Here is a 57,671-nt window from a genome sequence, read left to right as displayed (position 1 = left end):
TGCGACCTCGGCCTCGGCGACGCCCTCCTGCAGGCGTTCGGCCTCGTCGCGCGCGTCGGCCACCATCCCCGACGACACGGTGGTCGCCACACCCGGCGTGTCGGCCTGCTGCGCCAGCAGGGTCAGCTTCTGGTTGGCCAGGCTGGCGAGGCTGCGGAGACGCTCCTGGACGGACTCGAGCCCGAAGGCGACTCGGCGGGCGTCATCAACGGCGTCGCCGACCATGGCCTGCTCGAGCCGCTGCTCCCGGATCTTGTTCTGGTCGAGCTTCTCTTGCAGCACGATGCGCTCGCTCTTGCGCTCGTTCTCGCTGGCGGCCTGCGCCGTGAGAACCGTGCGGAGCCCGACGACCTCATCGGCCAGCAAGCGCGCCCGGGCATCGCGGACGATGCTGGCGATGCCCTGCGCCTCCCGCGCGATCTCGGCTTGACGCCCCAGCGGCTTCAGCTGGCGGCGGATCTCGCCAGCGAGGTCGGACAGCCTGGTGAGGTTCGTCTGCATCGCGTCGAGCTTGCGCAGGGTCTTCTCTTTGCGGCGGCGGTGCTTCAAGATGCCGGCCGCCTCTTCGATGAAGCCGCGGCGTTCCTCCGGCGTGGCGCGCAGAACGGCGTCGAGCTGACCCTGCCCGACGATCACGTGCATCTCGCGGCCAAGCCCCGAGTCGCTCAGCAGCTCCTGGACGTCGAGGAGGCGGCAGTTGTCGCCGTTGATCGCGTACTCGCTGCCACCGTTGCGAAAGAGCGTGCGGCTGATCGTCACCTCGGTGTAGTCGATCGGCAGTGCGCCGTCGGAGTTGTCGATCGTGAGCACGACCTGTGCACGACCCAGGGGGCCACGAGTCGACGTGCCGGCGAAGATGACGTCTTCCATCTTGGCGCCGCGGAGCGTTTTGACGCCCTGCTCCCCCATCACCCAGGCGAGCGCGTCGACGACGTTGCTCTTGCCGGAGCCGTTCGGGCCGACGACGCAGGTGACGCCGGGCTCGAAGGCGAAGGTCGTGGTCTGGGCGAACGACTTGAAGCCCTTGAGCGTGAGGCTCTTGAGGTACACGCCGCCGCCCTTCGGGTCGTTCGCTGGGGCGCGGCCCTGCGCCGCGCGATGCCCCTAGGTTAGCGGCGTGTCGCGGCCTGGCCCGGCGGCTCGCCCCTGCTGCTTCGGAGTTGGCCGATCACGCTTCTCTCGACCCGCTCAGTCGGCTTGCACCCGCACAGGCGGCGTACGCAGCACGCCTAGCCGGAGTGTCCAGGCCGTCCAGGCGGGTCTGCGCCAGCTAAGCGGGTCTGCGCCGGCTAAGCGGGTCTGCGCGGCGCATGTCGATCCGCGCGAGGAACACCGGCGGCGAGCAGACGCCTCGCGAGCTCGTCGGGGTCTCGGGCCACCGCGTAGTCCCAGCGCACCACGACATCGATGTCGGGATGAGCCTCGAGGCGAGCATGCCGACGTTTCTCATCGCGGATCACCTCCGCCGCCGTCCGTCCGAGCATGAATCGCGGGTCTATGTACTTCCACTGTCCGTCGAATTCTCCGATTCGGCGAGCCTGCTCCCAGGAGAAATCGGCGTCGCAGATTTTGCCGCGCGCATCGAAATAGGGCTTCTGCAAGACCGGCGTCGCGATTCCTCGGGTAGCCATGCCCACTCGGCTGAAGCTCTCACCGGGCCATTGCGCCGCCGCCGTCGCGAACTCCAGAGCTGCAAGAGCGCTTCGAGATCTCCTCGCATTGGGCCGCCGCGACAGATGGGTCGCGACCTGATCCTTCGTGAACAACTCCAGTCGCAGCCCTTGATCGAACACCACGACGGCTTCGTCAAAGGGCGAGGTAAGAGCGATGTCGGCTGCGGTGCGGGACGCCGTCGTGATCCACGACCCCTCCCACGCGATCACATCGCCGTGAGTCACGGTGCCAGGCCGACGATGCAAGCTCGATCGTGTCGTACTCGACTGCCTCCGCGGATCGGTGATCTGAACGGCGCGCGGCCACGTGTCCGGAATGGGTAGGCCCCAGATCGCCGCGGCAGACCAATGTGAAATCGCGATGGGGCCCGTCAGCCTTGAGGCAACCGCATGCACTCGCGTGATGTATCGATCTCGTGCCGAAAGCGTGACCCATGTGGACGTGCGGATATACGAACCAGGAACGACCCGCGTCATGAGCCCACGCTCGGACGCCCGACGAAGGTCGCGCGATCCGATGTCAGCGGCCTCGAGGTCGGCGGCGCGGACGACGAGTGGAAGAGGACGTGTCATCGTACTAGCGTTGCGGACTCGGTCGATGGCGCGACTGGACTCGTGCGCGGTGGGGACAAAGCACAACCTGTGGAGACGCGGTACGTCCTGGCCTGGTCCGGGCTGAGCCGCAACGACAGATCCGCTACACCGGCACAGACCCTCACAGCCGGCCTAAACAGCACGCCTAGCCAGGGGGCCTAGGCCGATCGGGCGGGTTTAGGCCGATCGTGCGGGTGTGAACGCCGCGGAGGAAGGCCGCGAGGCGGCGGGACGGCAGGGCTCAGCGCAACCGCTGACACCGCGGGCAGAAGTGGCTCCCGCGGTTCATGAACGACACCCGCTTGATCGGGGTTCCGCACCGCGGGCACGGCTTGCCCTGCTGCCCGTAGGCGTTGAGGCTGTGGGCGAAGTAGCCGGACTGCCCGTTCACGTTGACGTATTGCGCGTCGAAGCTGGTGCCGCCCTCGGCCAGGGCCTTGTAGAGCACGGCACGTATCTCGACGAGGAGCAGCTTCACCCGACTCCGGGTGAGCGACGAGCACGGCTGATCGAAGTGGATCTTCGCCGCCCACAGCGATTCGTCGGCGTAGATGTTGCCGATGCCCGACACGAGCCCCTGGTCGAGCAGGGCACGCTTCACGCCGGAGCCGCGCGACGCCATCCGCGTGAAGAAGGCGTGCTCATCGAACGCCGGGTCGAGCGGATCGCGGGCGATGTGCGCCACCTGGTGCGGTATCGATGAAAGCCAGGGCGCAGGATCCTGGGGCTCGTCGCCCTGCTCGGCGTCGTGGCCCAGCAGCCGCGAACCCGAATACCCCGCCGGCTCGCCGTCAGGAGTGGGCTCGAGGGTGTCGAGGGCCATCGAGCCGAAGATCCGCTGGTCGACGAAGGCCAGGCGGATGTCGCCGTGCGTGGGATGGGCGAGGTCGAGGCGGATGCGAAGGAGGCGGTCGTCGTCGGCGTGGCGTTCGCGCAGGAGCACCTGGCCGCTCATGCCGAGATGAGCGACGAGCGCGTGCGACGTGTCGCCATCGGCCGCTGCAAACGGGAACCAGAGGAACTTGCCCCGACGGACCGCGGAGAGAATCGTCGCCTCGCCCAGGCGGTCGACGAAGTCGTCGACGGGGCCGTCGTGACGACGGAGGCTGCGCGGCTCGAGCACCTCGACACGCTCGATCACGGCGCCGGTGACGGCGGGGTGGAGACCGGCGCGAACGACCTCGACCTCGGGGAGCTCGGGCACCTAGATCTGGTCGGGCGCGGACGGGGGCGTGCTGAGGGTCGTCCACGCTTCGAGGGCCGCAGCCATCTCGGCCATCTTCTTGCTGCTGCCGACGCCGGAGGCGATCTCGTCGGTGCCGAGGCGGACGACGGCGTGAAAGCGCTTGTCGTGATCGGGACCCGAATCGGTGATCACGTAGTTGGGATTGCTCCGCCCCTGCGCCGAAGCCAGCTCTTGCAGGCTCGTCTTCGGGTCCATCGCGGCACCGAAGCGCTCGGGGTCGGCCAGGAGGGGCGCGATGAGTCGCATCACCAGACCGGTCGCGGCGACCGGACCGGCATCGAGATAGGTCGCGCCGATGATCGCCTCGACGGTGTCGGCGAGGATCGACTGCTTGGCCCGCCCGCCGGTCAGCTCTTCGCCGCGCCCGAGTCGGAGGTACTGCCCGAGACCGATGTGCTTGGCGACCTCCGCCAGCGCGACGGTCGAGACGAGGCTGGCACGCCGCTTAGCGAGGTCGCCCTCGTCGAGATCGGGGTTCTCGCGGAACAGCATGACCGTCACGGCCTGGCCGAGAATCGAATCGCCGAGGAACTCGAGGCGCTCGTTGTTGCCGATGCCGCCGTTCTCGTACGCGAACGAGCGGTGGGTCAATGCGAGCTCGAGCAGGTCGGGGGTAATCGCGACGTCGAGGAGCTTAACGAGATCAGCCCGGTCAGAAACGGGTTCTGACACGGGCTGGCTCATGTAGTGATCTTACTGCGAAAGCAGCGAGATTCAGATATCGGCGACCTTGCGGCCCTTGTACTCCATGTACAGAGCGGTGCCGGCGGAGTCTTCGACGACCTTGGCGCGGTGCGGAAGGCTGTAGACGGTCTTGCCGCCTTCGATGGTCTTGACGAGAGTGGCGGGCGTGGCCTTCCACTGCGAACGGCGTGCGTGCGTGTTAGCGCGCGACTGCTTCCTCTTGGGAACGGCCATGACTGTCTCTTCTCTATTTCGTAAGGATTGGGAGCCGGAGGAAATCTACGGCCGTGTCTGCCAGGTGGCAGACGTCAATCGGTTGGCTTGGAGTCGGTGGAGCGTGAAGGTGCCTCGTTTTGCGAGTCTGCCGGCCTCGTCGTATCACCGACGAGCTCGGACAGAGCCGACCAGCGGGGGTCGATCACTTCACGGGGCTGGTAGTCGTCCAGATCTTCGATGCGCTCGCCCGTTTCGGGGTCGAGACCAGGGCAGTCTGGCCGGCAAACCGGTTGGAAGGGCAGTGATAAAACCACTGCATCTCTGACCACGGGTTCAAGATCCACGTGATCGTCTTGAACCGTGTAGTCAAAAGCTTCGTCGTCAGAGTACGCGAAAAGCTCGGCGAAATCGACTTCGACACTCTCGGAGATGGGTTTCAGGCAGCGGCTGCATTCGCCGACGGCCTCACCGGAGACGTGCGCCGACACCAGGATACCCTCGTGCAGACCCTCGACACGGGCATTGACCGTGAGCTGTGCGCCCTCGGGAATTGCGATGACACCCTCACCGAGCTTCGACGGGACAACGACATCGAGTTCGTTCTCGCGCATCTCGCCTGGGCGGCGCATCAGGTCGTACACGGAGACGCTGTACGGAGTCGGGGTGAAATGAGGCACGAGAGACGAGTCTACGCGCCTTCCGCCGTGCGCGGGTGAGCCTGCACGAAGAGACTCCTGGGAACGACCGAAGCACGGGCCCTCTCGAAGCCCGACGATCCCGAGCGCAGCGCGGACAGGATCTCGCGCGCCGACCTCGATGCCTCTTCGCCGGCCGGAACTCCGCCGAAGCGCTCTCGCGAGAGGGCCGCGGTCAGCGTGTCGAGCGCGGCCGCGGCGGAGCTCTGGGCGCCCACACTCGCGAGCAGAACTGTCGCGGTCTGCTGCGGTGTCGCCGCCTGGTCGACGCTGATGCCCAGGTCTCGGGCCGTGTCAATCACCTCGCGCCAGGCCGAAAGAGCCGCGTCGGGCGGACCCTGACCGAGTCGGCGTCGTCGGCGGCCCATCCGCAGCCACCAGGGCAGCGCCAGGACGACGACGAGGGCAGCCACTCCCCCGACGGCAAGCGGCGTTCCACCGATGCCGCCGGCACCGCTGCTCGCGGATGCTCCCGCGGTCGACGAAGGATCCGACGCGGTCGACGTCGGTGTCGCGGCCGACGGGGCCGAGGCGGTCGGCGTCGCGGATGCCGACGGGCTCGCCGGATCGGTGGCCCCGGCGCTGGGTGTCGCCTCGGCGCCTGTCTCTTGCAGATAGCTCGACGTCGTTCCCATGCCGACCGTGGGCTCGAACGGCACCCAGCCGAGGCCCTGGAAGTACAGCTCGGGCCAGGTGTGGAGGTCGTTGCTCGACACCGTCCACTCCTCCCCCGAGCCGACCCTCGTGCCGGGCAGGAACCCCACGGCGATGCGCGAGGGGATGTCGAGAGTGCGAGCCATGACGGCCATCGCCGAGGCGAAGTGGACGCAGTAGCCGCTCTTGCGCTGGAGGAACGTCTCGACCATGTCGAGACCGCTTCCGTCGTATCCCTCGCGGACGGGCGTGTCTTCGGAGTAGCTGAACTCGCCGTTGCGGAAGTAGTTCTGGAGCGCGACGGCGGTGTCGAACGGATTGGCCGAGTCGGCCGTCACTCTCGATGCCAGCCGTGTGATGGAGGCGGGAACGCCATCGACGTCGAGATAGGCGGAGAGGTCGTCGGAGGGCTGTGCAAGCGCACTGACGATCTGCTCACGAGTGGGATCGACCGGACGCGAGGTGACCCGGTAATCGAGCCCCTGGGATCCTTCGCTGGTGCTTCGTACCGTGACGCCGGAGTCGTCGACGTACTTCCAGGCGTCGCTGATGCCGGTGATCTTCGTCGCCGGCACAGGCAGGGGCAGGTAGGGGCTTCGGAGGAGATTCACCGAAACGTCAGTCGTGACGGTGTCTCGGCGCGTCGAGGTGGAGATGCCGGGGGCGGCGGGCAGATCGTCGACCGAGTTGCGGCGGTCGAGCTGGGTGGAGGCCGGACTCCAGCGGGTGCCCGAGAAGTCGACGAGATCAACGAGCTTCAAGTAGTCGCCCTCAGGAGCCGAGCTGCGATAGCTGAGGACCGTGATCGGATCGCCGCGACGCAGGTCGTCACCGAGGTTGATGACCGGGTTGACCCCGGTCGAGATGCCGGTGCCCGACCCGACGCCGGTGATCGGTGCGATGAGCGATGTCGGCAGCAGGCTCGTCACCACGCCCGCCACGACGACGGCGGCGAGCCCCGAGACGACGCCCGCGCGGGACGGTCGACGGCCGCTCGACACGATGAGCAGCGCCAGGTAGCCGACGACGGTGGCCACCACCCACGCCCAGCTCGGCGCTACATCGGGAATGAGCGAGGGAACCACGATGACCACGGCGAAGAGCACGCCGGTGAGCGCCGGCATCTTGCACACCCGTGCGACGACGTCGAGCACCACCGCGGCAGCCGCCACGGCGACGACCACGACGCCGAGCATCGCGTCGCTGACAGCGATGGGCGCCTGATCGGAGACGATCGAGTCTTGCGCCTGAGCGGCGAGGACGCGGACGCGCTCGAGAGTCTCGGCCGTCGGGATGACACCGAGGATCGCCGTTCCGCCCGAGACGACCAGCGTCGTGGCGAGGCCCCCGACGACGAGGCCGGCGAGCGACGCGACCGCAGACGGCCAGTGAGCTGCACGGGCCGCGGCCGACGCCGCGAGAACCGCGGCCGACACCAGCGCGGGAACGAACCACCACACGGCGCCCTGGAAGAGCGGGTGGAGACTGGCGAGCGCGAAGACGAGCGTCAGCCAGAGGACGGCCGAGAGGAGCCAGCGGGCGTGACCCGGCGCGAAACGGTCGGTGGAGTCGACTTTCGACGTGCCGCTGGTCGGAGCCTCTCGACTCTGAAGCGGCGATCGCAGATCAACCACGGAGCACCCCCGGCGTCTGGAGAATGGGTTCGCGGTCGGCATTGGACGCGGTCTCGATCACGCGCCAGCCACTCTCGGCCAGGGCCTTCGCGACATCTCGTGGCGAATCGCGCTCTCGGTCGTCGGGGGTCAGCAGGTCGGCATCGAGGTGCACCACGATTGCCACCCCCGCGACACCCGGCCCCCGTGCGTGACCCAGTCGGTCGAGCTCGGCGGCGGTGAGGCTCGAGACGACGGCCACGACGGGCTCGCGCGGAGCCGCCTCGGGGCTCGGTTCGTCGATCTCGTCGTCCAACACCACGTCGGAGAGGAGTTCGAGGAACATCGGCGTGGTCGACGGGTCGTGCAGGGCGATAGTCGCGCCGTCGAGCGACACCACGCGCGTCTGAGATCCGGCGAGACCGAATTCGACGGCGATCGAGGCCGTCAGCGAAACCGCCCACTCGAAGCCGTCGCTGACCGGAACGCCCGAGCCGAGCGCGGGATGCCAGTCGCGCCAGTGCAACCGACCGACCGGAAGGATCACGCGGACGCTCGGGAGTCCGTGCTGCTCCTCCTGCCGCACCATGAGCTCACCCTGCCGCGCAGTCGCGCGCCAGTGCACACGCCGCATCGGATCGCCGCGCCGGTACTCCCGGGTGATCGGGTCGTCCTGGCCCCCGGCGAGACTGTGGTCGCGACGCTGTCGAGCACCCTCGCCGAGCGAACGGGATTCGCGCCCGCCGCCCACACCCACGACCTCCGGAAACACCAGCAACTCGTCTCGCCCCGGCACGGCGAGACGGCGCCGAGCCAGGCCGAACGTCTCGATGACGTCGACCAGCGTCGGACCGACGCGGTGCCTCCCGCGGGGCAGATCGACGTGCTCGAAGACCACGCGGGCAAGACCGCCCGGCTCGATGACCATGGCGACGGCTTCGAAGGGCGCCATGATGCGCCAGGGCACGGTTTCTCGCACGCGGACCGCTACGGATCCTGAAGCCGAAGGCGCCGTGAGCGTGATCGTCTCGACGACCGACCAGCCCGCGACAGCACGATCGGGGGTGAAGTGCCGGGTGACCACCACGCGTGGCGCCGACACGGCGACCGACACGACGGACGCGACGACGAGGGCAAGGAGCACGACGCCCGCGAAGACCAGCGGCATGGCGGCCAGCACGTAGCCGACGACGGCCACGACGAGACCCGCGACGATCGCGAGCGTGCCGCGACGGGTCGGGAGGGGCCAGGATCCCGCAACCGCGACCAGGCGCGCGGGGACGGTCGGGCGGCGCACGGTCAGGAGGCGGGTTCGTCGAGGGGCACGGGCGTCGCCCGCACGATCGACTCGACGATGTCGTAAGCCGCCGAGACGGCGCCCGCACCCGACCGACCGGCCAGGATCAGACGATGCCCGAGCACGGGACCGCTGAGCGCGTCGACGTCGTCGGGGATCACGAAACCGCGCCCGTTCAGGGCCGCCCACGACTTGGCCGCTCGCATGAGCTGCAGGGTGGCGCGGGGGCTGGCGCCGAGACGCAGGTCGGGGTGGACACGGGTCGCCTGCACGATGTCGACGGCGTAGCGCTCCACGACGCGGGCGACGTACACCGCTCGGACGGCAGCGATCATGCGGCGGAGCTGCTCGAGCGACACCAGGGGCGTCAGGGCGTCGAGCGGGCTGCCGGTCTCGCGCTGGCGGAGCATCCGCAGCTCGCTCTCGGCGTCCGGGTAACCGAGCGAGATCCGTGCCATGAACCGGTCGCGCTGCGCTTCGGGCAGCGAGTAGGTGCCTTCCATCTCGACCGGGTTCTGCGTCGCGACGACGAGGAACGGGGTCGGCAGCGGGTGCGAGATGCCGTCGACCGTCACCTGGCGCTCTTCGAGGCTTTCGAGCAGGGCCGACTGGGTCTTCGGCGAAGCACGGTTGATCTCGTCGCCGATCACGATGTTCGCGAACACCGGGCCCGGCTTGAACTCGAAGTCGTTCGATTGGCGGTCGAAGATCGAGACGCCGGTGATGTCGCTCGGAAGCAGATCGGGGGTGAACTGGATTCGGCTCACCGACGCGTCGACGGCTTTCGCCAACGCCCTCGCCAACTGCGTCTTGCCGACACCCGGCACGTCTTCGATGAGCAGGTGCCCTTCGGCGAGCAAGACCGTGAGCGCCGTCGAGATCGCTCCCGCCTTGCCGTCGATCACCGTGCCGATCGCGTCCAGGATCGTGCGGGCGTGGTGCTGGACCTCGCCGAGCTCCATCAGAGTCGAGTCGGCGGCGGTCGTCTGGGTCGTGGTCGTCATCGTGCTCCAGTATTCGCAGCCGAGTCGCTTCTCGACTGGAGGTAGGCGGTCACGTCGGCGGGAACGTAGGGCGAGACGTCGCCCCCGAGCCCAGCGACCTGGCGAACGAGCGAGCTCGAAACGAGCGCGTGCGCCGGATCGGGCAACATGAACACGGTCTCGACGCCCGCCAGGCTGCGGTTCATGATCGCCATGGGGGTCTCGTAGGCCACGTCAACCTGCGACCGGATGCCCTTGACGAGCACCTTCGCGCCGACACGGGTGCAGTAGTCGACGAGGAGGCCCTCGCTCCAGCTCATGACGACGACGTTCTCGAGTGGCGAAGGCAGATCGACACCCGCCTCGGCAACGGCGTCCGCAATGAAGTCGACCCGCTGCTCGACGGGGATGAACGCGGTCTTCTCCGGGTTGTGCACGACCAGGACGTGCACCTCGTCGAAGAGGCCGGCGGCGCGGACGATGACGTCGAGGTGCCCGAGGGTGACCGGGTCGAACGACCCGGGGACGACGGCGATCGTGCTCATTCGCTCACCCTAGCCAAATTGGCCGGGAGCGCGCCGCGCGAGGCATCAGTTCTTCGACAGCGCGGTGCGCGAGGCATCAGTTCTTCGACATCGCGGTGCGGGAGGCATCGTCGAGTCGGCGAGCGAGAGCGGCGGCAAGCGCCGGGTGGTCTGCGAGCGAAGGATCCGACTCGATCACCTCGGCGGCATGCTCGCGCGCGAGAGTGATCACGTCGCCGTCATGGGCTACGCGCAGAAGGCGCAGCGACGAGCGCCCGCCCGACTGCACGCTGCCGAGCACATCGCCCTCGCGGCGCAGGTCGAGGTCGATCTGCGCCAGTTCGAAGCCGTCGGCGGTGGACGCGACCGCCTCGACCCGCTGGCGGGCGAGGGAGCCCTCTTCGGAGTGGGTCACGAGCAGGCAGAGGCCGGCGTACCCGCCTCGCCCCACTCGGCCGCGCAGCTGGTGGAGCTGCGAGACGCCGAAGCGCTCGGCGTCGAGCACGACCATCGTGGAGGCGTTGGGCACATCGACGCCGACCTCGATCACGGTGGTCGCGACCAGCACGTCGATCTCGCCCCGGGCGAAGCGCTGCATCGTCTCGTCTTTCTCGGCCGACGACATCCGCCCGTGCAACGGCTCGATGCGACGCCCCTGGAGGGCGGGCGCGACCCGGAGCGCGGCGAGGACCTCTTCGACGCTGGCGATCGGCGGGCGCGGGGCCGTGGGCGGGGCGGCGGTGTCGTCGACACCGGCGTGCTCTCCCGGTCGGCCACCGTCGAGGCCATCGGGGTCGGTCGGCGACTCGTCGGCGGGGTCTCCTGCCTCGGGGGTCGCGCGATCGATGGCCGGGCACACCACGAAGACCTGACGACCCCGGGCGATCTCTTCGGCGCTCCGCTCCCAGACCCGCGAGATCCAGCCTGGACGATCGACGAGCGGCACCACGAACGTGTCAATCGGCTGTCGGCCTTTCGGCAACTCGGCGATGGTCGAGACGTCGAGGTCGCCGAACACCGTCATGGCGACGGTGCGCGGTATCGGCGTTGCGGTGAGGACCAGCACGTGCGGCGACTGCCTCGACGTGCCGGCCGCGCCTTTCTGGCGCAGCGCCTCGCGCTGCTCGACGCCGAAACGGTGCTGCTCGTCGACCACGACCAACCCGAGATCGTAGAACTCGACGCCGTCGCTGATGAGCGCGTGCGTGCCCACCACGATGTGCGCCTGGCCGCTCACGATGGCGAGCATCGCCTTGCGGCGCTGGGCCACCGGCATCTGCCCGGTGAGCAGAACGGGCCGAAGACGGGCAGCGAGATCGGGGCCGAGCGTCTGGACGATCGAGCGGAGGTGCTGGGAGGCGAGCACCTCGGTCGGAGCGAGCAACGCCGACTGACCGCCGCTCTCGGCGACCGCCAGCATCGCTCGCAGAGCCACCAGGGTCTTGCCCGAGCCGACCTCGCCCTGCACGAGGCGGTTCATCGGCACGTCGGCCTCGAGGTCGCGCGCGATCTCGGAACCGACCAGCGACTGGTCTCCGGTAAGGTCGAAGGGCAGCGCCCGGTCGAAGACATCGAGGAGCCCCCCAGCCTTGGGCGTGCGCGACGTCGCGGGCGACTGCCGCACTTCGGCACGCTGCTGGAGGAGGGCGCTCTGCAGCACGAACGCCTCGTCGAACTTCAGCGTCTCGCGGGCGGCCTTCCAATCGCGGTCGCGCTCCGGCCGATGCACCTTTTCGTATGCCTCGCGGAGGGGCATGAGCTGCAGCTCGCCCCGGACGCCCTCGGGGACCGAGTCGGGCAGCGGAGGCAGCGTGTCGAGTGCGACCTCCACCGACTTGGCGACCTGCCACGAGGCGACCGAGGCGCTGGCCGGATAGATCGGAATGGGCTGCTTCGCCCACCGCTGCGCCTCGGCGTCGCCGGCCTCGGCCGCCCGGTCGTCGCCCGATTCGAAGAGCTCGTAGTCGGGGTGCGCGAGCTGCCGGTTGCCCCGGTAGTCGCCGACCTTGCCGGCGAAGATGCCGCGGACGCCCGTGACGAGGTCTTTGGCCCGCCACGCCTGGTTGAAGAAGGTGAGGGTGAGGATGCCCTGCCCGTCGCTGATCCGCACCTCGAGAATCGAGCCGCGCCGCGCGCGCATCGTACGCTCTCGTACGTCGAGCACCTCGGCGACGATGGTGACGCTCTCGCCGATGGCGAGTTCGCTGAGCGCGGTCAGCTCACCGCGCCGCGCGTAGCGGCGGGGGTAGTGGGCGAGCAGATCGCCGACGGTCTCGTGGCCGAACGCCCGCTTGAGCGCCCCCGCCGTGCGACCCCCGAGTGCGTTCGTCAGCGTCTCGTCGAGCGGCGACGGGTCGGGGCGCCGGGCGGCGCCCGTCGCAGTGCTGGGTTTCGTGCCGCGGGCAGACGGCGCGCCGACGGATGCCGGAGCATCGGCGCTCGAAGCCGAGGACGAGGTGACGGGGGTGACCACACGCCAACGGTACCCGGCACGACCGACAGGGGCAGTCGGATCCTCGTGTCGTCTGCTGACAGGATGGACGCGTGACTCGTATCATCGCCGGATTCGCCGGCTCCACGACCCTCGGCGTGCCGAAAACGGGCACCCGGCCGACCAGCGACCGGGTGCGCGAGGCCCTCTTCTCGGCGCTCGAGGCGCGCGACGAGGTGAACGGCCTTCGGGTCGCCGACCTCTACGCGGGCACCGGCGCGCTCGGGCTCGAGGCGGCCTCGCGCGGAGCGTCGCACGTCACCCTGGTCGAGAAGGGGCAGCAGGCCGCTCGGGTCTGCCGCGCGAACGCGGCGCTTGTCGTCGCGCGGGCTCCTCGGGGCTCTGTACCGACGGTCGCCGTGTCGGCTCAGGCCGTGCGCTCGTACCTGCACCACGCGCCGGCTCGCTCGCTCGACCTGGTGCTCATCGACCCGCCGTACGAGCTGAGCGACGACGACCTGCGCCTCGACCTCGAAGCACTCGTTCCGGCCCTCGACGAAGACGCCCTCGTGGTGGTCGAGAGGCGCGCCCGCAGCGGTGAACCCGGCTGGCCCGATGGTCTCGCCCTCGAGTCGTCGAAATCGTACGGCGACACCGTGCTCTGGTCGGCTCGCCTGCAGTAGCCGGCGCTGCAGAACCAGGCGTCGCCGCTAGCCAGCGGCGCCGGACCACCGGAGGTACGGGTCCCAGCCGGTGGCATCGGCGAGCCCCTCGCCGTCGAGAGTCACGCGGGGTCCACCCACCGCGGGCAGTACCCGTCCGATTGCACGGAACCCGCCGGGCAGCACCGCTCCCCGGGGGAACGTCGCCAGCAGGGAGTGATCCTCACCGCCCCGGAGCGCCTCGAGAGGGTCGCCCCCGAGCGCTTCCGCCGCCAGATCGAGCACGACACCGGAAGCCCGAGCGATCCGCCCCGCGTCGAGCGCCAGGCCATCCGAGAGGTCGAGCATGCTCGTCGCGCCCCCGAGCGCAGCCAGCACTCCGTCGGCCACGGGCGGGGTCGGCGCGAGATGCCACAGGACGTCCGGGTCGTGGCGAAGTTCAAGGCCCCGACGAACCGAAGGATCCCCGACCTCGTCGATCCCCTCGGCGAACAGGCGGTCGAGCCCCCGCCCGGATCGCCCGAGCACACCCGACACCGCAACGACGTCTCCGGGCTGCGCTCCGCTCCGACGCACCGGCTCGCGGCCCTCCAGATCACCGAACGCCGTCACCGCGATCGTCATCGTGCTCGAGACGGACATGTCGCCGCCCACGACGCCGCAGCCGGGCGCCATCGCGGCCAACCCGTCGCGCAGGCCGTCGGCGAACTCGACCAGGAAGTCGACCGGGGTCTCCCCCGGCACGGCCAACGCGACGACGAGGGCCGTCGCCCGGGCGCCCATCGCCGCCACGTCGGTGAGGTTCGAGGCGGCGGCCTTCCAGCCGAGGTCGTGCGGCGTCGACCAGGCCAGACGGAAGTCGGGCCCGTGCACCATCAGGTCGGTCGTGACGACGAAGCGGGAGTCGGGCGCGGAGACCACCGCGGCGTCGTCTCCCGGGCCGAGAAGGGTCGCGTCACCCGCCGGGAGATGCGGCAGAAAACGACGCAGCGCTTCGGTCTCGCCTACGGAGCGGACTGTCTCGGATCCTGAAGCGCTCATGGACTCACGGTAACGTGAGGCGCCATGTCACTCCTGTCGCGCGGCCGTCTCGCCGCCCTCGCCGTCGCCGCGGTCAGCCTGCCACTGCTGGCCGGCTGCACCACGGTGCCCCTGAGCCCCGCTCCCTCCGCGAACACGGTCAGCTGCGCCGACGTGACGGTCCGGCTCCCGACGACGCTCGAGGGGCAGTCCCTTCGCGACACCAATGCCCAGGCGACGGGCGCGTGGGGGTCGCCCGCCGGCGTACTGCTGACCTGCGGTGTCTCGACCCCCGCGGTGTCCGACCTGACGTGTTACCCGATCGACGGGGTTGATTGGCTCGTCGATCGCAAGGGCAAGGGCGGCACCATCGCCGTCTACACGACCTACGGCCGCGAGCCCGGCGTGCAGGTGGTCGTCGACACGACCCTCGTGCCATCGAACACGAACGTCCTGTTCGACCTGTCGACCGCAGTCGGCACGCTGCCGCAAACGCGCAAGTGCCAGTCGGCGTCGGACGTGCCTGCGCCGTAGCCTGCCTGCCTGCCGTTTGGTAAAGGCACCACCTTTCGGCGACGACACCGCCTGTAGCTGGTGCCGACTCCGAAAAGCGGTGTCGTGAGGCCTAGCGCTCGGTCTCGAGCCCGAGCGCGATGAGCTCGTCGAGCAGCGCCGTGTAGCTGAGCCCCGACGCCAACCAGCACGCCGGGAACATCGAAATCGGCGTGAAGCCGGGCATCGTGTTCAGCTCGTTGACCACGAAACCGGTCTCGGTGAGGAAGACGTCGACCCGGGCGAGCCCCGCTCCCCCGATGGCGTCGAAGGCCGCGGCCGCGAGCGTCTGGAACTTGGCGAGCTCGGCGTCGGTAATGACGGCCGGGCAGACGAGATCGGCGCCGGGCGCTCCGAGGTATTTCGCGTCGAAGTCGTAGAAGCTGTCGCCCGCGAGAACGATCTCGCCCGCGACCGAGGTGCGCGGTGCCGCACCGTCACGACCGCCGAGCACGGCGATCTCGAGCTCGCGACCCACCACGGCCGCCTCGATCAGCACCTTGTTGTCTTCGGCAAGGGCGATCTGCATCGCCGTGTCGAGATCGGCGAGAGACGACGCCTTCGAGACGCCGACGCTCGACCCCGCCCGCGCGGGCTTCACGAACACGGGCCAGCCGAGCTCTTCGACGTGCTCCTCGACCACCGCGCGGTGATCGGCCCATTCTCGAGCGCGAACCGTGACCCAGGGGGCGACGTCGATGCCCGCCTGCTGCAGCACCGTCTTGGAGAAGTGCTTGTCCATGCCGACGGCGGAACCCAGGATCCCGGCCCCCACGTACGGCAGACCGACCAGCTCGAGCATGCCCTGCACCGATCCGTCTTCGCCGAAGGGTCCGTGCAGAATCGGGAAGACGACGTCGATGTCGCCGAGCGACTCCACCCGGCCGTCGTCGTGGACGACGGTGAGCTCGCGGGTCGCGGCGGAGTCGGGCCAACGCACGCGCGTGCCGTTCTCGTCGACCGACGGCAGACGCTCGGCGTCGAGGGTGAACTGCGCCGCGTCGTCCGGCTGGAGCGTGTAGGCACCGTCGCGAGTGATGCCGACCGGGATCACCTCGTATTTCTCGCGATCGAGCGCCGCGAGCACGCCGCCCGCTGTGGCGCAGCTGATCGAGTGCTCACTCGAACGGCCACCGAAAAGCAGGACGACGCGCAGCCGCGGCGAGGTTGCCGCCGGAGTGGAGGAGAGCGAGGATGCGATGGTCACGGGCGCCTTTCGACGGGGGTGCGGGGCCTCGAAGCCTGCCCAGGCGGAGAGTCGGGGCCGAGCGGCCCCGAGCTTCACTCGCCCTGGGGCTCGTCGGTCTCGGTGAGATGCGGCGCGATGTTGCGCGGATCCAGAGTACCTGCGAGCACCTCGCTGACCTGCTGCACGATGGGCATGTCGACGCCGCGCGAGCGGGCGAGGTCGAGGATGGGGGCGACCGACGCGAGACCCTCGGCCGTCTGGTTCATCTGCCGCACCACGTCGTCGAACCGATAGCCCTGGCCGAGCAGACGACCGGCCGTGTTGTTGCGCGACAGCGGCGACTGGCAGGTCGCGATGAGGTCGCCGAGCCCCGCCAGGCCCGCCAGTGTCTCGGGCTTCGCCCCGAACGAGACGGCGAAGCTCGTCATCTCGGCCAGACCACGCGTGATGATCGACGCCTTGGTGTTCTCGCCGTAGCCGACGCCGTCGACGATGCCGATGGCAACCGCGATGAGGTTCTTGAGAACGCCGCCGAACTCGGTTCCGATGACGTCGGTGTTGACGAACGAGCGGAAGTAGGGATTGGTCGCCGTCGCGGCCACGAGGGTCGCGGTCTCGAGGCTCTCGGACGACACGACGGCAGCCGTCGGCTGACGCTTGGCGATCTCGAGAGCAAGGTTGGGCCCGGATGCGACCGCGACGAGCGACGGATCGATACCGAGGGCCTCGATGATGACCTCGCTCATACGGAGCCCGGTGCCCTTCTCCACGCCTTTCATCAGGCTGACGACGGGCACCCCCTCGGGAATGAGGTCGCGGATCTCGGCGAGGTTCTGCCGCAACGTCTGGCTCGGCACCGAGACATAGATCTGCTCGGCCCGATCGAGCACGCTGGGGATCTTCGGCGACGCGGTGAGGGTGATGGGCAGGTTGATGCCGGGTAGGTAGTCGCTGTTGCGGTGCGTCTCGGTGATCTCGCGGGCGAGCTCGGGGCGTCGGGCCCAGAGCTGCACCTCGGCGCCTCCCTCGGCGAGCACCTTCGCGAACGTGGTGCCCCAGCTGCCGGCACCGAGCACGGCGACGCGACGCTCGAGCGAGGCCGCCTGGACGATCGAGATCGCCTCAGTCGTCACCGATCCCCGGTTGAGACGGTCGAGCCCGGCCTGCGGACCCGATGAATCCCTAGCTGTCGCGTTCAAAACGTCCGATCTCACTCTGGTTGTGGTGCGCGGGGTCGTAGCGGACGGACGGCGGCGTTCCGCCCCGGATCTCTGCCAGCAGCGACTCGATTCGTCGCATCACGAGCTCGGTCGCCTCGGCGACCTCGTGGCCGTCGACGTGCCTGCCACGGTAGGCCGAGAGATCGACCGGGTCGCCGAAAGCGAAGACGAGGCGTTTACGCGGGAAGACGCTGAAGCGGTTCGTGCTCGCCGGAAGGATCTCCTGGATCCCCCAGGATGCCGCCGGGATCAGGGGCACGCCGGCCTCGAGGGCCAAGCGCACCGCCCCGGCCTTACCCCGCATCGGCCAGAGGTCGGGTTCGCGAGTCAAGGATCCCTCGGGGTAGACGATCACGCCGGCTCCGGTGGCGAGAGTGGCCACGCCCGCTGCCACCGGGTCGGCGCCGCGGTGATGGCCCGATCGGACAACGGGAATCTGCGCGGTGTGCTTGAGGATCCAGCCGAGCACGGGTGCCTTGAAGAGCGATGCCTTGGCGAGGAACCGCGGGATGCGGCCGAGCCGCCACAGCACGAACGCGTTGGCCAGCGGATCGAAGTTGCTGTAGTGGTTCGGGGCGAGCACGAATGCCCCGGTCTCGGGCAACTTCTCGGCGCCGCGCACCTCGTAGCTCGACAGTGCGAGCAACGGCAGGTACGCGACGCGACCGGCGACCGCGAAGACCGCGTTGGGTTCGCGGCGCCGTTTTCGGCGGCGCGCCGACGAGGGCGGGAGCGGGGCGTCGGGATCGACGAGACCTTCTCCGGAGAGCGTGTCCACCATGCGGCGCGACGCCTAGCTATCCTGCGAAATCGAAATCGGCACCGAGCTTGCGCAGCTTCGCCACGAAGTGCTCGTATCCGCGCGCGATGATGCCGACGTTGGTGATCTTCGACTCACCCTCCGCCGTCAGAGCGGCGATGAGGTGACTGAAGCCGCCACGCAGGTCGGGCACGCGGATGTCGGCGCCATGAAGAGGGGTCGGACCGGTGATCACTGCCGCCTGCTCAAAGTCGCGGCGTGCGACACGGCGCTCCACGTCTTTCAGGCCGTCTTTGTGCACGACGATCTTCGCGCCCATGTCGTTGAGCGCCTCGGTGAACTGGAAGCGGTTCTCGTAGACGGTCTCGTGCACGATCGAGACGCCGTGCGCCTGAGTCAGCGCCACGACGAGCGGCTGCTGCCAGTCGGTCATGAAGCCGGGGTGCACGTCGGTCTCGATGACGACGGGCTTGAGCTCTCCGCCCGGGTGGTAGAAGCGGATTCCGTCTTCGTGCACGTCGAACTCGCCGCCGACCTTGCGGAAGACGTTGAGGAACGTCATGAGGTCTTGCTGCTTGGCACCCTCGACGAAGATGTCGCCCTTGGTCGCCAGCGCGGCAGCGGCCCAGGAGGCGGCCTCGTTGCGGTCGTTGATGGCCCGGTGCGTGTAGCCGCGGAGCGACTTGACGCCCTCGATGAAGATCACCCGGTTCGGCTCGACGTTGACGATCGCGCCCATCTTCTGGAGGATCGCGATGAGGTCCATGATCTCGGGCTCGATCGCGGCGTTGCGCAACTCGGTGACGCCCTCGGCGAGAACCGCGGTGAGCAGCACCTGCTCGGTGGCCCCGACGCTCGGGTAGGGCAGCTCGATGTCGGCGCCCTTGAGGCCGTTGGGTGCCGTGAGGTGGATGCCGTTGTACGACTTGTCGACGACGGCACCGAAGGCCCGGAGGGCGTCCATGTGGAAGTCGATCGGTCGGTCGCCGATGCGGCAGCCGCCGAGGTCGGGGATGAAGGCCTCGCCCAGGCGGTGCAGGAGCGGGCCGCAGAACAGGATCGGGATTCGGCTCGAGCCTGCATGGGCGTCGATCTCGGCGAAGTGCGCGGTCTCGACGTTCGAGGGGTCGAGGATCATCTCGCCTCGAGCGGGGTCGGTGATGCGAACGCCGTGGATCGACAGGAGGCCGCGGACGACGTTGACGTCGCTGATGTCGGGCACATCGCGGAGGATGCTCGGGGTGTCGCCGAGCAGCGAGGCCACCATGGCCTTCGTCGCGAGGTTCTTGGCCCCGCGCACCTCGATGCGTCCGATCAGCGGCTTGCCGCCGCGGATGACGATCTCGTCGGACTTCAAACCCACTCGGGCTCCTGCTGCTGCTGCATCCTGCACAAGGGAGTTCACTACTTCACCGGCAATGTCTTGGGCCGCCAGGTTGCGCGGCGTGATTCGAATTCTGTGATGGCCGCCTCGTCGCGAAGCGTCAGGGCGATGTCGTCGAGCCCTTCGAGGAGTCGCCACTTAGTGTAAGCATCGACTTCGAAGGAAACCGTGAGGCCGGGGCCCGTGGCGGTTCGCACGACGACCGTCTGCTCGGGCAGGTCGACCGTGATCTCGGGTGCCGACCCGGTGGCAGCAACCGACTCGTCGATGAGCGCCCAGATCTTCTCGATGTCGGGCTCGGCGACGACAGCGGCGAGAAGCCCCTGCTTGCCCGAGTTGCCGCGGAAGATATCACCGAAGCGAGGGCTCAGAACGACCTCGAAGCCGAAGTCGCGGAGCGCCCAGACGGCGTGCTCACGGCTCGAGCCGGTGCCGAAGTCGGGGCCGGCCACAAGCACCTTCGCACCCTGGAACTCGGGCTTGTTGAGCACGAATTCGGGGTCTTGCCGCCACCCGTGGAAGAGGGCGTCCTCGAACCCGGTCTTCGTGACCCGCTTGAGGAACACGGCCGGGATGATCTGGTCGGTGTCGACGTTGGAACGCTTGAGAGGCGCGGGCCGGCCCGACACGATGGTGGTCTTGTGCATCAGTTGGCTCCTTGCAGCTCGCCGGCGGCGGAACCCGTCGTCTGTCCGATCGAGAGATCCCACGGGCTCGAGAGTGTTCCGCGGATCGCGGTGGCCGCGGCGACGAGCGGCGACACCAGGTGGGTGCGCCCGCCCTTGCCCTGACGACCCTCGAAATTGCGGTTGGAGGTCGAGGCGCAGCGCTCCCCCGGTGCGAGCTGGTCGGGGTTCATGCCGAGACACATTGAGCAGCCGGCGAAGCGCCACTCGGCGCCGAAGTCGGTGAAGACCTTGTCGAGACCCTCCGCCTCGGCCTCGATGCGCACGCGCGCCGAGCCTGGAACGACCATGACGCGCACCCCCTCGGCCTTCTTCTGACCGCGGACGATCGAGGCGAAGGCACGCAGGTCTTCGATGCGGCTGTTGGTGCACGAGCCCATGAACACGGCATCGACAGCGATCTCTTTCATCGGCGTGCCGGCCTCGAGGGCCATGTACTCGAGGGCGCGCGACGCGGCCGCCTTCTCGTTCGGGTCGTCGATGACGGCAGGATCCGGCACGGCCTCGCTCAGCGACACGCCCTGGCCCGGGTTGGTGCCCCAGGTCACGAACGGCTCGAGGGTGTCGGCGTCGAGGAACACCTCGGCGTCGAAGACGGCGTCGTCGTCGGTTACGAGCGTGTTCCAGTACTCGACCGCGGCCGTCCAGTCGTCGCCCTCGGGGGCGTGTGCGCGACCCTCGAGGTAGTCGTAGGTGGTCTGGTCGGGAGCGACCATTCCGGCGCGGGCACCCGCTTCGATCGACATGTTGCAGATCGTCATGCGGCCCTCCATCGAGAGGGCGCGGATTGCGCTGCCGCGGTACTCGAGCACGTAGCCCTGGCCACCGCCAGTGCCGATCTTGGCGATCACCGCGAGGATGATGTCTTTCGCGGTGACGCCGGGGCGGAGCGTGCCCTCGACCGTGATGGCCATCGTCTTGAACGGCTTGAGCGGCAGCGTCTGAGTGGCGAGGACGTGCTCGACCTCGCTCGTGCCGATTCCGAACGCCATCGCTCCGAAGGCACCGTGGGTCGAGGTGTGCGAGTCTCCGCAGACGACGGTGATACCCGGCATCGTCAGGCCGAGCTGCGGCCCGACGACGTGCACGATGCCCTGCTCGGCATCGCCGAGCGAGTGCAGGCGCACGCCGAACTCCTCGGCGTTGTTGCGGAGCGTCTGGATCTGGGTGCGGCTCGTCAGGTCGGCGATCGGCCGATCGATAGCGAGGGTCGGCGTGTTGTGGTCTTCGGTCGCGATGGTGAGATCGAGCCGGCGCACGGGTCGATCGGCCTGGCGGAGGCCGTCGAACGCCTGGGGACTCGTGACCTCGTGAACGAGATGGAGGTCGATGTAGAGAAGGTCGGGAGCACCGTCGGTGCCTTCGACGACCACGTGGTCGTCCCATACTTTTTCTGCGAGCGTTCTACCCAAGGGTGTGCCCTCCATCATCGGTTATCGGATTGCCGAGTCTATCCGTGTTACGGCCGTGTTTCTGGGAGGGCCAACGCGGCGTCCCCCGGCATTCTTCCCCGCTCGGTAGCATGACGGGAATCGACGCGGGAGGCAGATCATGTCCGGCTGGACCCCTGCGCGACCGGAGCGGTCGGAGCCCGGCTGGAACGCCGGCCCGCAGCCTGTTCAGACGGCCGTGCCGACTCGCGAGACGGGCGAGGCGTTGCCGGGCGAGCCGCAGGATCCTGCGGTCCGTCGTCCACGCCGAAGTCTCTTCCGCAGGCTCTCGCCGCCCTGGCGGGTAGCCACGGTCTTCGCCGCCCTCGGCCTCGCCATCACCCTCGTCGCCGGGGTGGGCGCCGCTGTGACGCCGCAGTACGGAGACCTGCCTCCGCTCGGCGCCGCCCCGGTGGCCGACGTGCGGAGCGCTCCCGGGCCGAACGGCTGGTCGGTCGATCTCGCGCGGGAGGTCCTTCCCGGAGTGCCGGTGCGCTGTGTCTCGTTTCAGGCCTCATCCCCGGTCGGTCGATTCGTCGTGCTCACCGCCTCGAGCCCGCCCCTCGGCTCGTCGTCACGGTGCTCGGCGCAGACCGCATCGCAGATCTCGTCGACCGTGGCGCTCTTCGATCCGGCGCGGGGTCGCGTTCTCTGGAGCACCGATCTGGAACACGAGCTGGGCGCCGCCTCCGGCTCCGTCACTCTCGACCAGGAGGTGATCGTCGAGGAGGCCTCGCGCGTGGTCGTCCAGCTCAACGTCAACGGCCGCCCTACCCTCGTGACACTGTCGATGTCGAGCGGCGAGATGGTCGACATTCGCACGTTCGACCGGGGCCAGGTCGCCGGATGGATCGACGTGCAGGGCACCCTCCTGCTGTACGGCACCACGACCGGCGACGCAGGAGACACCACCTGGAGCCTCGCCGACACGCGAGACCTCGGACACACCATCTGGACGGGGCGTTTACGCCAGTCGCAGAGCCCGATCCTGCTCCGCGGTGCGCTTTTCGTCACCATCGACCGGCAATCCGTCCGAATCGACGGCACCACGGGCAAGCAGTCCCCTCTCGGCAACGGGTCGGTCTTCCTCGGCACCGGCCCGTCGAGTCCGACCACCTACTTCGGCGTTCGCGTCGTCACGAGCGGTATCTCGATCACCGCCTGGGCCGCCTCGGGTAAGAAGCTGTGGACGCGAAACGGGTTCGGCGACATCTCAGGGCTCAGCCGGGGCTGCGTGCTCGCCACCCTTCCGGGGACCTCCACCATCACCTGCCTCGACCGTGACACCGGCGACATGCGCTGGACCCGCGACCTCGATTCGGAGGGATTCCCCGCTGCCATCGACGGACAGACGACCGACGATGTCGTCGTGACCCGCGACTTCGGCGGAGAAGCGAAAGCCGAAATACTCGACGGATCAACGGGGCGCACCAAGTTCGCCCTGGAACTGCTGCCGCAGACCCAGGTCCTGGCCGCGTCCCGCACGACGGGCTACCTGCAGTCGACGACCCTCACCGGAACGCCGACCGCGATCACCGCGTTCGACACCGAGACGGGTGAGATCCTCTGGCGGCGCAGCGACCTCGATGACGGCGACACCGAGATCTGGGGCGGCCACCTGGTGACGCTCGACTCTCGGGGGGTCGCCCGCGAGCTCGTCGACCAATCCGCCACCGTGCTGGGCGCGAACGACTAACGTTCACGCCGTTCCACCCCGTCGCGCAAGGAGGCTCGATGGCCGACATCGACCCGGCGCCCTGGTCGCCCGAGCGGCCGCCCTCGCAGGCGGAGGTCTGGCGAGCGGAGACCCGGCGAGGATCCGCGACCCCGGGCCTGGGCTCACGGCCGCAAGCGCACACCGCCTCCCCCGGATCCCCCACGCCGCGCCGGCCGTCGGCCGCTGCACGTTCGGCCCCGCGGCCCGGCCTGCTCGCGCGGCGGTGGTCGAGGGCGTCGTCGGCCCGTCGGATCCTCGTCGCCTATGTCGCTCTGGCCTCCGCCATCGCGGGGGTCGTCGGTTTCGGCGCAGCCCTCCAGCCGAACTACGGCTCGCTGTCACCGCTCGGAGGCATCGCGATCGACGACCTGCGGGCCGAGCCCTCCGCGTCGCTCTGGGCCCTCGACCTCGCCGCGACCCTGGCGCCCGGCGCGCCCGCCGAGTGCCTGCGATTCACGACGCTCGACGTCGGCCGGGGTCTGGTCGCCGTCCGGGCCGAATCGTCGCGATCGCTGGGCTTCGCCGACGACTCGGTGTGCTCGGTCGTGCCCGACGGCTTCCGGGCCCGCATCGCTCTGCTCGACACGGGTGACGGCACAGTCGACTGGGTGCACGACACCTCGAGCGACCTCGACGGGGGCGGCGGAGTCGCCATCACCTCCGCCTCGATCGTGCAGAAGGGCGAGCGACTGCTCGTCAACGCGGCTGACTCCGACTCGTCGGTTGTCGAATCGCTCTCGCTTCGCACGGGTGACGTCATGTCGTCGACAGGCAGCCAGCCGTGGAGCGCCGAGAACAGATTCGCCGCCGAGGGCGACGTCGTGGCCATCGGCCGGCGATCGGACGATGGTTTGACGTACGAGTACGAACTCCGAAATGCGTCCGACCTCGGCGAGGTGGTCTGGCGCGGTCAAGGAAATCCGACCGCGACGATGATCGCCCTCGACGACCGCCTGCTCCTCGGCGAGGAGGGCACGCGACAGATTCGCCTGTCGACGGGTCGGTCGTCCGCCTGGGGCAGCCCCATCAACACCTCCCTCGGCTACGCCTTCCGAGGCGGCATCGTCTACGCCCCACGGACCGCGGGCACCGGCGTCACGACGACCGCGGCAGGCGGCTTCTCGGCGATCTCCCGCGACGGCACGGTGCTCTGGACCTCCGATCTGACGCTTCGGGGATCGTTCTCACTGACGCGCTCCTGTCTGGCCGTGACGAACTTCCGGGGCGACCGTCTCAGTTGCCTCGACTATCGCACCGGGCGTGCGCTCTGGACTCGCGACGTCGGCTCCATCTCGTTCGCCGGCTCCGCGCCAGGACAGCGCTCCGACGACATCTACACCGTGTCGACCAGCGACACCCCTCAGGTCGTCGCGCTCGAGGGCGCGACCGGCCGCGAGCGGTATCGCGCCGACGTCTCGTCGGGCTCGTACGTCGTCGCGACCGGGCAGACGGTCGGCTACGTGCTGGCCTATGGAATCTCAGGATCCCGCACCACCATGATCGCCTTCGACCTGTCGAGCGGCCGCCGGCTCTGGAGCCGCGCCTCGCAGTTGCAGGTGTCGCTCTGGGGCGGGCACCCCGTCGACGTCGGCCTCGACGGGTTGGTGCGGCGGTTGGCGGACTGACTCCGTGCGTTCGCAGTTGGGGTGGGGTCCGGTGTCGGTGTCTGGTTCAGGGTCGGCGTCAGCTAAACCCTCACGACCGGCAGAAACCCTCGCCCTAGGAGCGCCTCGGAGGCCGCCCGCGAGGGTCTGTGCCGCCTGCGAGGGTTTTGCCTCATTCACTTCGCAAGCAAGTACCGGGTCGCGCGCCCTCTGCAGCGAAGCCGCCTCTTTAGCGTCGTGAAATAAGCACAGAGACGAAAATGGCCCTCCCGTAAGGGAGAGCCATTTTGGTCGTGACCCCAACCGGATTCGAACCGGTGTTACCGCCGTGAGAGGGCAGCGTACTAGGCCGCTATACGATGGGGCCGTTTTTGCGACTCGTCGAGTATGCCACAGGGCGGGAGTCGCCACAAATTGAGGCACTCTCGTGTCTGTGGCGTCGGATCTTGAGCGCTTTGCCGGGGTTCCCGAGCCGTCTCCGAGCGTACGCTGAACGCATGCGAGTCACGAAGTTCGAGCATTCCGCGCTGGCCATCGACGAGTCGGGGCAGACCCTCGTCATCGACCCCGGCGGGTTCACACGCCCTCTCGGTTCACTCACCTCCGTCGCCGCGATCGTGATCACGCACGAGCATCCCGATCACTGGACGGCCGCGCAGCTCGAGTCGCTCCTCGATTCGAACCCGGAGGCCCGCATCTTGGGCCCGCTGGAAGTGGCAACCGCTGCGGGCAAGGCCGGCTTCACGGTCGAGACGGTGGCCGACGGCGACACGGTCGAGGTCGGCCCCTTCACTTTGCGCTTCGCCGGAACCACACACGCCGTCATCCACTCGAGCCTTCCGACGATTGACAACACCGGTGTGCTCGTCAACGGCACGCTCTTCCACCCCGGCGACTCGTTCACGGTGCCGAAGTTCCCCGTCGCCGTGCTCGCGACCCCGGTGGGCGCGCCCTGGTTGAAGATCGGCGAGGCCATCGACTACGTGACGGCCGTTGCGCCTGGGTCGATCCTGCCCATTCACGAGGCCACCCTGTCGGACGTCGGATTTTCCATGCACGTCGACCGACTGAAGGCCGCCGTCGAGGGTGTCGGCGGATCGTCGACGGTCGTCGCAGCCGGCGAGTCGATCGAGCTGTAGCGGCGATCGTTCAGGCAACAACCACAACGAGATCGCACTTGCAGTCGGGAGGACCCGACCACAAGTGCGATCTCGGCATTGCGTCTCGGCTACCTAGGCGTCGAGGCGCGTCAGCCAGCCATGAGGGTCGGGACGACGGCCGTACTGGATGTCGGTGAGCTCGGCCCGAAGAGCCAGGGTGAGCGAATCGGGGCCGGCCACCGGCGACGTGATCGTGAAGCCCTCGCCCTTCAGCTCTCCGATGGGCACGACGACGGCTGCTGTGCCGCACGCAAACACCTCGACGATGTCGCCGGATTCGACGCCCTCTTTCCACTCGGCCAAGCTGACGCGGCGCCGCACGACCGTGAGCCCACGGTCTTCGGCGAGCTGCAGGATCGAGTCGCGGGTGATGCCCTCGAGGATCGAGTCGGATTGCGGCGTCACGAGAGTGCCGTCTTTGTAGACGAGCACGACGTTCATGCCGCCCAGCTCTTCGATGTAGGTCGTGTCGACCGAGTCGAGGAACAACACCTGCGAGCAGCCGTTCGCGTAGGCCTCTTCTTGCGGGAGGAGCGAGGCGGCGTAGTTGCCACCGGTCTTGGCGGCTCCGGTGCCCCCCTTGCCCGCTCGCGAGTAGTTGGTCGACAGCCAGATGGAGACGGGAGCCACACCGCCGGGGAAGTACGCGCCAGCGGGGCTCGCGATCACGTAGTAGCTCACTTTGTGAGCGGCGCGCACCCCGAGGAAGCTCTCGGTCGCGATCATGAAGGGCCGGAGGTACAGGCTCGTCTCCTCGGCGGAGGGCACCCAGTCTTTATCGATCTGGACTATCTGCTTCAGCGACTCGACGAAGTCGTCGACCGACAGCTGCGGCAGGGCGAGGCGAGCTGCCGAGCGCTGCAGGCGGCGGCCGTTGGCGTCGGGGCGGAACGTCCAGACCGAGCCGTCGGCATGACGGTAGGCCTTGATGCCCTCGAAGATCTCTTGGCCATAGTGGAGCACCGAGGCGGCCGGATCGAGCGACAGCGGGCCGTACGGAATCACCGCGGCGTCATGCCAGCCGTCTTCGGTGTTCCACTCGATCTGCACCATGTGGTCGGTGAAGAACTTGCCGAAACCGGGGTCGGAGAGCATGACCTCGCGCTCGGCGTCGGCGCGCGATGCCGCCGAGGGGGTCAGCTCGAAGTGGAGCGGGAAGGTATCGCTCGAGGGGGTTGTGGTGTTCGTAGACATTGTGGTTGCCACCTATCGGGATGAAGAAGTGAGGCTCACGGCGGCGGCGATTGCATCGCCGATCTCGGCCGTGGTGCGGGGTGACCCAGCAGTGCGGTCAGCAATGTCGCTCTCGACCGCCGCGGTGACTCGCGCCGACTCGGTTTCGAGACCGAGGTGGTCGAGCAGGAGTGCCGTCGAGAGGATCGCAGCCGTGGGATCGGCCTTCTGCTGACCGGCGATGTCGGGAGCGGAACCGTGCACCGGCTCGAACATGCTGGGGAAGGCGCCGTCGGGGTTGATGTTGCCCGAGGCTGCCAGGCCGATGCCGCCGCTGATCGCGCCGGCCAGATCGGTGAGAATGTCGCCGAAGAGGTTGTCTGTGACGATAACGTCGAACCTAGCAGGATCTGCAACGAGGTGGATCGTCGCAGCGTCGACGTGCTGGTAGTCGACTGCCACACCGGGGTATTCCGCGGAGACGGCATCGACGGTGCGCTGCCAGAGCGAACCCGAGAAGACGAGCACGTTGGTTTTGTGCACGAGAGTCAGCCGATGAGCCGGGCGCTTCTGTGCCAGCTCGAACGCATAGCGGACGACGCGCTCGACGCCGTAGGCCGTGTTGACGCTGACCTCGTTGGCGATCTCGTGGGGAGTGCCCGTGCGGAGTGACCCGCCGTTGCCGACGTACGGGCCCTCGGTGCCCTCACGGACGACGACGAAATCGACCTCGCCTGGCGTCGATAGCGGCGACGGCACGCCGGGGTAGACCTTGGTCGGACGCAGGTTGACGTAGTGGTCGAGCGCGAAGCGCAGCTTGAGCAGCAGCCCCCGCTCGATGATGCCGCCCTTGAGTGCGGGGTCGCGCGGATCTCCGCCGACGGCGCCCAGCAGGATGGCGTCGTGCCCTGCGATGGCGGCGAGATCGTCGTCGGTGAGGATGTCGCCGGTGGCCTTGAAGCGCGCCGCACCAAGGGAGAACTCGGTCACGTCGAACTCTGTCTCGCCTCCGAGAGTCGCGGCCCGAAGCACCTTGAGCGCCTCCGCGACGACCTCGGGACCGATGCCATCGCCCGGAATGCTTGCCAGACGGACCGTGCGACTCATGCGTTCTCCTGTCGGATCGACGCCGCGACTTCCGCGGCCGGGATCGGATTCCAGCTTACCGAGACGGCCGACACCCGAGGAGCGTTCTCCACAGGGTGCCGGCCGCGGTTCAGCAGGTCGAATGCAGCGTCAGAGGGTGACGTCGATCTCTTGCAGCACGTCGGCGTCGATTGCGCGACGGACCTTCTCCAGCAGCCCCTCGGGCGCCGGGCTGTCGATGGTGAGCACGCTCAGCGCGACTCCCCCGGGCGACGTCCGCGCGATCTGCATGCCGGCGATGTTGATGCTGGCCTCGCCGAATTCCTTGCCGTAGACCGCGACGATGCCGGGCCGGTCGGTGTAGAGCATCACGATGTGGTGGGCCGCGATGGGCACCTCGACGTCGTAGCCGTTGATCTCGACGATCTTCTCGACCTGCTTCGTGCCGGTCAGAGTGCCCGAAACCGAGATCTGGCGGCCGTCGGACAGCGCGCCGCGAATCGTGATGATGTTGCGGTACTCCTCCGAAACCGAGTCGGTGAGGAGGCGCACCGTCACGCCACGCTGCTCGGCGAGGATCGGCGCGTTGACGTAGCTCACGGTCTCTTGCACGGCATCGGAGAAGACCCCCTTGAGCGCAGCGAGCTTGTAGACGCTGACGTCGAACTCGGTGAGGTCGCCGTGCACCTCGACGTCGATCGAGGTCAGCGGGCTGTCGGCGAGGCCGGCGAAGACCTGGCCGAGCTTCTCGACCAGCGGGATGCCGGGGCGGACGTACTCGTCGATCACTCCCCCGGCGACGTTGACCGCGTCGGGCACGAGTTCACCGCCGAGAGCCAACCGAACGGAACGAGCGACCGAGACGCCGGCCTTCTCCTGCGCCTCGTCGGTGGAGGCGCCGAGGTGCGGCGTGACGATCACGTTGTCGAGGCCGAGTAGGTCGTGGTTCGTGGGTGGCTCCGAGACGAAGACGTCGAGGCCGGCTCCGGCGATGGTGTCAGTGGTGAGTGCCTCGTAGAGCGCCTCCTCGTCGATCAAGCCGCCGCGAGCCACGTTGACGATGAAGGCGGTCGGCTTCATCTTCGCGAGCTGCTCGGTCGAGATCATGCCGGTGGTCTCGGGCGTCTTGGGCATGTGGATCGTGATGAAGTCGCTGGTCTCGAGCAGTTCGTCGAGGGTCAGCAGGGTCACGCCCAGCTGCTGCGCGCGCGTCGGCGTGATGTAGGGGTCGAAGGCGACGACGTTCATGCCGAAGGCCTGGAGGCGAGCGGTGATGAGCGCACCGATGCGGCCGAGGCCGATGATGCCGACGGTCTTCTCGAACAGCTCGACACCGGTGTATTTCGAGCGCTTCCACTGCCCCTGGGCCAGAGCGCTGTGAGCGGCCGGGATGTGACGGGCCAGGCTCAGGATGTGCCCGACAGTCAGCTCGGCGGCCGAGATGATGTTCGACGTCGGAGCGTTGACCACCATGACGCCCGCGTTCGTCGCGGCCTTGATGTCGACGTTGTCGAGGCCGACCCCGGCGCGCGCGACGACCTGCAGGTTCGGGGCGGCGGCGATCGCCTCGGCATCGACCTTCGTGGCCGAGCGCACGAGGATCGCGTTCGCGTCCGACAGCGCCGAGAGCAGCGCGGGCCGATCGGTGCCGTCGACGGTGCGCACGTCGAAATCGGGCCCGAGGGCATCGACGGTGGCGGGTGACAGTTCTTCGGCAATCAGCACGATCGGCTTGGCCACGAGGAGTCCTAACGCTTGCGGGGTGGAAGTCGTTCCACCCTAGCCACGGGGCCACGAGGATCCGGGCCACCCGACCCCGGCACGACGCCATTCCTGGGAATCCGCAGTGCATGCCCAGCGTGGCCGGACCATATTCGCCACGGCCATTTCAAAGGGATCTCCGCCGTTCAATGCCGTGCACCTGTTCAGGCGAGCCGCGGGCTGCACGTCTCTTGGATCGCGACGATCGCTGTGGCCGGGGCGCCTCGGATCCTTACTTCTGGTGCGAGGCGCAGCATGGAGCTCCTGAATTCAGGAGGGAGGTGGGGTTTCTCCGGAGTTCAGGATCCGACCGGGAGGCGGGTCCTGCAGAGGCAACGTAAGAGGACGCTCAACCTGAATAGGGCACCAGCGCCCCTGAACTCAGGAAGCGCGCACCCGCGTTTAGCGCCAGTGCAACCTGATCTCAGGAGCGTCAGAGCACCGACGACGCCCGAAAGACGTAGCTCGTCAGGCTGACCGTCAGCGCGCAGACCCCGGCATACGCGACGACGAAGAACACGATCCGAGCCCGCAGGCCGCGACCCCGACCCAGCCACCACGCGGCACCCCACCCGAGCACCGGCAGGAGCAGGGTCGCGATGAGCGCGGGCCACGGCGTCGATTTGGCGAGCTCGCCGGCACCGTTCTGCGTGACGAACGACCGGTACTGGTCGAAGAGCGCCGGCACTTGGATCAGGTTGCCGACCGCCGCCCAGACGCTCCAGGCGAAGATCAGCGCGGTGACGGTGAACAGTATCGCCAAGCCGACGAAGCCGGGCGAGGCTTCTTCAGTGGGCTGGACTTCGAGAGCGTCGGTGTCTGTGGTGCTGCTCACAAGAGGTTTCCGATCACAAAGGGCCACGGAACGAGGATCACGACGGCCGCGATGAACGACAGAATTCTGGTGCGCGATCGAGTCGTCGGGACCAGCCACACGGTCGCGGCGAACCAGATGGCCGGTGCGGCGACGGCCAGCCAGGTGCCGATGCGCCACATCACCGCGGCGAGGGTGCTGTCGAACGACGGCTGGACGCTGCCGACACCGCGAAGCCAGGCCACCGTGTAGAGCAGCAGCAGGGCACCGAAGACTCCGTGTGCCACGAGCATGCCCGACGAGAGCACACCCTCGGGCAGTTCATCGTCGTCTTCTTCATCGTCGAATTCGTCATCGGGGGCACTGCTGTCACGAGAAGTCGCGGGGCCCTCGACGTAGCTCTTGTCGCTCGACGTGCCCCAGCTCAGCGCCTCGTCGTCGGAGTCGACCGGCTCGGACTCGACCGATTCGGAGCCCACCTGGTCGGGGCGGCTCATGCGGGAACCCTCGCCGCGACCCGGTCGGCCACCGCGTCGACGAGAGCGGGAAAGAGCGGATGGCCGGGGAACACGCCGGTCAGTGTCTCGGCGAGAAGCGGAGCACCGGCACCCGAGCGGAGCAGCGACTGCAGCTCTCGGCTTTCGACGTCGTCGGGCACGTCGAAGTCGAGCGCCGCGCGGACAGCGCGCACCAGTGCGTCGAACGGAAGCCCACGCTCGGCGAGCTGAGCCGCGGGCCCGACGAGCCGCTCGTGACGACTGACCTTGCTGAGGGGGTTGCGGCCGACACGCCCGGTCGTATCGGGCAGGTGCGGGTCGGCGATGCGCTCGAGGTTCCGATCGATGTACGCCTGCTGCTCGGCCGGATCGAGGCCGTACTTCGCGACGAGCAGCGTCTTCGTCTCGGACAGCACCGAGAGCACCTCGGAGTGCACGTCGGGCGCAGCCAGAGCCTCACGGATGCTGGCGATCCCGTGCGACCAGCCGTAGTAGGCGGCCGCAGCGTGAGCCGTGTTGACGGTGAAGAGCTTGCGTTCGATGAACGGCTCGAGGTCGTCGACCCAGGTGACGCCGTCGATCGTCGGGTGCTCGGCGTCACCGAACGCCCCCCGATCAACGATCCATTCGGCGAACGACTCGATGGTGACGTCGAGGCCCGGAGTCTGCTCGGGCACGATGCGGTCGATCTCGCAGTTCGCGAAAACCGCCCGCTCGCGGACGAGCTGCTCGCCGTGGTCGTGGACCCGACCAACGACGGCGGCGAGGGTGGACGAGGCGCCGATGGCGGTCTCGCAGGCGATCACGGTGAGCGGGGGCAGGTGCGCGGGGCGCTGGGCGAGACCGCGGGCGAGAAGCGATGCCAGGGAGGGCAGGATCCTCGGCCCCACGGAAGTCGTCACGATGTCGGCTGTTGAAATCTCGTGCACGACCGCGGCCTCGTCGAGCCGGTTGTCGATCGCGCGGTAACCGCTGACCGTGGTGGTGTTATCAGAGTCGCCGCCGATGGCGTGGACGTCGTACGACGGGGTCGAGTTGAGAGTGCGGACCAGTTCGGTGTTGACGTCAGCGAAGACGAGCTCGTACCCACTGGCCTGGAGGTACTGGCCGATGAATCCGCGGCCGATGTTTCCGGCGCCGAAGTGGACGGCTTTCTTGCTCACAACCATCCTTCGATCATCGCACGGGTGAGGCGCAGCGAAACGACACCGCCTTCGGCCGAAGATACCGGTGATCACCGGTGTCTCGGCCCGAAAGCGGTGTCGTTTCTGTCACAACTGACTGGGAAGGGACTAGCGCGCGGCTGAACCGTCGACGTAGTCGGAGTCTTGCTGCTTCCAGGCGAACAGGGCGCGGAGCTCCTGGCCGGTGGCCTCGATCGGGTGCTCCTCGCCCTTCTTGCGGAGCGACTTGAACTCGGGGGCACCGGCGTCTTGGTCGTCGATGAAGCGCTTCGCGAAGGCACCCGACTGGATGTCGGCGAGAACGGCCTTCATGTTGTCTTTCACGTCGGGCGTGATCACACGGGGGCCCGAGACGTAGTCGCCGTACTCGGCCGTGTCGGAGACCGACCAGCGCTGCTTGGCGAGGCCACCCTCCCAGATGAGGTCGACGATGAGCTTGAGTTCGTGCAGTACCTCGAAGTAGGCGATCTGCGGCTGGTAGCCCGCCTCGGTGAGGGTCTCGAAACCGTACTGGATGAGCTGCGAGGTGCCACCGCAGAGGACGGCCTGCTCGCCGAAGAGGTCGGTCTCGGTCTCTTCGGTGAAGGTGGTCTTGATGCCGCCGGCGCGAAGGCCGCCGATGCCCTTGGAGTACGACCAGGCGAGATCCCAGGCGGAACCGGTCGCGTCTTCTTCGACGGCGACGATCACGGGGACGCCGCGGCCGGCCTCGAACTCACGGCGGACGGTGTGACCCGGGCCCTTGGGGGCGACGAGAACGACGTCGATGCCCTCGGGAGCTTCGATGTAGCCGAAGCGGATGTTGAAGCCGTGGCCGAAGACGAGTGCGTTGCCGGCCTCGATGTTCGGTGCGATGTCGTCTTTGTAGACGTGGCGCTGCACCTGGTCGGGCGCGAGGATCACGATGACGTCGCCCCACTTGGACGCCGCGTCGGGAGTGAGCACCTGGAATCCGGCCTCTTCGGCCTTGGCGCGGCTCTTCGAGCCCTCCTTCAGACCGATGACGACCTCGACGCCGGAGTCGCGGAGGTTCAGCGCGTGCGCGTGACCCTGCGAGCCGTAGCCGATGACAGCGACCTTCTTGCCCTGGATGATCGAGAGGTCGGCATCTTTGTCGTAGACGATTTCAGTCACGTTCGTGGTTCTCCTTGTGTTGGGTGAAGCAGTTCTAGTTCGAGAAGATCTGGTCTGGTTCGAGAACAGCTGGGTACTGCTAGTTCTTGAACACGCGGTCGGTGATGCTCTTGGCACCGCGACCGATTGCGAGCAGGCCCGACTGCGATATCTCTTTGATCCCGTAGGGCTCGAGCACGCGGAGCAGAGCCGTCGTTTTGCCGGTGTCGCCAGTGACCTCGATCACGAGGGCATCGGTCGACACGTCGACCACGCTGGCGCGGAAGAGGTTGACGGCCTCGAGCACCTGGGAGCGAGAGTTGTTGTCGACGCGCACTTTGATCAGCATGTGCTCGCGCTGAACCGACTGCGAGTAGTCGAGCTCGACGATCTTGATGACGTTGATCAGCTTGTTGAGCTGCTTCGTGACCTGCTCGAGCGGGAGCTCCTCGACGTCGACGACGACCGTGATACGGCTGAGGCCGGGGATCTCGCTCTTGCCGACGGCGAGGCTCTCGATGTTGAAGCCGCGACGGGCGAACAGCCCCGCGACACGGGTCAGCAGACCCGGCTTGTCTTCGACGAGCAGCGAAAGGACGTGGCTCATGCGTGCTCTCCTGTCATGTCGCCGTCGCGGGTGGTGTCGGACGCACTGGTGCCCGGCGCCTCGTCGTCCCACTCGGGGGCGAGTTCGCGCGCGTGCTGGATCTCGGAGTTGGAGACGCCCTGCGGAACCATCGGCCAGACCATGGCGTCGCGGCTCACGACGAAGTCGATCACGACCGGGCGGTCGTTGGTGGCGAGAGCGAGCTGGATGGCCGCGTCGATCTCGTCTTCGCGGGTGACCCGGATGCCGAGCGCACCGTAGGCGTCGGCCAGCTTGACGAAGTCGGGGACCATCCTGGTCTCGTGGCCGGTGTTCAGGTCGGTGAACGAGTGGCGGCCCTCATAGAAGAGCGTCTGCCACTGCCGCACCATGCCGAGCGACGAGTTGTTGATGATCGCGACCTTGATCGGGATGTCGTTGATGACGCAGGTGGCTAGCTCCTGGTTGGTCATCTGGAAGCAGCCGTCGCCGTCGATCGCCCAGACGACGCGGTCGGGCTGGCTGACCTTGGCGCCCATCGCGGCGGGCACCGAGTAGCCCATCGTGCCGGCGCCGCCCGAGTTGAGCCAGGCGTGCGGGCGCTCGTACTCGATGAACTGGGCGGCCCACATCTGGTGCTGACCGACCCCCGAGGCGTAGACAGCCTCGGGGCCCGAGAGCTGACCGATGCGCTGGATGACCTTCTGCGGAGAGAGGAGTCCGTCGTCGGGCTCGGTGTAGCCCAGCGGGAACTGCTCGCGAAGCGAGTTGAGGCGCGTCCACCATGCGGAGATGTCGGGCTGACCGCCCGAGGTCGCGTCGGCGAAGGCCGCCGTGAGGTCGATGATGACCTCGCGGGCGTCGCCCACGATCGGCACGTCGGCGATGCGGATCTTCGAGATCTCGGCGGGGTCGATGTCGACGTGGACGACCTTGGCGTTCGGCGCGAACAGGTCGGCCTTGCCGGTTACTCGGTCGTCGAACCGCGCACCCAGAGCCACGATCAGATCGCTCTCCTGGAGACCGAGGACGGCGGGCACGGTGCCGTGCATTCCGGGCATGCCGAGGTGCTGCTGGTGGGTGTCGGGGAAAGCTCCCCGCGCCATGAGGGTCGTGACGACGGGAGCGCCGGTGGCCTCGACGAGCGTCTTGAGCTCGGCGGACGCACCGGAGCGGATCACTCCTCCCCCGACGTAGAAGACCGGCTGCTTGGCCTCGGCCAGCATCTGGGCGGCCGCCGTGATCTGCTTGCCGTGCGCCTTCGTGATCGGGCGGTAGCCGGGCAGGTCGACCGACTCGGGCCAGACGAACGGTGCCTTCAGCTGCTGGGCGTCTTTGGTGATGTCGACGAGCACCGGGCCGGGACGGCCGGTCGAGGCGATCTGGTACGCGGCCGCGAGGGTCGCCGGGATGTCTTCCGGCTTGGTCACGAGGAACGAGTGCTTCGTGATCGGCATCGTGATGCCCACGATGTCGGCCTCCTGGAAGGCGTCCGTTCCCATCAGGGTCGAGAACACCTGGCCGGTGATGGCGAGGAGCGGCACAGAGTCCATGTAGGCGTTGGCGATCGCCGTCACCAGGTTCGTCGCACCGGGGCCGGAGGTCGCGATCGCGACGCCCACCCGACCGGAGGCCGAGGCGTAGCCCTCGGCGGCGTGGCCGGCGCCCTGTTCGTGGCGCACGAGGATGTGTCGGATCGTCGTCGAGGCCATCAGCTCGTCGTAGAACGGGATGATCGCCCCACCGGGCAGACCGAAGACGTCGGTGACGCCGAGCTTCTCGAGCGAGCGGAGGATCGCGCCCGAACCGGTCAGGATCTCGGGGCCGGCCGGACGCGTGCGCGCCGGGGCCGTGGGCAGGGGGCTGATTTCTGGAGGCATCGGTGCCGATTCCTTGGGAGCTGGTGATTGACGAGAGGCTGCCCGCCCGGGCAGTGTCAGGCGACGACGGGGCGTCAGTAGGTGACGGCGCCCTCTGCTGCGGATCTCACCTGGCGTGCGTACTTGGCGAGGACCCCCCGGGTATACACGGGAGGCAGAGGTGCCCAGCCGTCACGGCGGGCTTCTAGCTCTGCTGCATCGACGAGTAGGTCGAGCGAACGAGCTGCGATATCGACCCGAATCAGATCACCATCGCGCACGAATGCGATCGGACCGGAGTCGACCGCTTCGGGTGCTATGTGGCCGATGCACAGGCCGGTTGTGCCGCCTGAGAATCGTCCGTCCGTCAACAGTAGTACATCTTTGCCGAGCCCAGCGCCCTTGATCGCGGCCGTGATGGCGAGCATCTCGCGCATGCCGGGGCCGCCCTTCGGACCCTCATAGCGGATGATCACCACGTCGCCCTTGGCGATACGCCCCTCGGTGAGGGCGTCCATCGCGGCACGCTCCCGCTCGAAGACCCGAGCTGGGCCCTCGAACACCTCGGCGTCGAACCCGGCGGTCTTGACGACGGCGCCCTCGGGAGCCAAGGATCCGCTGAGCACCGTGAGTCCGCCGGTCGGGTGGATCGGGTTGTCGAGGGTGCGGAGCACCTCGCCGTCGAGCGGCTTCGGCTTGATGTCGGCCAGGTTCTCGGCCACGGTCTTGCCGGTGACGGTGAGGCAGTCGCCGTGCAGCAGACCGGCGTCGAGCAGTGCCTTCATGACGACGGGCACGCCACCGTGGCGGTCGACGTCGTTCATGACGTACTTGCCGAAGGGCTTGAGGTCACCGATGTGAGGCACCTTGTCGCCGATGCGGTTGAAGTCGTCGATGGTCAGCTCGACCTCGGCCTCGTAGGCGATCGCGAGCAGGTGGAGAACGACGTTGGTCGAGCCGCCGAATGCCATGGCAACGGCGATCGCGTTCTCGAAGGCGTCTTTGGTGAGGATGTCGCGCGCCGTGATGCCCTTCTTGAGCATGTTGACGACGGCCTCGCCCGAGCGGTGGGCGAAGTAGTCGCGGCGACGATCGGCGGAGGGCGGCGAAGCGGATCCTGGAAGCGACATACCGAGGGCTTCGGCGACCGAGGCCATCGTGTTGGCCGTGTACATGCCGCCGCAGGCGCCCTCGCCCGGGGCGATCGCGCACTCGATGGCGTAGAGGTCTTCCTCCGAGATGGTGCCGGCCTTCGCCGCGCCCACCGCCTCGAACGAGTCGATGATCGTCACGTCTTTCTCGGTGCCGTCGCTCAGCTTGACCCAGCCGGGGGCGATCGATCCGGCGTAGAGGAACACGCTGGCGAGGTCGAGACGCGCCGCAGCCATGAGCATGCCGGGGAGCGACTTGTCGCAGCCGGCGAGCATGACCGATCCGTCGAGACGCTCGGCCATCATCACGGTCTCGACGCTGTCGGCGATGACCTCGCGAGAGACGAGCGAGAAGTGCATGCCCTCGTGGCCCATGGCGATGCCGTCCGAGACGGAGATCGTGCCGAACTGCAGCGGGTAGCCGCCGCCCGAGTGGACACCCTCTTTGGCACCCTGGGCGAGACGGTTCAGCGAGAGGTTGCAGGGCGTGATCTCGTTCCACGACGACGCGATGCCGATCTGCGGTTTTTCCCAGTCGGCGTCGCCCATTCCGACCGCGCGGAGCATTCCGCGCGACGTGGTGGCTTCGATGCCGTCGGTGACGTCTCTGCTGCGGGGCTTGATGTCGATAGGGGCCGCGTCGGTAGGGACCGCGTCGATGGCTGCCGCGTCGGTAGCTGCCGCGTCGACGCCGTCGTCAGAAGCCCTGGCCGTGAAGTTCTCAGACATGTCGCTCAGTTTAGGGCTTCGTCGAGGGCGCACCGGACCGGACGACGATGGCGCCTGAACTCGTGTCGAGGGTGACGTGGGTGCTCGCCTGCGGCGTGGCCGAGAGGTCGACGGACTCCGGCGATTTCTGCCCGGCGGGGAACGGCGAGACCCCGAGGATCCCGGCGGAAATGTTCCACCGCGCAGAGATCGAGGCGCCACCGGCCGTGACCAGATCGAGGCGCACGCCCGTCGCCGCAGCCTGGGCCCGCGGCGTGCACGAGCTGGCTCCGCGCGTGGATCCGACGCTCAAGACGAGGCAGTACGACCGATCGGTGCCCCGGGCGACCCAGATGCCGGCCCCACCGTCGGACTGCCCCCACTGCGCCAAGACGCGCCGCGTGCTCGACGCGTCGATGCGAGGCAGGGTCACGTCGGGGATGTCGCCTTTCGTCTGCACCTGGTCGAAGTACTCGTCTCCGAGCGTTTCGGCGACGGCACCGTCGGCCGCGCTCGCCCGCTGAACGGCGCTCGACACGGGGGTGCCCGGACTGTCGCCGGTGCTCGCGGCACGGATGGACTGCGACACGCCGGCCCCGATCAGGGCGGCGGCGATCACGGCCACCACTCCCCCGGCCAGCCAGGCGCGAGCGGGGCGGGCGCGAGGCTCGTGTTGCCCTCCGGCGTCGCCTTCGGCGGGGGCGAGCGCAGGATCCTGGGCTGCCCGCTTCGTCACGGACGTGCCGCCGAGCAGACGGTTCAGCTCCGCGACATCGGCCGGGTCGGGCGTCGCTCGGCCGTAGACCCGGCGCTCAAGATCACGACGACGATCGTCCATGGGTCGATTGTGCGCTTTTGCGGGCTGTTCCGGCACTTCACGACTACATCACGCGCCGACGCGCTGACCTGCTCGGTAAGAGGCGATAAAATACCGCCCGCGAGAGGGCAGTGGGCCTGCCACAGTGCGAGAGTGGCCGAATGGGGCCCTGGGGCCGTCGAAGACCCCCACTTCGGCACTCTCGACACGGGAGACGTTGCCGCCCGGAGAGCAGACCGCCGACAGCCAACGCTGGACGCCCTCCGGCGGCCGGCGAGGCGGGCGGAGGCTAGGAGCGGCCCAGATGCGCGCGCAGCTCGGCGAGATCGGCCAGCACGTGAGCGACAGCGGCCGGATCGGCTACCCGGTAGCCCGCCGCCGTCTCGCCGGGGCCGCACTTGAGGCCGAAGTCGGTGGCCGTCAGAGCGCGGAATCCGTCTTCGTCGGTCACGTCGTCGCCCGCGAAGAAGATCGCCGTTGCACCCGTCATTTCGCGGAGTCGATCGAGGCCGTCGCCCTTGGAGGCACTGCGGACCGCGAATTCGAGCACGTTCTTGCCCGCCCGCTCGGTGGCTCCTGCGGCCGTCTCGGCGACGCGACGCCGAGCCTCTCGCTCGACGGTGGCAGTGACCTCGGCGTCGGCGAGCCGGGTGTGCAAAGCGAACCCGGCGGGCTTCTCTTCGACATGGACCTCGTCGAAGGGAGCGGCGACCTCGGTCAGGATCGTCTGCAGCTCGGCTCGGAGCGCCTGCTCGTCGTCGTCGAGCCCGACCTCGGCATCGCCGTCGATGCGGTACTCCACCCCGTGCGAGCCCACCAGCAAGATCGAGTCGGGCGCCTCCGAGACCTCGATCAGGCTGTCGAGGGCACGACCGGAGACGAGCGCGACGTGCGTCTCGGGCAGTCCGGACAGTCGCAACATGGCCTCGTGCGCCTCGGGAAGAGCACGCGCGTGGAGCGGCGCATCGACCTCGGGGGCAAGGGTGCCGTCGAAGTCGAGCGCGACCAGGAGGCGCGGGGCCGTCGCGAGAATGCCGAGGGCGTCAGCGAAAGCGGTGTCGGACGATTCGGCCGGGGTCGAGCCGACGTTCGGCGTCACGGCGCTCATGCTGCAGGCTCCGACGAGGCCGAGCCGTCGGTCGATGCGGCGTCGTTCGACGCCACCTCGGACCCCTTCGGTGGAGCGGCGACGCGATGGCCGGGCCGCACATCGGCCAGCGCCTCCAAGAACTTCGCCGACCAGGCCGCGACGTCGTTGTCGAGCACACGGCGGCGGAGGGCGCGCATACGCGTGACCCGGTCGCGCTTCGGCATCTCGATGGCGCGCATGATCGTGTTCTTGAGGCCGCCGATGTCGTGCGGGTTGATCAGCAACGCACTTCGCAGCTCGTCGGCCGCACCGGCGAACTCGCTCAAGATGAGGACGCCGTCGTTGTCGTGGCGCACAGCCACGTACTCCTTGGCGACGAGGTTCATACCGTCGCGAAGGGCCGTGACGAGCATGATGTCGGCCGCGAGATAGAGCGCGACCATCTCTTCGCGCGGGTAGCCGTGGTGGTGGTAGCTGATGGCGGTGTGGCTCATCGTCGCGAAGTCGCCGTTGATGCGCCCCACGGTCAGCTCGATCTCGTCGCGGAGCTCCATGTAAGCGGCCACCCGCTCACGGCTCGGTGAGGCCACCTGCACGAGGGTGGCGTCTTCGACATCCAGACGGCCGTCGTGGAGGAGCTCGCCGAACGCCTTCATACGGTGGCGGATGCCCTTGGTGTAGTCGAGGCGGTCGACGCCCAGGATCACCGTCTTGGGGTTGCCGAGACCCTCACGGATCTCCCGCGCCCGAGCCTGGATATCGGGGCGCCGCGACAGCGCCTCGTAGCCCGCGGAGTCGATCGAGATCGGGAACTGCTTGGCCAGCACCCGGCGCACCTTCTTGCCGCGTCGCTCGAGCGGGGCCGACTCGTCGTCGACCGGCACGTCGATGTAGGGGCGGGTGGTCGCGTAGCCGAGGAGGTGACGAACCGACCGGGAGAAGTTCGAGGCGTCGTCGGCGCGCTGGAACCCGATCACGTCGGCCCCGAGCAGGCCGGTCAGGATCGCCTCGCGCCAGGGCAGCTGCGAGAAGATGCCGAGGGGAGGGAACGGGATGTGGTTGAAGAAGCCGATCGTCAGATCGGGGCGCAGTTCGCGGAGGTACTGCGGCACGAGCTGGAGCTGGTAATCCTGCACCCAGACGACACCACCCTGCTCGGCGACCTCGGCGGCACGCTGGGCGAAGCGTCGGTTGACCTTGACGTACGACTCCCACCAGACGCGGTGGTAGGTCGGCGCCGAGATGACGTCGTGGTAGAGCGGCCAGAGGGTGTCGTTGCTGAATCCCTCGTAGTAGCGCTCGACCTCTTCGGCGCTGAGAGGCACCGGCACGACGTTGATGCCGTCGTTCTCGAAAGGCTCGAACTCGAGGTCGGGCTTGCCGGCCCAGCCGATCCAGGCGCCGTCGTTGACGCGCATGACGGGCTCCAGCGCGGTGACGAGCCCGCCCGGAGAGTGCTCCCACTTCACGTCGCCGTTCTCGCCGATGGTGTGGTCGACGGGAAGGCGGTTCGAGACGACGACGAAACCGTAGGTCTCGCCGGTGGTCGGCTCAGTGGCGGGGTGTTCGGCCTGGTCAGACATGGTGAAGAGGTGCTCCGCTCGATCTCTCGGGGGCTTCGCCCCGGGCGCTCAAAGGCTATCAGCGGGTCGAACCGGTCGGTTGAGCGTCGTTGCGATGCTGGGCTCGGCGTCGTCGCGGCGCCAATTTGAGAGTGCATGGGGTGGGCCGCCTCACCCGTGACTGCCGCACGGAGGTGCGGCGCGCGGATCGCTCGCAAATTCGCGCAGAATCCGACGGGCCGGGCCCCGCAGGACCCTGCACGGGCGAGCGCAGGATCCGACGGGCCGAGCCCCGCAGGCTACGAGAGCAGGTCGAGGGTCGCGTCGGCGGCTCGGGCCAGCGCGACCCCGTAGCTCCGGCCGTGCCCGGCCGCGTGCACCGCGAGCGGGTGCAGCTGGTGCAGCGGCACCCGCTCCTGCCAGCCCGCACGAAGCGGCGCGGCAGCGTCGTACGCCGCGAGGAGGTCGTCGAGGAACGGGCACCCGAAGAGCGCGAGCATCGCCAGATCGGTCTCACGGTGGCCTCCGTGCGCCGCAGGATCGATGAGGACGACGCCGCCGGCCGAGAAGAGCACGTTGCCGGCCCAGAGGTCGCCGTGGAGCCTCGACGGCGCGTCGCCATCGTCAAACGCTCCGTGTGAGATCGCGTCGCAGGTGTCTCGGATCCTGCGTTCTTCGGTCTCGGTGACGGTTCCGGCTTTGACGGCGATTTCGACGTACGGCAGGATGCGCTGCTGCGCGTAGAAGACGCCCCAGGTGGGCTTCGGGTCGGTTCGCATCGGGCGGCTGCCGATAAAGGTGGGGCCGCTCCAGCCGGTGGGCGGTGCGCCGAAGGCGGCGGCTCCGGCGGCGTGCGTGACGGCGAGTGCGGCGCCGAAGGCGCGCGCCGCGTCGACAGTGGGCCGCGCCTCGTGGATCTCTTCGAGGGCGATGCGCCCTGGTGCGACCTCGTCGACGCCCGCGACGCGCGCTCCCCCGTCGGCGGTGGTTTCGCCGAGCCACGCGAGCCCCGCCGCTTCGGCCTCGAAGAAGCCGTCGGGTGCGTCGGGCCGGGTCTTGATAAAGCTCATCGCTTCAGTCTGCCCCGCGTCAGTGCCCGAACGCCGCCCGGATGGCGGTGAAGGCGCAGAGGCCGGGGAGATGCCTGACCCGAGGAGTGCGTCCTGCACATCGTCAATTTGAGAGCGATCGGCGGCGGCGTCCTCACCCGTTACTGCCGTGCAGGGGTGCGTCGACAGGATCGCTCGCAAATTCGCACTGGAGCGCCGGGCTACGATCTCGGAATGCACCGCACCCGCGCCTACCGCGCCGGCGAACTCGTCGGCGAAGACTTCGCCATCGACGACGTCAGCGACTACCTCGAATCCGATGACTGCATGATCTGGGTCGACTTCGTGAATCCGACGAAAGCCGACATCGACAAGGTCGGCGACGAGATGAACCTGCACGAGCTCGCGATCGAGGACGCCCTCGAGCCCAGCCAGCGACCGAAGCTCGACCGGTACGAGAACTTCCTGTTCGCGGTGATGTACAACGTCGCCTTCGATCAGGACTCGGGCACCATGGCGACGCACGAGGTCAAGGCGTTCATCACCAAGAGGGCGATGGTCACGATCCACGACGAGGGATTCGACGCAACGCAGCTGATGAGGACCTGGGACGACAACAAGGATCTCTCGTCGAAAGGCGTGGCCTTTCTCGTCTGGGGGCTCCTCGACCGCATCGTCGACAACCAGTACGACACGGCCGACGCCCTCGACGACGCGATCGACGGGCTCGAGGAGAACCTCTTCGACATCAAGCAGCAGACGATGGAGATCCAGCGCAGGTCGTTCGCCCTGCGCAAGAGCCTCGTGACGCTCCGCCGCGTCGTGAACCCGATGCGCGAGATCCTGAACACCCTGCTGCGTCGCGACGACACCAAGTTCGCCCCCGACATGGGTCCGTACTTCCAAGACGTGTACGACCACGTGCTGCGGGTGATTGAGCAGACCGACAGCCTGCGTGACCTCGTGTCGACGATCCTCGACACGAACCTCAGCATCCAGAGCAATCGCATGAACCTGGTGATGAAGAAGGTGACGAGCTGGGCCGCGATCATCGCGGTGCCCACGGCCATCACGGGGTACTTCGGCCAGAACGTGCCCTTCCCCGGTTTCGGGCACGAGGGCGGCGTGATCTTCTCCAGCATCGCTATCGTCGCGGTCTCGTTGACGCTGTATGCCTCCTTCAAGCGGCGAGACTGGCTGTAACAAGCCACGTAGCGTTCACTGATACGCCACATGCACGATCTACCGTGGCGCCATGATTCGCGTCGGCATGAGCACCTCCTGCGCCTTCCCCCTCGGCCTCGCCGAAGCCTTCTCGCTGTCGCGCGAGGTCGGATTCGACGGCGTCGAGATCATGGTCACGAACGATCCGGCGACGCACCGCGCGTCTCGGATCCTCGAGCTCTCGCGCGAGACGGGGCAACCGGTCCTCTCGATCCATGCACCCGTGCTGCTGCTCACGCACTTCGTGTGGGGCCGCGACCAGCGAGTCAAGCTCGAGCGGTCAGCCGAACTCGCCCGCGAAGTGGGTGCGTCGACGGTCGTCGTGCACCCGCCGTTCCGCTGGCAGCAGAGCTACGCCGAGGAGTTCCTCGACGTCGTGCGAGCGGTGGCCTGCCGCTACGAAGTCACCGTCGCCGTCGAGAACATGTTCCCGTGGAAGATCGCGGGTCGGTCGATGAAGATGTACGCGCCTGGCTGGGATCCGAGCCTGATGGACTGCGACGCCGCCACCCTCGACTTCTCGCACGCCTCGCTGTCGGGCCGCGACTCACTCGAGCTGGCCCGGGCCCTCGACGGGCGGCTCCGCCACGTGCATCTCTGCGACGGCTCGCGCGTCTCGGACGATGGCGGCATCTTCGACGAGCACCTCGTACCCGGCCGCGGCAAAGAGCCGGTCGCCGCAGTGCTCCGCGAGTTGGCGGCGCGCGACTGGTCGGGATCCATCATCGCCGAGGTAAACACCAAGAAGGCAGGATCCGACACGGTCCGGCTTGCACTGCTCCGCGAGACGCTGGCATTCGCTCGCGTGGCGCTGCAGGAAGGCCGCGCGGCTGCCGCCCCGCGCGTCGAGCTCGCCCGCTAGTCGCGCCTTCTTTTCGGGCCCTGGCGAGTGCACGAAAACGGCCCCCGAACCGTAGTTCGGGGGCCGTTTCTGCACTTTCGGCGACTCAGCGCCGTCGTGCCATTCGGGCTACTTGACGGTCACCGACAGCGTGGAGCTGGTGCTGGAGGCGATCTTGGGCGTCGCCGAGAAGACGACGTGCAGCTTGTGCGTGCCCTTCTTCAGCGAGACCGTTGCCGACCCGGTGCCGGACGCGATCGTGACCTTCTTGATCGACGTCGTGCCGTCCTTGATCGTGGCGGTGCCGCCGACCGTGAGGCCGGACGCCTTGACCGAGACGGTGACCTTCTTGGCCCAGTACTTCAGGGTCGTGGTCGAGGGAGCTTTGGTGACCGTGACCGCCGTGCTCTTCGACGCCGAGTCGGATCCTGAGTATTCCGAGTCGTTCGCGAACGACGCCGTGATGGCGTGGCTGCCGATCGCGAAGGTCTTCGGGAGCGTGAGGCTGGCCTTGCCGTTTGTCGCGGTCGCCGTGCCGAGCTTCGTGGTGCCCTCAAAGAAGGTGACCTCGCCGCCCTGCGTGCCGATTCCGCCCGAGACGGTCGCGGTGACAGTCACCGGCGAAGCCGAGCCGTAGGCCTGCGACGACTTCGAGACGCTCACCGTGGTGGTGGTCGTCGGAAGCGCCCCGAGAAGCGTGAAGCTGTCGACGAGCGAACCGATCGCGGCCGGGTCGGCGGTGGCCGTCGGCTGAAGCGTGACGCCGCAGCTCGAGACCTTGCCGTTGACGACGGCCGAGTTCGGAGCGGAGCAGTCACCGGCCCGGACGGTGTCGACCTTGAGCTTCGAATCGGTGACCGACACCTTCGTGTAGGTGCGGACGTGCTCCTGGTTCTCGACCGAGTTAGCCCAGTGGCGCTTGCCGGTGGGGTCGAGCGGGTCGGCCCCGTAGCCGCCCTGCGTGGCGTCGGGCGTGGTGAGGTCGTAGTACTTCGAGCCGGAGGCCGAGTTGGCGGTCACGTAGATGACTCCGCCGGGGCCGGCGAAGACCTCGGGGGCTGCGGGCTGCTCGGCCTTGTTCGCCTTCTTGCCGTTCTTGATGGCGTAGCTGCGCGAGTAGCTGTGGTCGTGGCCCTGGAGCACGACGTCGACGCCGAGATCCGAGAAGGCCTTCGTGAAGTCGAAACGACGCTGCTGGTTGTCGGTGTCGTTCGCGTGGTCGGCCGGCGAGTAGATCGAGTGGTGGTAGACGAGCGCGGTCCACTTCGCGTCGTCGCCGTAGCGGTTGATGACGTCGCGGACGTAGCTCACGTGCTGAGCGTCGGAGCCGCCCGAGTAGGCGTTCGAGTTGATGTCGATGAACAGGACGCCCTTGTACATGTACCAGTAGTCGCCGCCCGAGGTCGTCGTCGTCGCGCCGCCCGGGTAGAAGTCCGGCACCTTGAGCGAGTTCGGCACCTTGTTGTGCTGCTCGTACGACTTGCCGCCCACGTCGTGGTTGCCGATCGTCGAAGCCCAGGGGTACTGCTTCAGGATGGACGAGCTGTCGGCGAAGGCGCCCCACTCGTACTCGTTGTTGGCGTGCTCGATCTGGTCGCCGCCCGAGACGAGGAGCTCGGCGTTCGGCGTGTTCGTGGTGGCGTAGTTGAGCGTCGCAGCCCAGCCGGCGCCGTCGTCGTCGGTGAAGCCCGACGAGCCGATCTGCGGGTCGCCGAAGAACAGGAAGTCGAAGTCACCCGAGAAGCTCTTCGTCGTGAACGTGTACGACGTCGACCAGGCGCTGCCGTCCGCCGCGCCGACGCGGTAGGTGTAGCTGGTGTTCGGCTGCAGGTCGGAGATCGTCGCGTGCGCGTTGATGTAGCCCGACTCCGCGGTGATGCCGGGGATCGACTTCGTGTTCGAGTCGGTGGTGCTCGTGTCGGCAGCCGTGTTCAGCGCCTTGCTGGCGGCGATGGTCTGCGCGGCCGGAGTGAAGGCGCCGCCGGTCATCTCGCTGGTCTTCTGAATCACGAGCGACTGGTCGACGTTCGTCGGGAAGTACCAGGAGGCGATGCGCTGGCTCTCAGTTGCGCCGACGCCGAGCAGAATGTGGATCGGCGCGCCAGTGGCCGAGATGTTGCTGGTGGGGGTGTTCGTGGCGGCTTCCGCCTGGCTGGTGCCGATGAAGGAGGCGCCGGCGAGCAGCGCTGCCCCGAGGAACACCCCGCCGACACGGAGTGAGGTCGATCTGCGCCGGCTGTCGGCGACTGTGGTGAAGCTCATGCGTATGGTCCGTTTCTCGTGATCAGAGGAGGTCATGCACGAAAGACTTTGCCGAAGCCGCACAAACGATAAGTAAACGCTGAATGGCCTTCTTGCACGGAACGCAGGATCCGGCCCGGCCGACCTCAGCCCGCGGCCACTCTCTCGACGAACCAGATCATCCCCATCACGAACACCCCCGCCGTGACGATGCCGGTCACGACGAGTGACGCCCGGTGTGCCCGCTTGCGGAGCACCGACAGGGGCGGGAACACGAGGACGATGATCGCCAGCTGGACCGCCTCGATTCCGACGTTGAAGATCAGCAGCGAGATCAGCAACTGCCCCGAGAACGCCTCGTGGATGCCCAGGGCTCCCGCGAAGCCGAGCCCGTGGATGAGGCCGAATCCGAACACGACCGCGAGTCGGGCCCAGCCGGCACGATCGAGGGCGAAGTGCCCTGCCGACGCCGGTACGACGAGCTCGTCGGCGCCGGAGCGACGACGCCAGAGCCGCCACAGATACCACCCGGCGACCGCAGCGATCGACAGGGCGATGAGCGGCTCCACGACGATCGACGGCGGACTGACGACGCCGAGAGCGGCGAGGATGAACGTGATGGAGTGCGCGACGGTGAACGCCGACGCGGCCAGGACGACCTCCCGGAGCCGACGCGATCCGGCGATCAGCGCGACGAGGAACAGCAGGTGGTCGATGCCGCCGAGGAGGTGCTCGGCCCCGAGGCGGAAGAACTCACCGAACCGCTGGAACGAGGTCTGCTCGGTCGAGAACGACTTCTGCTGAGCGTCGAGGGTCGCGGATCCTTGTTTCCCGTCGACGGCGTAGACCACGATCGTCTTGGTGCCGGTCACGAACGTCTCGCTGTCGGGAAAGAGCGTCGATGTGACCGTGTGCCCGCTCTGAGTCTTCGACGGGGCGGGGCAGCTGTAGTCGACGACGAGGTTCGCGTAGGGCACCTCGTCCTGGAGGTCGACGGTGACGTTCTTCTGCAGTTCGGCGGTGCACTTCTCGCCGCCGGCCGCCCTCACGCTGAACCGCTTCGACACGTAGTCGGCCAGGGCGTCGTGGTTCTGTTCCGCCGCCTCGACCATGCCGGGATAGTCGCCGTCGTCCCAGGCCTTCTGGCCCACGCGATAGAAGGCGTCGTCTTTCTCGCTGGTGCCCACCGACACCAGCATCAGGTCGTACTCGAGGGCGAGCTTCGCCTGCACGCGCTCCGGCTCGGTCGACGAGACGTGCGCGTACACGACGGACGAGAATCCGTGGGCCGAGGCAGCCGAAGCGCCGACGAACACGGACGCCGCGAGGAGGGCGAGAAGGAGCAGGGCACTGCTGAGACGGGTCACTGGCAAGACGATTGCGCGTGCGGGTGGACGGGAGGGGAACAGTCGGTGACCGGCCCGCAGACAGATCGACGCTCGCCCCTTTCGCGCCCGATCGCCGTGATTGCATTGTGGCGATCACGCACCATCACACGTCGGGAGATCTCGTGAAGAGCCGCGCATTCCTCACCCTGGGGCCGCTCGCCGTCACCGCGGCGCTCCTCCTCAGCGGGTGCGGCAGCGCACTGTCGCCCACCGGGATCGACTCGAACGGGACCGATTCGGCGCCAACCGTCACGAGCTCCGCCTCGGCGCTCGGTGCCGGTTTCTACGACCCCGACAAGCCGCCCGCGCCGGAAGGAACGCTCCGCCCCGAGCCCGGCTCGTGGGACGCCGTGCACCCGCCGGCCGGATACCGGGTCGTCCTCCTGTCGAGCGGAGACGACGCCGCGACACGAACGCTGGTCCGCTCCGTGAAGTCGTGGGCCTCCTCGGCTGATGTGAGGGTGACGCCCGTCGTCGCTTCGTCCGCTGACGACCGGCTCGCTGCCGTCACGAGAGCGGTCGAGAAGAAGGCCGACCTGGTGATCAGCGTCGGCAACGCCATGGTCGACCCGCTCGCCGCCCTCTCGCCCAGTGCCCTGCACCAGCAGTTCCTGGTGCTGGGCGCCGAGATCGCCGAGCCGACCTCGAACGTCACCGCGGCCGACTGGACCGGCGCCGGGTTCCGTGGCGAGGGTCTCGGCACCCCGAGCCACTACGACGCCTCGACGTTCACCGACGAGCGAGCGGGCCGGGCCTTGCGCGCGGGCATCGCCGCCGTGCTGAGCGACCTCAACGGCACTGTCGTGTGGGTGCGCTAGCGGATTCTTCGTTGACGTGACACGGCGGCGGAACGACGCCGACTAGAGGGCGACCAGCGCCAGGATCGACAGCGGCAGCATCACGACGGTGAGCACGAGGCCGGCGAGGATGAACCTCTTCCACGGCACCTCGACGTCGAGGGCGGCAAGTCGGCCGTGCCACAGCAGCGTCGCGAGCGAAGCCCACGGCGTCACGATGCAGCCGAGGTTGACGCCGATGAGGATCGCGACCAGCCGCAGCTCGGAGCCGCCGACCGGCTCGAGCGCCAGATAGGCGGGAAGGTTGTTGACGGCGTTGGCCGACAGGGCGGCGCCCCCCGACAGACGGAGCAGCGACCCGAAGTCGTCGCCGGTGCCCACCAAGTCGCCGAGCAGCCGAGCAAGCCCGAGCGCCTGAGCGGCCGCCACGACGAGGAAGAGACCGGACGCGAACAAGAGCGTTCCCCACGGCACCAGCGTGAGCTTCAATGCGGCCCGGCGCCGGATCGCGAACGCCACGACGAGCACGAGAGCGGCACCCGCCGCCGGAATCCAGACCTCGATGCCCGAGACCAGAGCCGGAACGAGCAGCACGACGACCACGGCCGCGACGACGAAGAGCGGCCGGTCGGAGGCGGGTTCGGACGAGACGGCCGGAAAACGCCCCGACAGCTCACGCCGGTAGCGGATCGCGATGGCGACGACCGGGACGAGGATCCCGACCGCCGCCGCAGGGCCGACCAATGCCGCGTACGAGAGTGGTGCGGGGTTGCCGAGCGCATGCACGGCCAGCAGGTTGGTCAGGTTCGACACCGGCAGCAGCAGCGATCCGCAGTTCGCGATCCAGATGGCTGTGAAGGCGAACGGGAGCGGCGACGCTCCCACTCGGCGGGCGACGAGCACGACGACCGGTGTCAGCAGCACCGCGGTCGTATCGAGCGACAGAAAGACGGTGCAGAGCACGGAGAGCACGACGACCAGCAGCCAGAGCACCCACACTCGGCCCAGCGAGAAACGGGCTGCGGCGCTGGCGAGCCGGGAGAACAGGCCCGCCTCGGCGGCGAGGTCGGCGACGATCGTCAGACCGATCACGAAGCCGAGGACGGGGGCGACACGGTCGAGGAGTTCGACGAGGGCGGAGGGCGACAGGATTCCCGTGAGCGCGGCGACGATGCCGACCACAGCGAGACCCGCGCCGATGAGGGCTGTCTTCATGAGAATTGAAACCCTAGTGGGTTGCGGTGTCTGGGGCGGACAGCGGTGATCGGGCAGGACGGGCGTGGGTCCGGGTACGCTCGGAATTCCTCGACTTTAGGAGTACTGCGTGCGCAAGTTTCTTTTCAACGGAGCCATCATCAGCGCGGCGTTCAGCGGCTTCAGCGCGCTGAAGGCCACGAAGAGCGGTCCGCGTGACTGGCGCCTCGTGCTGCTCTGGGTCGCCTGGGCCGCATCGACCGCGATCGCGGTCGGCAACGTCGTCGACGCGGCCAACGACGCCGACTGATCCAAGCGAGCGAACCGACGCGGTTCGGCCGAATCGACGTGGCGCGCCAGGTCGGTTCGGCCAGACCGCGTCGTTATGCGGCTAGACCTCGTCGCGATCGATCACGGGAATGGACGTCGTGAAGAGCGCGGCCCGGTCGGCGTCGGCGTTCTCGCCGGTGAAGAGGGCCGACTCCCCCGCGGTCGACTTCGGCTTCGCGCCGCGCGGTGTGGCCTCCTGCTCGACCATCTGCACCCGGGTGCGCGGCATCGACTGCGGACTGTGCTCGTGCATCCACGAGATCAGCTCCTCGCGCACCAGGCATCGCAGGTCGAACAGCGAAGCCGAGTCGACCGCAGACACGAGAATGCGCACGTGCACGAAACCGCCCACGGCGTCCGTCACCTGCAGCACCTTCACGCGCTGATCCCACAGCTCGGTGGAGTCGAGAATCCGGTCGAGCTCCTGTCGCATCGATCCCGGCGTCACTCTCCAGTCGAGGTCGAAATCGACCGAGCCGAGCAACTCCGAGTTGCGCCTCGTCCAGCTCTGGAACGGGGTCGTCGTGAAGTACGTCGAGGGCAGCACCATGCGGCGGTCGTCCCAGATGTGGACGACGACATAGGTGAGGGTGATCTCTTCGATGCGGCCCCACTCGGTCTCGACGACCACGACGTCGTCGACCCGCAGCGCATCGCTGAAGGCGAGCTGGATCCCGGCGAAGACGTTCGCGAGAGTCGACTGGGCCGCGAGACCGGCGATCACCGAGACGAGGCCGGCGCTTGCCAGAACGCTGGCGCCGACGGCCTCGACACCCGGGAATCCGAGCAGGATCGCGCCACCCGCGATGATCACGATCAACGCGACCGTCAGACGCCGGATGATCAGCACCTGTGTGCGCAGACGCCGGGCGACCCGGTTATCGGGCTGATCGAGACGGTAGCGGGCGAGCCCGAGGTCTTCGAAGAAGATGGCCAAGGATCCGATGAGCCACGCCACGACGACGATCAACAGGCACCGGAACACCTGGGCCACGATCTCGTGCCCCGGGTAATTCGGTGCCACGTCGTCCATCGACAGCGAGAACGCGATCCACACGAGGGCCACCAGCAGGGTCACTCGGAACGGCCGACGCACCCGTGCGACGAGGCGCGACGCCCACTCCTCCCTCTTCGCGACGAGCTTGAACACGAGGGAGACGATCGCCGACACCACGAAGGCGATCACGACGGCCGCGGCAACGGACAGGACGGGCTGTAACCAGGTCATCGACCCAGCCTACGGAGTACTAGATCGAGCGAGGGCGCAGCCGCAGAGCCTCGAGCGCCAGGCCGCGAGTCGCGTAGGTTCCGACGAGCTGAGCGGATGCTAGATGTACCCCGCGGAGGGCGGCGAAGCCGTTCCACTGGGAGCGGACGTAACCGAGCACCTGGCCGGGAACGGAGACCTGCGCGAGGTCGTCGGAGAGAGCGCGAGTGCTGATGGAGACGGGGCGGCGCGGCCGGTCGAGGGGAGCTAGTGACACGCTCATCAACCTAGTGACGGCGTCTTCGAGAACGCCCGTTTTCTCCAAGACGTTTGCCGGGTTGTCACCCGGTGCCCGCTGAGAACCACCCCGCGGATCCTGAAATGCCGACTGGCGGTGAGCCTGGAATACTTGTACCGTGCCGCAATGACGACCCCCACCACGGGGGGCACTGGCTCCCCGAAAAACGCAGCCGGCCCCGACAGCACGGCGAATGACGAGTTCGTCGCCCAAGACTTCTCGCACGAGCAGGAGGGCTTCCATCAGGGCCTGAAGCCGCGCCAGTTGCAGATGATCGCCATCGGCGGCGCGATCGGCACCGGGCTGTTCCTCGGCGCCGGCGGGCGCCTCGCAACGGCGGGCCCGGCCCTCGCGATCGTGTTCGCCATCTGCGGCGTGTTCGCGTTCTTCATCCTGCGCGCGCTCGGCGAGCTGGTGCTGCATCGCCCGTCGTCCGGCTCGTTCATCTCGTACGCCCGCGAGTTCTTCGGTGAGAAGTTCGCCTACGCGGCCGGCTGGATGTACTTCTTGAACTGGGCGATGACCGCCATCGTCGACACCACCGCTGTAGCCCTCTACCTACAGTACTGGAGTGCCTTCACGTCGGCGCCCCAGTGGCTTCTCGCGCTCATCGCGCTGGCCGTGGTGCTCAGCCTGAATCTCGTGGCCGTGAAGGTCTTCGGCGAGATGGAGTTCTGGTTCGCTCTCATCAAGGTCACGGCCCTCGTGATCTTCTTGATCATCGGCGTCGTCTGGCTCGCCGCAGCGTTCCCGGTCACGCAAGACGGCAACAGCATCGACACCGGTCTCGCCGTGCTCCGCGACAACGGAGGCATCCTCCCGAAGGGTCTGCTCCCGGCCGTCCTGATCATCCAGGGCGTCGTGTTCGCCTACGCGGCGATCGAGCTCGTCGGCACCGCGTCGGGTGAGACCCAGAACCCCGAGAAGGTCGTGCCCCGGGCGATCAACACGGTGATCATCCGCATCGCCGTCTTCTACGTCGGCTCGCTCGTACTGCTCTCGCTCCTCCTCCCCTACACGTCGTACAAGGCGGGTGAGAGCCCGTTCGTCACCTTCTTCGGCAGTCTCGGCAACCCCCAGGTGGGTGAGATCGCCGGCTCGATCATGAACTTCGTCGTGCTGACCGCGGCTCTGTCGAGCCTCAACGCCGGCCTGTACTCGACCGGCCGCGTGCTGCACTCGATGGGCATGAACGGCTCCGCACCGAAGTTCACGACGGTCATGTCGAAGGGCGGGGTGCCCTACGGTGGAATCCTGCTCACTGCGGCGATCACCCTTCTCGGCGTGGGGCTCAACGCGATCGTGCCAGACCAGGCGTTCGAGATCGTGCTGAACGTCTCAGCGCTCGGCATCGTGACGGCCTGGGCGACGATCATCCTGTGCCAGATGAAGTTCCGCCAGTTCGTCAAGGAGGGCAAGGCGAAAGCGCCCACCTTCCGGATGCCGGGTGCGCCTTACACCTCGTGGATCACCCTGGCGTTCCTCGTCGCAGTGCTGGTGCTGATGGCCATCGACTGGCCGATCGGCACCATCACGGTCGCCTCGCTCGTGATCATCATCCCGCTGCTGATCCTCGGCTGGTTCTTGCAGCGCGACCGGATCCTGCAGATCGCCGCGATCCGCGAGGGCGTCACCGGCCCCTTCCCCATCACCGGACGCGACCCGGGCCAGCAGGCGAAGCGCGACGGCGAGTAGATCTCTGACCCCCATCTCCGAATTTGAAGGAGAAACAGCGCCCGGCCGACGACTTCATGCCGATCGGGGGCCGCTGCCTCGCGTTTTTCCTTCAAATTCGGGCGGGGCGGGGCGGGGCGGGGCGGGCGGGTCAGGCGTCTCGGGGCACCCCGGCAATGATCGAGGCGTAGTCGCCGGCCTTCCACTTCTCGTAGTCCCAACAGCGCACGAACTTCTCGCCCGCATCGACTCCGCGCCGATACAGCACCTCCTTGTCGGCGGCCGACAGATCGAACTGGATCGAGGAGTACCCGGTCGTGTCGACGAAGACGGTGCGGGAGGCGAACGAAGGATCCGCGACATAGACGCGATCATGCGCACCGATCAGGGTCCGTGCGACCGACACCGCGAACGCGAAGATCGAACGCGCCTCCCCGGGTTTCTCGGCGCCTGCCGCCTCGCGGGCGGACAGCTTGATGCCGAGGGTCGGCCAGCGCGCCGATCGCCCGTCGTGCCGGTCGAAGATCGCGATCGGGTAGTTGGAGAGGAGCCCGCCGTCGACGACGAGGGCACGGCCGAGCCGCTTCGGCCGGAAGAAGAAGGGAATCGACGCGGACGCGGTGACGGCATCGGCGACGAGCATCGTGTCGGGGTCGACGCCGAGCTGATCGCTGACGTCCCACGGCACGCGCAGCATGCGGCCGGCCGAGACGTTGGAGGTGACGACGACGAGCCGGTAGCGGCGCTCGGCAGGGAGGGCGCTGTCGGGATCCTCGTCTCTCAGATCGGCCCATTTCGTCACACCCTTCGCCGCGAGCTTCTCCGCGATCCACGTGTGGAGAAATGCGGTCCGGTACAGTCCGCGACGGAACACCAGGCCGAAAGCGGCACCGACTGTGGCGGCTCCGGGAACGACACGCCAGGGAAGCGGCAGATCGCGGAAGCGGCGGAAGTCGAGTTCGTCCATGACGGTCTTGAGCTCTCCGGCCGAGTACCCGGCGGCCAGGAGCGCGGCCACGATGGCTCCGGCGCTGGAACCGGCGTAGCGCTGGAACACGTAGGGGTCGTCGCCGGACTGGAGGGCCGCGACCGCGCCGACCAGACCGGATCCTTTGACTCCCCCACCTTCGAGGACGAGATCGGCCATTGGCATGGGCTGACGATCGCCCACAGCTAAGGATCTGTCAACTGCTGGTCAAGGGAGAGCAATATCGACGGGGTCTTCCTGCGAATCGCATGCATGCTCGTGCACTCGGTGCATCGATGCACCTAGTGTGAACAGGTGCCCGACGCTCGCCCCTCATCCGCTGCCCCGGTGACCACCGCACCCGATCGCCGAGCGGCCCTCAAGGCACGACACCGTGCGGCCATTCTCCATGCTGCCCGGTCGCTCGTCGCGGAACGCTCCGGGCCCTTCTTCAGCGCCGACGAACTGGCCGAACGGGCTGACATCGCCCGGCGCACCGTGTTCAACCACTTCGCGTCGATCGACGAGATCCTCCTGACGCTGTGCGCCGAGATCCTCGACGTGATCATCGACGACTTCGTGTCGGCCGTCGCGACCCGGCCGGTCGGAGCCGACACGCTCCTCGCCCTGTTCGACGAGATTACTGCCAGCCTCGAGTCGACCGACCTGCCGGCGACGATCGCCAGCATCGGCAGCCTGCTCGGCGCGCCCGACGTCGACGATCCGCGCGGCGACACGCTCAGCGACGAGGCGTTCACCCGAGTGGCCGAGAGGCTGCTGGTCGAAGCCTCCCGCCGCCACCCCGGGGTCGACGACCTCGACGTCGAGATCCTGGTCCACTCGCTGATGAGCGGCGTCCTGGTCATCGCGAAACGCTGGGTGCTGCTCTGCGGCGTCCGGCTCGACGACGACTCGCGAAGCCAGTGGCGACACCTGTTGAACCGCCTCACGAGCACACTCCGATCCGGCTACTCTTCGGGCTCCTGACCTATTCGTCCGTCGCCAGACGGCTCCCCGGGGTTCACCGGCGCACCCCACCTCCTCCACCGCACAGAACTGAAAGGCTCGGGCTCCACAATGGCCGGTCTCCTCTACCGTCTCGGGCGCTTTTCGGCGCGCCGACACTGGGTCGTCATCGTCGCCTGGATCGTGATCATCGGGCTCGCCGGTGTCGGGTTCTCGCTCTTCAAGGGCACGATCTCGTCGTCGATCAGCATTCCCGGCACGGCCACCGAGAAGGTGACGAACCAGCTCGCCGACGAGTTCCCGAAAGCGTCGGGCGGGTCGGGCAGCGTGGTCTTCGAGACCGACGACGGCAAGGCGTTCACATCGACCGAGAAGTCGGACATCTCGGCGTGGCTGAAAGACGTCGGCGACATGTCGGGAGTCAAGGCGACCACTGATCCGTTCACGACGCAGGCGCAGCTCGACGACGGCAAGCAGAAGATCGTCGATGGTCGTGCGCAGATCGCCGATGCGAAGACGACCCTCGCCGACTCGCAGGATCAGCTCGACGCCGGCACGACCCAGCTCGCGGGCGCCCAGAAGCAGCTCGACTCCGCGGTCGCTCAGGCCAAGGCCGCCGGTCAGTACGCGGCCGCAAAGGCCCAGCTCGACCAGCAGCAGTCGGTGCTCGACTCGCAGACCGCGACCCTCGAGGCCAACCAGAAGAAGATCGATGAGGGCACCGCCAAGCTCGAGGCCCAGAGCACCACGCTCGAACTGAACTCGAAGGTGCTCGACCTCTCGTCGAACATCCGCTTCGTCTCGAAAGACGACACCACCGCCGTCGGCTCCGTCCAGTTCACCACCGGAACCTACGAGGTCGACCCCGACCTCAAGACCGCGATCGTGGAGAAGTCCGACAAGGGCATCGACGACGTGCACGTGTACGTCTCGAGCGACATTGCCGCGGGCGTGCCGAGCATCGTGGGGCCGGGCGAGGTGGTCGGCGTGATCGTGGCGGCGATCGTGCTGCTGATCATGCTGTCGACCATCATCGGCGCCATCCTGCCGCTCCTCAGCGCGGTCGTCGGACTGGGCGCATCCGTGCTCGGCGCCATGGCGTTCTCGGGCGTGGTCGAGTTCAACTCGGTCACGACGGTGCTCGGCATCATGCTGGGTCTCGCCGTCGGCATCGACTACTCCCTCTTCATCCTGAACCGGCACCGCAACCAGCTCAAGCAGGGCATGGAACTGCACGAGTCGATCGGCCTCGCCAACGGCACCTCGGGTAACGCCGTCGTCTTCGCCGGCTCGACCGTGATCGTGGCGCTCCTCGCGCTCAACGTCACCGGCATTCCGTTCCTCGGCCTGATGGGCACGGTTGGCGCTGCGGCGGTTCTCGTGGCAATCCTGGTGGCAATCACGTTCACGCCGGCGATGCTCTCTCTGGTGGGCATCCGGATCCTGCGCAAGAAAGAGCGCGCGGCCATCGGCAACACCGGCTCGACCCGGGTGCCGAACTCGCCGATGAAGACCTGGCGCGCCGTCGTCACCCTCATCGTCGGGGTCGTCGTGCTCGGTGTCGTCGCCCTGCCCGCCATGCAGATGCGGCTCGGCCTGCCCGATGGTTCGTCGGAGGCCACCGATTCCAGCCAGTACAAGGCCTACAAGGCCCTTGAGAAGGAGTTCGGCGCCGGACAGAACAGCCCGCTCGTCGTCGTGGCGAATCTGCCCGAGAAGGCGACCGGCGACGACCTCCTGAAGCAGGAGATCACGGTCGGCGATGCCATCTCGGCCAAGAGCGACGTGTCGGCGGTCGTGCCGATCGGCGCCTCGAACGACGGCACGCTCGTGGCGTTCCAGGTCGTGCCGAAGGGCGGCCCGTCGAGCGAATCGACCGAGACCCTCGTGCACGCTCTGCGCGACATGTCGCCCGTCACGTCCGACTCCGGTGACATCACCCTCGGTGTCGCGGGCAACGCCAGCGCCAACATCGACGTCTCGGAGAAGCTCGCCACCGCGCTGCCGATCTACCTCGTGCTCGTGGTTGGACTGTCGCTGCTGATCCTGATCCTCGTGTTCCGCTCGATCCTCGTGCCGCTCACCGCGACCGCCGGCTTC

50 protein-coding genes and 1 tRNA gene (2 of these 51 only partly in view) are annotated in these 57,671 nt (G+C 68.0%); 12 read left to right on the top strand and 39 right to left on the bottom strand.

From position 1 onward, the window contains the following. The 11 genes from smc to EDF39_RS15730 form a co-directional block, all read right to left on the bottom strand. A protein-coding gene (smc, locus tag EDF39_RS15780) for a chromosome segregation protein SMC (RefSeq protein WP_123944611.1) crosses the window boundary here: on the bottom strand, positions 1-1,050 show its 5' end (the start). 2,634 nt of this gene lie to the left of the window's left edge; the window shows 1,050 of its 3,684 coding nt (coding positions 1-1,050); it begins with the start codon at positions 1,048-1,050; the stop codon falls past the left edge of the window. Between the two features lie 239 nt (positions 1,051-1,289). Then, positions 1,290-1,898 carry a hypothetical protein gene (locus EDF39_RS15775; protein WP_123944609.1) on the bottom strand — a complete coding sequence of 203 codons (609 nt, stop codon included), beginning with the start codon at positions 1,896-1,898 and terminating at the stop codon, positions 1,290-1,292. A gap of 610 nt (positions 1,899-2,508) precedes the next feature. Next, positions 2,509-3,471, bottom strand: a complete 963-nt coding sequence (gene mutM / locus EDF39_RS15770) for a bifunctional DNA-formamidopyrimidine glycosylase/DNA-(apurinic or apyrimidinic site) lyase (protein WP_123944607.1) — start codon at positions 3,469-3,471, stop codon at positions 2,509-2,511. Then, positions 3,472-4,197 carry a ribonuclease III gene (rnc, locus tag EDF39_RS15765; RefSeq protein ID WP_055958858.1) on the bottom strand — a complete coding sequence of 242 codons (726 nt, stop codon included), beginning with the start codon at positions 4,195-4,197 and terminating at the stop codon, positions 3,472-3,474. Positions 4,198-4,227: 30 nt separating this feature from the next. Next, the gene (gene rpmF / locus EDF39_RS15760) at positions 4,228-4,431 is read right to left on the bottom strand and encodes a 50S ribosomal protein L32 (RefSeq protein WP_055958861.1); all 204 of its coding nucleotides are present in this window, start codon (positions 4,429-4,431) and stop codon (positions 4,228-4,230) included. 74 nt (positions 4,432-4,505) lie between these two features. After that, positions 4,506-5,090: a DUF177 domain-containing protein gene (locus tag EDF39_RS15755; protein WP_233573168.1), complete on the bottom strand. Its 585-nt coding sequence runs from the start codon at positions 5,088-5,090 to the stop codon at positions 4,506-4,508. A gap of 11 nt (positions 5,091-5,101) precedes the next feature. After that, entirely contained in the window at positions 5,102-7,396 is a 2,295-nt protein-coding gene (locus tag EDF39_RS15750; RefSeq protein ID WP_123944605.1) for a DUF3488 and transglutaminase-like domain-containing protein, read from the bottom strand. Continuing rightward, a complete protein-coding gene (locus tag EDF39_RS15745) occupies positions 7,389-8,672 on the bottom strand; it encodes a DUF58 domain-containing protein (protein ID WP_123944603.1) in 1,284 nt (427 codons plus the stop codon). Before EDF39_RS15745 ends, EDF39_RS15750 begins: the two co-directional genes overlap by 8 nt. A 2-nt stretch (positions 8,673-8,674) precedes the next feature. Beyond that, the gene (locus tag EDF39_RS15740; RefSeq protein WP_084816130.1) at positions 8,675-9,634 is read right to left on the bottom strand and encodes a MoxR family ATPase; all 960 of its coding nucleotides are present in this window, start codon (positions 9,632-9,634) and stop codon (positions 8,675-8,677) included. Positions 9,635-9,672: 38 nt separating this feature from the next. Next, the gene (gene coaD / locus EDF39_RS15735; RefSeq protein WP_123944601.1) at positions 9,673-10,200 is read right to left on the bottom strand and encodes a pantetheine-phosphate adenylyltransferase; all 528 of its coding nucleotides are present in this window, start codon (positions 10,198-10,200) and stop codon (positions 9,673-9,675) included. Positions 10,201-10,276: 76 nt separating this feature from the next. Beyond that, positions 10,277-12,511 (bottom strand): ATP-dependent DNA helicase RecG, encoded by a 2,235-nt coding sequence (locus EDF39_RS15730; RefSeq protein WP_123944891.1) that lies wholly within the window; start codon positions 12,509-12,511, stop codon positions 10,277-10,279. 212 nt (positions 12,512-12,723) lie between these two features. Between EDF39_RS15730 and EDF39_RS15725 the strand changes: the two genes are divergently transcribed. After that, the gene (locus EDF39_RS15725; protein ID WP_123944599.1) at positions 12,724-13,293 is read left to right on the top strand and encodes an RsmD family RNA methyltransferase; all 570 of its coding nucleotides are present in this window, start codon (positions 12,724-12,726) and stop codon (positions 13,291-13,293) included. A 27-nt stretch (positions 13,294-13,320) separates the two neighbouring features. Here EDF39_RS15725 and thiL read toward each other — a convergent pair whose 3' ends face one another. After that, complete coding sequence (gene thiL / locus EDF39_RS15720; protein ID WP_123944597.1) at positions 13,321-14,313, bottom strand: thiamine-phosphate kinase; 993 nt, start codon at positions 14,311-14,313, stop codon at positions 13,321-13,323. A 24-nt stretch (positions 14,314-14,337) separates the two neighbouring features. On the opposite strand from thiL, the gene EDF39_RS15715 reads away from it, so the two are divergent. Then, positions 14,338-14,826 carry a DUF3515 family protein gene (locus tag EDF39_RS15715; protein ID WP_123944595.1) on the top strand — a complete coding sequence of 163 codons (489 nt, stop codon included), beginning with the start codon at positions 14,338-14,340 and terminating at the stop codon, positions 14,824-14,826. 91 nt (positions 14,827-14,917) lie between these two features. On the opposite strand, the gene EDF39_RS15710 is transcribed toward EDF39_RS15715, so the two are convergent. The 6 genes from EDF39_RS15710 to leuC form a co-directional block, all read right to left on the bottom strand. Continuing rightward, positions 14,918-16,051: a D-alanine--D-alanine ligase family protein gene (locus tag EDF39_RS15710; RefSeq protein ID WP_233573167.1), complete on the bottom strand. Its 1,134-nt coding sequence runs from the start codon at positions 16,049-16,051 to the stop codon at positions 14,918-14,920. Between the two features lie 74 nt (positions 16,052-16,125). Next, positions 16,126-17,166 carry an NAD(P)H-dependent glycerol-3-phosphate dehydrogenase gene (locus EDF39_RS15705; protein WP_233573166.1) on the bottom strand — a complete coding sequence of 347 codons (1,041 nt, stop codon included), beginning with the start codon at positions 17,164-17,166 and terminating at the stop codon, positions 16,126-16,128. Positions 17,167-17,215: 49 nt separating this feature from the next. Next, entirely contained in the window at positions 17,216-18,034 is an 819-nt protein-coding gene (locus tag EDF39_RS15700; RefSeq protein WP_123944593.1) for a 1-acyl-sn-glycerol-3-phosphate acyltransferase, read from the bottom strand. Positions 18,035-18,050: 16 nt separating this feature from the next. Continuing rightward, positions 18,051-19,418, bottom strand: a complete 1,368-nt coding sequence (murA, locus tag EDF39_RS15695; protein ID WP_055958884.1) for a UDP-N-acetylglucosamine 1-carboxyvinyltransferase — start codon at positions 19,416-19,418, stop codon at positions 18,051-18,053. Then, positions 19,418-20,044, bottom strand: coding sequence for a 3-isopropylmalate dehydratase small subunit (gene leuD / locus EDF39_RS15690; protein WP_055958886.1), 627 nt, complete (start codon positions 20,042-20,044; stop codon positions 19,418-19,420). The genes murA and leuD overlap by 1 nt, the downstream gene beginning before the upstream one ends. Continuing rightward, positions 20,044-21,510 carry a 3-isopropylmalate dehydratase large subunit gene (leuC, locus tag EDF39_RS15685; RefSeq protein WP_199726229.1) on the bottom strand — a complete coding sequence of 489 codons (1,467 nt, stop codon included), beginning with the start codon at positions 21,508-21,510 and terminating at the stop codon, positions 20,044-20,046. Before leuC ends, leuD begins: the two co-directional genes overlap by 1 nt. A 124-nt stretch (positions 21,511-21,634) precedes the next feature. On the opposite strand from leuC, the gene EDF39_RS15680 reads away from it, so the two are divergent. Then, positions 21,635-23,209: a PQQ-binding-like beta-propeller repeat protein gene (locus tag EDF39_RS15680; protein WP_123944589.1), complete on the top strand. Its 1,575-nt coding sequence runs from the start codon at positions 21,635-21,637 to the stop codon at positions 23,207-23,209. A gap of 38 nt (positions 23,210-23,247) precedes the next feature. After that, positions 23,248-24,855: a PQQ-binding-like beta-propeller repeat protein gene (locus tag EDF39_RS15675; RefSeq protein ID WP_123944587.1), complete on the top strand. Its 1,608-nt coding sequence runs from the start codon at positions 23,248-23,250 to the stop codon at positions 24,853-24,855. Positions 24,856-25,128: 273 nt separating this feature from the next. Here EDF39_RS15675 and EDF39_RS15670 read toward each other — a convergent pair. Next, positions 25,129-25,201: transfer RNA gene (locus EDF39_RS15670), tRNA-Glu, on the bottom strand. Between the two features lie 130 nt (positions 25,202-25,331). Between EDF39_RS15670 and EDF39_RS15665 the strand changes: the two genes are divergently transcribed. Further along, positions 25,332-25,973 (top strand): MBL fold metallo-hydrolase, encoded by a 642-nt coding sequence (locus EDF39_RS15665; protein WP_123944585.1) that lies wholly within the window; start codon positions 25,332-25,334, stop codon positions 25,971-25,973. Positions 25,974-26,066: 93 nt separating this feature from the next. Here EDF39_RS15665 and EDF39_RS15660 read toward each other — a convergent pair whose 3' ends face one another. The 14 genes from EDF39_RS15660 to EDF39_RS15595 form a co-directional block, all read right to left on the bottom strand. Further along, positions 26,067-27,188: a branched-chain amino acid aminotransferase gene (locus EDF39_RS15660; protein WP_123944583.1), complete on the bottom strand. Its 1,122-nt coding sequence runs from the start codon at positions 27,186-27,188 to the stop codon at positions 26,067-26,069. A 12-nt stretch (positions 27,189-27,200) separates the two neighbouring features. Further along, positions 27,201-28,274, bottom strand: a complete 1,074-nt coding sequence (locus EDF39_RS15655; protein WP_123944581.1) for a 3-isopropylmalate dehydrogenase — start codon at positions 28,272-28,274, stop codon at positions 27,201-27,203. A 129-nt stretch (positions 28,275-28,403) separates the two neighbouring features. Further along, positions 28,404-29,993 (bottom strand): phosphoglycerate dehydrogenase, encoded by a 1,590-nt coding sequence (serA, locus tag EDF39_RS15650; protein ID WP_123944579.1) that lies wholly within the window; start codon positions 29,991-29,993, stop codon positions 28,404-28,406. A gap of 454 nt (positions 29,994-30,447) precedes the next feature. Then, positions 30,448-30,849 carry a hypothetical protein gene (locus EDF39_RS15645; protein WP_123944577.1) on the bottom strand — a complete coding sequence of 134 codons (402 nt, stop codon included), beginning with the start codon at positions 30,847-30,849 and terminating at the stop codon, positions 30,448-30,450. Further along, positions 30,846-31,325: a hypothetical protein gene (locus tag EDF39_RS15640; RefSeq protein WP_123944575.1), complete on the bottom strand. Its 480-nt coding sequence runs from the start codon at positions 31,323-31,325 to the stop codon at positions 30,846-30,848. The genes EDF39_RS15645 and EDF39_RS15640 overlap by 4 nt, the downstream gene beginning before the upstream one ends. After that, positions 31,322-32,494, bottom strand: coding sequence for a mannitol-1-phosphate 5-dehydrogenase (locus EDF39_RS15635; protein WP_123944572.1), 1,173 nt, complete (start codon positions 32,492-32,494; stop codon positions 31,322-31,324). The genes EDF39_RS15640 and EDF39_RS15635 overlap by 4 nt, the downstream gene beginning before the upstream one ends. 123 nt (positions 32,495-32,617) lie before the next feature. Next, positions 32,618-33,643 carry a ketol-acid reductoisomerase gene (gene ilvC / locus EDF39_RS15630; protein WP_055958915.1) on the bottom strand — a complete coding sequence of 342 codons (1,026 nt, stop codon included), beginning with the start codon at positions 33,641-33,643 and terminating at the stop codon, positions 32,618-32,620. 79 nt (positions 33,644-33,722) lie between these two features. Further along, the gene (ilvN, locus tag EDF39_RS15625; RefSeq protein WP_055958918.1) at positions 33,723-34,229 is read right to left on the bottom strand and encodes an acetolactate synthase small subunit; all 507 of its coding nucleotides are present in this window, start codon (positions 34,227-34,229) and stop codon (positions 33,723-33,725) included. Beyond that, entirely contained in the window at positions 34,226-36,088 is a 1,863-nt protein-coding gene (locus EDF39_RS15620; protein ID WP_123944569.1) for an acetolactate synthase large subunit, read from the bottom strand. The genes ilvN and EDF39_RS15620 overlap by 4 nt, the downstream gene beginning before the upstream one ends. Positions 36,089-36,162: 74 nt before the next feature. Further along, complete coding sequence (gene ilvD / locus EDF39_RS15615) at positions 36,163-37,947, bottom strand: dihydroxy-acid dehydratase (RefSeq protein ID WP_233573165.1); 1,785 nt, start codon at positions 37,945-37,947, stop codon at positions 36,163-36,165. A 10-nt stretch (positions 37,948-37,957) separates the two neighbouring features. Then, entirely contained in the window at positions 37,958-38,764 is an 807-nt protein-coding gene (locus EDF39_RS15610) for a hypothetical protein (protein WP_123944567.1), read from the bottom strand. A 268-nt stretch (positions 38,765-39,032) separates the two neighbouring features. Then, positions 39,033-39,851, bottom strand: coding sequence for a trehalose-phosphatase (gene otsB / locus EDF39_RS15605; protein WP_123944565.1), 819 nt, complete (start codon positions 39,849-39,851; stop codon positions 39,033-39,035). Next, positions 39,848-41,416, bottom strand: coding sequence for a trehalose-6-phosphate synthase (locus EDF39_RS15600; protein WP_123944563.1), 1,569 nt, complete (start codon positions 41,414-41,416; stop codon positions 39,848-39,850). The genes otsB and EDF39_RS15600 overlap by 4 nt, the downstream gene beginning before the upstream one ends. Positions 41,417-41,694: 278 nt before the next feature. Continuing rightward, positions 41,695-42,465 (bottom strand): fructosamine kinase family protein, encoded by a 771-nt coding sequence (locus EDF39_RS15595; RefSeq protein WP_123944561.1) that lies wholly within the window; start codon positions 42,463-42,465, stop codon positions 41,695-41,697. Positions 42,466-42,678: 213 nt separating this feature from the next. Here EDF39_RS15595 and EDF39_RS15590 point away from each other — a divergent pair, with 213 nt between their 5' ends. Together EDF39_RS15590 and EDF39_RS15585 are read left to right on the top strand one after the other, a co-directional pair. After that, positions 42,679-43,647 carry a magnesium transporter CorA family protein gene (locus EDF39_RS15590; RefSeq protein WP_123944559.1) on the top strand — a complete coding sequence of 323 codons (969 nt, stop codon included), beginning with the start codon at positions 42,679-42,681 and terminating at the stop codon, positions 43,645-43,647. A 52-nt stretch (positions 43,648-43,699) separates the two neighbouring features. Next, complete coding sequence (locus tag EDF39_RS15585; RefSeq protein WP_123944557.1) at positions 43,700-44,530, top strand: sugar phosphate isomerase/epimerase; 831 nt, start codon at positions 43,700-43,702, stop codon at positions 44,528-44,530. 108 nt (positions 44,531-44,638) lie between these two features. On the opposite strand, the gene EDF39_RS15580 is transcribed toward EDF39_RS15585, so the two are convergent. Both EDF39_RS15580 and EDF39_RS15575 read right to left on the bottom strand, forming a co-directional pair. Further along, a complete protein-coding gene (locus EDF39_RS15580; protein ID WP_123944555.1) occupies positions 44,639-46,771 on the bottom strand; it encodes an Ig-like domain repeat protein in 2,133 nt (710 codons plus the stop codon). A 125-nt stretch (positions 46,772-46,896) separates the two neighbouring features. Further along, complete coding sequence (locus tag EDF39_RS15575) at positions 46,897-48,117, bottom strand: HupE/UreJ family protein (protein WP_233573164.1); 1,221 nt, start codon at positions 48,115-48,117, stop codon at positions 46,897-46,899. Positions 48,118-48,260: 143 nt separating this feature from the next. On the opposite strand from EDF39_RS15575, the gene EDF39_RS15570 reads away from it, so the two are divergent. Next, positions 48,261-48,956: a hypothetical protein gene (locus EDF39_RS15570; RefSeq protein ID WP_123944551.1), complete on the top strand. Its 696-nt coding sequence runs from the start codon at positions 48,261-48,263 to the stop codon at positions 48,954-48,956. A 42-nt stretch (positions 48,957-48,998) separates the two neighbouring features. On the opposite strand, the gene EDF39_RS15565 is transcribed toward EDF39_RS15570, so the two are convergent. Then, positions 48,999-50,207, bottom strand: coding sequence for an SLC13 family permease (locus EDF39_RS15565; protein WP_255410132.1), 1,209 nt, complete (start codon positions 50,205-50,207; stop codon positions 48,999-49,001). A gap of 52 nt (positions 50,208-50,259) precedes the next feature. On the opposite strand from EDF39_RS15565, the gene EDF39_RS15560 reads away from it, so the two are divergent. Further along, positions 50,260-50,439 carry a hypothetical protein gene (locus tag EDF39_RS15560; protein WP_055958951.1) on the top strand — a complete coding sequence of 60 codons (180 nt, stop codon included), beginning with the start codon at positions 50,260-50,262 and terminating at the stop codon, positions 50,437-50,439. An 81-nt stretch (positions 50,440-50,520) separates the two neighbouring features. Here EDF39_RS15560 and EDF39_RS15555 read toward each other — a convergent pair whose 3' ends face one another. Both EDF39_RS15555 and EDF39_RS15550 read right to left on the bottom strand, forming a co-directional pair. After that, a complete protein-coding gene (locus EDF39_RS15555; protein ID WP_123944547.1) occupies positions 50,521-51,687 on the bottom strand; it encodes a mechanosensitive ion channel family protein in 1,167 nt (388 codons plus the stop codon). Between the two features lie 19 nt (positions 51,688-51,706). Next, on the bottom strand, positions 51,707-51,943 hold the full coding sequence (locus EDF39_RS15550) for a hypothetical protein (protein ID WP_123944545.1): 237 nt from the start codon (positions 51,941-51,943) through the stop codon (positions 51,707-51,709). A 147-nt stretch (positions 51,944-52,090) separates the two neighbouring features. Here EDF39_RS15550 and EDF39_RS15545 point away from each other — a divergent pair, with 147 nt between their 5' ends. Then, on the top strand, positions 52,091-53,659 hold the full coding sequence (locus tag EDF39_RS15545; protein ID WP_123944543.1) for an amino acid permease: 1,569 nt from the start codon (positions 52,091-52,093) through the stop codon (positions 53,657-53,659). A 130-nt stretch (positions 53,660-53,789) separates the two neighbouring features. On the opposite strand, the gene EDF39_RS15540 is transcribed toward EDF39_RS15545, so the two are convergent. Continuing rightward, positions 53,790-54,791, bottom strand: a complete 1,002-nt coding sequence (locus EDF39_RS15540; protein ID WP_123944541.1) for a patatin-like phospholipase family protein — start codon at positions 54,789-54,791, stop codon at positions 53,790-53,792. A gap of 129 nt (positions 54,792-54,920) precedes the next feature. Between EDF39_RS15540 and EDF39_RS15535 the strand changes: the two genes are divergently transcribed. Together EDF39_RS15535 and EDF39_RS15530 are read left to right on the top strand one after the other, a co-directional pair. Next, positions 54,921-55,592, top strand: a complete 672-nt coding sequence (locus EDF39_RS15535) for a TetR/AcrR family transcriptional regulator (protein ID WP_123944539.1) — start codon at positions 54,921-54,923, stop codon at positions 55,590-55,592. Positions 55,593-55,682: 90 nt separating this feature from the next. Then, a protein-coding gene (locus EDF39_RS15530) for an MMPL family transporter (protein WP_123944537.1) crosses the window boundary here: on the top strand, positions 55,683-57,671 show its 5' portion. It continues 627 nt past the right edge of the window; 1,989 of the gene's 2,616 nt are visible here — the first part of the coding sequence; it begins with the start codon at positions 55,683-55,685; the stop codon falls past the right edge of the window.

Source organism: Frondihabitans sp. PhB161 (assembly GCF_003814635.1).
Taxonomy (GTDB): domain Bacteria; phylum Actinomycetota; class Actinomycetes; order Actinomycetales; family Microbacteriaceae; genus Frondihabitans.
Note: the sequence above shows the minus strand (reverse complement) of the source record. Positions and strands in the feature narration are given on the sequence as shown.

What these genes read in the sequence shown, in the direction of transcription:
- rnc (WP_055958858.1), bottom strand. Translation starts at nt 4,197, where the DNA reads ATGAGCCAGCCCGTGTCAGAACCCGTTTCTGACCGGGCTGATCTCGTT.
- rpmF (WP_055958861.1), bottom strand. Translation starts at nt 4,431, where the DNA reads ATGGCCGTTCCCAAGAGGAAGCAGTCGCGCGCTAACACGCACGCACGC.
- EDF39_RS15740 (WP_084816130.1), bottom strand. Translation starts at nt 9,634, where the DNA reads ATGGAGCTCGGCGAGGTCCAGCACCACGCCCGCACGATCCTGGACGCG.
- coaD (WP_123944601.1), bottom strand. Translation starts at nt 10,200, where the DNA reads ATGAGCACGATCGCCGTCGTCCCCGGGTCGTTCGACCCGGTCACCCTC.
- thiL (WP_123944597.1), bottom strand. Translation starts at nt 14,313, where the DNA reads ATGAGCGCTTCAGGATCCGAGACAGTCCGCTCCGTAGGCGAGACCGAA.
- EDF39_RS15715 (WP_123944595.1), top strand. Translation starts at nt 14,338, where the DNA reads ATGTCACTCCTGTCGCGCGGCCGTCTCGCCGCCCTCGCCGTCGCCGCG.
- EDF39_RS15700 (WP_123944593.1), bottom strand. Translation starts at nt 18,034, where the DNA reads ATGGTGGACACGCTCTCCGGAGAAGGTCTCGTCGATCCCGACGCCCCG.
- leuD (WP_055958886.1), bottom strand. Translation starts at nt 20,044, where the DNA reads ATGCACAAGACCACCATCGTGTCGGGCCGGCCCGCGCCTCTCAAGCGT.
- leuC (WP_199726229.1), bottom strand. Translation starts at nt 21,510, where the DNA reads ATGGAGGGCACACCCTTGGGTAGAACGCTCGCAGAAAAAGTATGGGAC.
- EDF39_RS15680 (WP_123944589.1), top strand. Translation starts at nt 21,635, where the DNA reads ATGTCCGGCTGGACCCCTGCGCGACCGGAGCGGTCGGAGCCCGGCTGG.
- EDF39_RS15675 (WP_123944587.1), top strand. Translation starts at nt 23,248, where the DNA reads ATGGCCGACATCGACCCGGCGCCCTGGTCGCCCGAGCGGCCGCCCTCG.
- EDF39_RS15665 (WP_123944585.1), top strand. Translation starts at nt 25,332, where the DNA reads ATGCGAGTCACGAAGTTCGAGCATTCCGCGCTGGCCATCGACGAGTCG.
- EDF39_RS15660 (WP_123944583.1), bottom strand. Translation starts at nt 27,188, where the DNA reads ATGTCTACGAACACCACAACCCCCTCGAGCGATACCTTCCCGCTCCAC.
- EDF39_RS15655 (WP_123944581.1), bottom strand. Translation starts at nt 28,274, where the DNA reads ATGAGTCGCACGGTCCGTCTGGCAAGCATTCCGGGCGATGGCATCGGT.
- EDF39_RS15640 (WP_123944575.1), bottom strand. Translation starts at nt 31,325, where the DNA reads ATGAGCCGCCCCGACCAGGTGGGCTCCGAATCGGTCGAGTCCGAGCCG.
- EDF39_RS15635 (WP_123944572.1), bottom strand. Translation starts at nt 32,494, where the DNA reads ATGGTTGTGAGCAAGAAAGCCGTCCACTTCGGCGCCGGAAACATCGGC.
- ilvN (WP_055958918.1), bottom strand. Translation starts at nt 34,229, where the DNA reads ATGAGCCACGTCCTTTCGCTGCTCGTCGAAGACAAGCCGGGTCTGCTG.
- EDF39_RS15620 (WP_123944569.1), bottom strand. Translation starts at nt 36,088, where the DNA reads ATGCCTCCAGAAATCAGCCCCCTGCCCACGGCCCCGGCGCGCACGCGT.
- ilvD (WP_233573165.1), bottom strand. Translation starts at nt 37,947, where the DNA reads ATGTCTGAGAACTTCACGGCCAGGGCTTCTGACGACGGCGTCGACGCG.
- EDF39_RS15610 (WP_123944567.1), bottom strand. Translation starts at nt 38,764, where the DNA reads ATGGACGATCGTCGTCGTGATCTTGAGCGCCGGGTCTACGGCCGAGCG.
- otsB (WP_123944565.1), bottom strand. Translation starts at nt 39,851, where the DNA reads ATGAGCGCCGTGACGCCGAACGTCGGCTCGACCCCGGCCGAATCGTCC.
- EDF39_RS15600 (WP_123944563.1), bottom strand. Translation starts at nt 41,416, where the DNA reads ATGTCTGACCAGGCCGAACACCCCGCCACTGAGCCGACCACCGGCGAG.
- EDF39_RS15595 (WP_123944561.1), bottom strand. Translation starts at nt 42,465, where the DNA reads ATGAGCTTTATCAAGACCCGGCCCGACGCACCCGACGGCTTCTTCGAG.
- EDF39_RS15590 (WP_123944559.1), top strand. Translation starts at nt 42,679, where the DNA reads ATGCACCGCACCCGCGCCTACCGCGCCGGCGAACTCGTCGGCGAAGAC.
- EDF39_RS15585 (WP_123944557.1), top strand. Translation starts at nt 43,700, where the DNA reads ATGATTCGCGTCGGCATGAGCACCTCCTGCGCCTTCCCCCTCGGCCTC.
- EDF39_RS15580 (WP_123944555.1), bottom strand. Translation starts at nt 46,771, where the DNA reads ATGAGCTTCACCACAGTCGCCGACAGCCGGCGCAGATCGACCTCACTC.
- EDF39_RS15555 (WP_123944547.1), bottom strand. Translation starts at nt 51,687, where the DNA reads ATGACCTGGTTACAGCCCGTCCTGTCCGTTGCCGCGGCCGTCGTGATC.
- EDF39_RS15545 (WP_123944543.1), top strand. Translation starts at nt 52,091, where the DNA reads ATGACGACCCCCACCACGGGGGGCACTGGCTCCCCGAAAAACGCAGCC.
- EDF39_RS15540 (WP_123944541.1), bottom strand. Translation starts at nt 54,791, where the DNA reads ATGCCAATGGCCGATCTCGTCCTCGAAGGTGGGGGAGTCAAAGGATCC.